At 68.5% G+C, this 54059-nt stretch carries 57 protein-coding genes (1 of these 57 only partly in view); 13 read left to right on the top strand and 44 right to left on the bottom strand.

Features of this window, described 5'->3' with window-relative positions:
* A protein-coding gene (locus MMG85_RS06755; protein WP_241045344.1) for a DNA-3-methyladenine glycosylase I crosses the window boundary here: on the bottom strand, positions 1-496 show its 5' portion. 47 nt of this gene lie to the left of the window's left edge; the window shows 496 of its 543 coding nt (coding positions 1-496); its start codon is at positions 494-496; its stop codon lies beyond the left edge, outside the window.
* Positions 497-596: 100 nt separating this feature from the next.
* Here MMG85_RS06755 and MMG85_RS06750 point away from each other — a divergent pair, with 100 nt between their 5' ends.
* The 3 genes from MMG85_RS06750 to MMG85_RS06740 all read left to right on the top strand — a co-directional run bounded on the left by MMG85_RS06750 (position 597) and on the right by MMG85_RS06740 (position 2653).
* Positions 597-1163: a YqgE/AlgH family protein gene (locus MMG85_RS06750; protein WP_241045343.1), complete on the top strand. Its 567-nt coding sequence runs from the start codon at positions 597-599 to the stop codon at positions 1161-1163.
* A 76-nt stretch (positions 1164-1239) separates the two neighbouring features.
* Positions 1240-1689 carry a Holliday junction resolvase RuvX gene (gene ruvX, locus MMG85_RS06745; RefSeq protein WP_241045342.1) on the top strand — a complete coding sequence of 150 codons (450 nt, stop codon included), beginning with the start codon at positions 1240-1242 and terminating at the stop codon, positions 1687-1689.
* Positions 1690-1708: 19 nt separating this feature from the next.
* Positions 1709-2653 carry an aspartate carbamoyltransferase catalytic subunit gene (locus MMG85_RS06740; protein ID WP_241045341.1) on the top strand — a complete coding sequence of 315 codons (945 nt, stop codon included), beginning with the start codon at positions 1709-1711 and terminating at the stop codon, positions 2651-2653.
* 739 nt (positions 2654-3392) lie between these two features.
* Here MMG85_RS06740 and MMG85_RS06735 read toward each other — a convergent pair.
* The 18 genes from MMG85_RS06735 to MMG85_RS06650 form a co-directional block, all read right to left on the bottom strand.
* Positions 3393-4952: a GGDEF domain-containing protein gene (locus tag MMG85_RS06735; RefSeq protein ID WP_241045340.1), complete on the bottom strand. Its 1560-nt coding sequence runs from the start codon at positions 4950-4952 to the stop codon at positions 3393-3395.
* Positions 4953-5100: 148 nt separating this feature from the next.
* The gene (locus MMG85_RS06730) at positions 5101-5379 is read right to left on the bottom strand and encodes a hypothetical protein (RefSeq protein ID WP_241045339.1); all 279 of its coding nucleotides are present in this window, start codon (positions 5377-5379) and stop codon (positions 5101-5103) included.
* A 2-nt stretch (positions 5380-5381) separates the two neighbouring features.
* A complete protein-coding gene (locus MMG85_RS06725; protein WP_241045381.1) occupies positions 5382-6140 on the bottom strand; it encodes a prolyl oligopeptidase family serine peptidase in 759 nt (252 codons plus the stop codon).
* A 119-nt stretch (positions 6141-6259) separates the two neighbouring features.
* Complete coding sequence (locus MMG85_RS06720; RefSeq protein ID WP_241045338.1) at positions 6260-7111, bottom strand: DNA ligase; 852 nt, start codon at positions 7109-7111, stop codon at positions 6260-6262.
* Positions 7112-7278: 167 nt separating this feature from the next.
* A complete protein-coding gene (locus MMG85_RS06715; RefSeq protein ID WP_241045337.1) occupies positions 7279-7893 on the bottom strand; it encodes a DUF1294 domain-containing protein in 615 nt (204 codons plus the stop codon).
* A gap of 13 nt (positions 7894-7906) precedes the next feature.
* Positions 7907-9268, bottom strand: coding sequence for a magnesium transporter (gene mgtE, locus MMG85_RS06710; protein WP_241045336.1), 1362 nt, complete (start codon positions 9266-9268; stop codon positions 7907-7909).
* A gap of 226 nt (positions 9269-9494) precedes the next feature.
* Positions 9495-11216 carry a phosphoenolpyruvate--protein phosphotransferase gene (gene ptsP, locus MMG85_RS06705; protein ID WP_241045335.1) on the bottom strand — a complete coding sequence of 574 codons (1722 nt, stop codon included), beginning with the start codon at positions 11214-11216 and terminating at the stop codon, positions 9495-9497.
* 1 nt (position 11217) lies between these two features.
* On the bottom strand, positions 11218-11487 hold the full coding sequence (locus MMG85_RS06700; RefSeq protein ID WP_241045334.1) for an HPr family phosphocarrier protein: 270 nt from the start codon (positions 11485-11487) through the stop codon (positions 11218-11220).
* Positions 11480-11872 (bottom strand): PTS fructose IIA subunit family protein, encoded by a 393-nt coding sequence (locus tag MMG85_RS06695; protein WP_055936404.1) that lies wholly within the window; start codon positions 11870-11872, stop codon positions 11480-11482. Before MMG85_RS06695 ends, MMG85_RS06700 begins: the two co-directional genes overlap by 8 nt.
* A gap of 163 nt (positions 11873-12035) precedes the next feature.
* Positions 12036-12956 (bottom strand): RNase adapter RapZ, encoded by a 921-nt coding sequence (gene rapZ / locus MMG85_RS06690; RefSeq protein WP_241045333.1) that lies wholly within the window; start codon positions 12954-12956, stop codon positions 12036-12038.
* Complete coding sequence (gene hprK, locus MMG85_RS06685) at positions 12953-13903, bottom strand: HPr(Ser) kinase/phosphatase (RefSeq protein ID WP_055940856.1); 951 nt, start codon at positions 13901-13903, stop codon at positions 12953-12955. The genes rapZ and hprK overlap by 4 nt, the downstream gene beginning before the upstream one ends.
* 219 nt (positions 13904-14122) lie before the next feature.
* The gene (gene raiA / locus MMG85_RS06680) at positions 14123-14443 is read right to left on the bottom strand and encodes a ribosome-associated translation inhibitor RaiA (protein WP_055936397.1); all 321 of its coding nucleotides are present in this window, start codon (positions 14441-14443) and stop codon (positions 14123-14125) included.
* Between the two features lie 259 nt (positions 14444-14702).
* The gene (locus tag MMG85_RS06675) at positions 14703-16139 is read right to left on the bottom strand and encodes an RNA polymerase factor sigma-54 (protein WP_241045332.1); all 1437 of its coding nucleotides are present in this window, start codon (positions 16137-16139) and stop codon (positions 14703-14705) included.
* 46 nt (positions 16140-16185) lie between these two features.
* Positions 16186-16905, bottom strand: coding sequence for an LPS export ABC transporter ATP-binding protein (gene lptB / locus MMG85_RS06670; RefSeq protein ID WP_241045331.1), 720 nt, complete (start codon positions 16903-16905; stop codon positions 16186-16188).
* On the bottom strand, positions 16905-17414 hold the full coding sequence (gene lptA / locus MMG85_RS06665) for a lipopolysaccharide transport periplasmic protein LptA (protein WP_241045330.1): 510 nt from the start codon (positions 17412-17414) through the stop codon (positions 16905-16907). Before lptA ends, lptB begins: the two co-directional genes overlap by 1 nt.
* A complete protein-coding gene (lptC, locus tag MMG85_RS06660; protein WP_241045329.1) occupies positions 17392-17955 on the bottom strand; it encodes an LPS export ABC transporter periplasmic protein LptC in 564 nt (187 codons plus the stop codon). The genes lptA and lptC overlap by 23 nt, the downstream gene beginning before the upstream one ends.
* Positions 17952-18497 carry an HAD hydrolase family protein gene (locus tag MMG85_RS06655; RefSeq protein ID WP_241045328.1) on the bottom strand — a complete coding sequence of 182 codons (546 nt, stop codon included), beginning with the start codon at positions 18495-18497 and terminating at the stop codon, positions 17952-17954. The genes lptC and MMG85_RS06655 overlap by 4 nt, the downstream gene beginning before the upstream one ends.
* Before the next feature lie 51 nt (positions 18498-18548).
* Positions 18549-19553 (bottom strand): KpsF/GutQ family sugar-phosphate isomerase, encoded by a 1005-nt coding sequence (locus tag MMG85_RS06650; RefSeq protein ID WP_241045327.1) that lies wholly within the window; start codon positions 19551-19553, stop codon positions 18549-18551.
* A 53-nt stretch (positions 19554-19606) separates the two neighbouring features.
* Here MMG85_RS06650 and MMG85_RS06645 point away from each other — a divergent pair, with 53 nt between their 5' ends.
* The 3 genes from MMG85_RS06645 to MMG85_RS06635 all read left to right on the top strand — a co-directional run bounded on the left by MMG85_RS06645 (position 19607) and on the right by MMG85_RS06635 (position 21572).
* Positions 19607-19846, top strand: a complete 240-nt coding sequence (locus MMG85_RS06645; RefSeq protein ID WP_241045326.1) for a BolA family protein — start codon at positions 19607-19609, stop codon at positions 19844-19846.
* 119 nt (positions 19847-19965) lie between these two features.
* Positions 19966-21237 (top strand): UDP-N-acetylglucosamine 1-carboxyvinyltransferase, encoded by a 1272-nt coding sequence (gene murA, locus MMG85_RS06640; RefSeq protein WP_241045325.1) that lies wholly within the window; start codon positions 19966-19968, stop codon positions 21235-21237.
* Entirely contained in the window at positions 21234-21572 is a 339-nt protein-coding gene (locus tag MMG85_RS06635; RefSeq protein ID WP_241045324.1) for an EF-hand domain-containing protein, read from the top strand. Before murA ends, MMG85_RS06635 begins: the two co-directional genes overlap by 4 nt.
* A gap of 48 nt (positions 21573-21620) precedes the next feature.
* Here MMG85_RS06635 and MMG85_RS06630 read toward each other — a convergent pair whose 3' ends face one another.
* Genes MMG85_RS06630 through purM form a run of 5 tightly spaced genes read right to left on the bottom strand, consistent with a single transcriptional unit; the run spans position 21621 to position 25340 of the window.
* Positions 21621-22310 carry a DUF3108 domain-containing protein gene (locus tag MMG85_RS06630; RefSeq protein ID WP_241045323.1) on the bottom strand — a complete coding sequence of 230 codons (690 nt, stop codon included), beginning with the start codon at positions 22308-22310 and terminating at the stop codon, positions 21621-21623.
* Positions 22311-22312: 2 nt separating this feature from the next.
* Positions 22313-22990 (bottom strand): DUF3108 domain-containing protein, encoded by a 678-nt coding sequence (locus MMG85_RS06625; protein WP_241045380.1) that lies wholly within the window; start codon positions 22988-22990, stop codon positions 22313-22315.
* A gap of 55 nt (positions 22991-23045) precedes the next feature.
* Positions 23046-23699, bottom strand: coding sequence for a phosphoribosylglycinamide formyltransferase (gene purN / locus MMG85_RS06620; RefSeq protein ID WP_241045322.1), 654 nt, complete (start codon positions 23697-23699; stop codon positions 23046-23048).
* Entirely contained in the window at positions 23696-24316 is a 621-nt protein-coding gene (locus tag MMG85_RS06615; protein ID WP_241045321.1) for a DUF2238 domain-containing protein, read from the bottom strand. Before MMG85_RS06615 ends, purN begins: the two co-directional genes overlap by 4 nt.
* A gap of 7 nt (positions 24317-24323) precedes the next feature.
* Positions 24324-25340 carry a phosphoribosylformylglycinamidine cyclo-ligase gene (gene purM / locus MMG85_RS06610; RefSeq protein ID WP_241045320.1) on the bottom strand — a complete coding sequence of 339 codons (1017 nt, stop codon included), beginning with the start codon at positions 25338-25340 and terminating at the stop codon, positions 24324-24326.
* Positions 25341-25510: 170 nt separating this feature from the next.
* Between purM and MMG85_RS06605 the strand changes: the two genes are divergently transcribed.
* The 3 genes from MMG85_RS06605 to hda are packed head-to-tail and all read left to right on the top strand — an operon-like array spanning position 25511 to position 28484.
* Positions 25511-26596, top strand: a complete 1086-nt coding sequence (locus MMG85_RS06605; protein ID WP_241045319.1) for a DUF2066 domain-containing protein — start codon at positions 25511-25513, stop codon at positions 26594-26596.
* Between the two features lie 14 nt (positions 26597-26610).
* A complete protein-coding gene (locus MMG85_RS06600) occupies positions 26611-27777 on the top strand; it encodes an AI-2E family transporter (RefSeq protein WP_241045318.1) in 1167 nt (388 codons plus the stop codon).
* A gap of 23 nt (positions 27778-27800) precedes the next feature.
* On the top strand, positions 27801-28484 hold the full coding sequence (hda, locus tag MMG85_RS06595; RefSeq protein ID WP_241045379.1) for a DnaA regulatory inactivator Hda: 684 nt from the start codon (positions 27801-27803) through the stop codon (positions 28482-28484).
* A gap of 140 nt (positions 28485-28624) precedes the next feature.
* On the opposite strand, the gene murU is transcribed toward hda, so the two are convergent.
* Positions 28625-29338: an N-acetylmuramate alpha-1-phosphate uridylyltransferase MurU gene (murU, locus tag MMG85_RS06590; RefSeq protein WP_241045317.1), complete on the bottom strand. Its 714-nt coding sequence runs from the start codon at positions 29336-29338 to the stop codon at positions 28625-28627.
* Positions 29335-30351, bottom strand: coding sequence for a phosphotransferase (locus MMG85_RS06585; RefSeq protein WP_241045316.1), 1017 nt, complete (start codon positions 30349-30351; stop codon positions 29335-29337). The genes murU and MMG85_RS06585 overlap by 4 nt, the downstream gene beginning before the upstream one ends.
* Positions 30352-30423: 72 nt before the next feature.
* Here MMG85_RS06585 and MMG85_RS06580 point away from each other — a divergent pair, with 72 nt between their 5' ends.
* Both MMG85_RS06580 and MMG85_RS06575 read left to right on the top strand, forming a co-directional pair.
* The gene (locus MMG85_RS06580) at positions 30424-31830 is read left to right on the top strand and encodes a mannose-1-phosphate guanylyltransferase/mannose-6-phosphate isomerase (protein WP_241045315.1); all 1407 of its coding nucleotides are present in this window, start codon (positions 30424-30426) and stop codon (positions 31828-31830) included.
* The gene (locus tag MMG85_RS06575; RefSeq protein WP_241045314.1) at positions 31808-33424 is read left to right on the top strand and encodes a winged helix-turn-helix domain-containing protein; all 1617 of its coding nucleotides are present in this window, start codon (positions 31808-31810) and stop codon (positions 33422-33424) included. The genes MMG85_RS06580 and MMG85_RS06575 overlap by 23 nt, the downstream gene beginning before the upstream one ends.
* On the opposite strand, the gene MMG85_RS06570 is transcribed toward MMG85_RS06575, so the two are convergent.
* From MMG85_RS06570 to MMG85_RS06560, 3 genes are all read right to left on the bottom strand, one after another.
* Positions 33408-34550 carry a serine hydrolase gene (locus tag MMG85_RS06570; RefSeq protein ID WP_241045313.1) on the bottom strand — a complete coding sequence of 381 codons (1143 nt, stop codon included), beginning with the start codon at positions 34548-34550 and terminating at the stop codon, positions 33408-33410. The genes MMG85_RS06575 and MMG85_RS06570 overlap by 17 nt on opposite strands.
* 155 nt (positions 34551-34705) lie before the next feature.
* Positions 34706-34972, bottom strand: coding sequence for a GlsB/YeaQ/YmgE family stress response membrane protein (locus MMG85_RS06565; RefSeq protein ID WP_345778841.1), 267 nt, complete (start codon positions 34970-34972; stop codon positions 34706-34708).
* A gap of 293 nt (positions 34973-35265) precedes the next feature.
* Positions 35266-36756: a M20 family metallopeptidase gene (locus MMG85_RS06560; protein ID WP_241045312.1), complete on the bottom strand. Its 1491-nt coding sequence runs from the start codon at positions 36754-36756 to the stop codon at positions 35266-35268.
* 241 nt (positions 36757-36997) lie between these two features.
* Between MMG85_RS06560 and MMG85_RS06555 the strand changes: the two genes are divergently transcribed.
* A complete protein-coding gene (locus MMG85_RS06555; protein WP_241045311.1) occupies positions 36998-37342 on the top strand; it encodes a helix-hairpin-helix domain-containing protein in 345 nt (114 codons plus the stop codon).
* 286 nt (positions 37343-37628) lie between these two features.
* The gene (locus MMG85_RS06550) at positions 37629-38219 is read left to right on the top strand and encodes a HutD family protein (RefSeq protein WP_241045310.1); all 591 of its coding nucleotides are present in this window, start codon (positions 37629-37631) and stop codon (positions 38217-38219) included.
* Between the two features lie 10 nt (positions 38220-38229).
* On the opposite strand, the gene MMG85_RS06545 is transcribed toward MMG85_RS06550, so the two are convergent.
* From MMG85_RS06545 to sufC, 15 genes are all read right to left on the bottom strand, one after another.
* Positions 38230-39876 carry a flavodoxin domain-containing protein gene (locus tag MMG85_RS06545; RefSeq protein WP_241045309.1) on the bottom strand — a complete coding sequence of 549 codons (1647 nt, stop codon included), beginning with the start codon at positions 39874-39876 and terminating at the stop codon, positions 38230-38232.
* Complete coding sequence (locus tag MMG85_RS06540) at positions 39873-40865, bottom strand: FAD:protein FMN transferase (RefSeq protein WP_241045308.1); 993 nt, start codon at positions 40863-40865, stop codon at positions 39873-39875. Before MMG85_RS06540 ends, MMG85_RS06545 begins: the two co-directional genes overlap by 4 nt.
* A gap of 45 nt (positions 40866-40910) precedes the next feature.
* A complete protein-coding gene (locus tag MMG85_RS06535) occupies positions 40911-41723 on the bottom strand; it encodes a DUF4198 domain-containing protein (protein WP_241045307.1) in 813 nt (270 codons plus the stop codon).
* A gap of 31 nt (positions 41724-41754) precedes the next feature.
* Positions 41755-42285 (bottom strand): DUF2271 domain-containing protein, encoded by a 531-nt coding sequence (locus MMG85_RS06530; RefSeq protein ID WP_241045306.1) that lies wholly within the window; start codon positions 42283-42285, stop codon positions 41755-41757.
* 27 nt (positions 42286-42312) lie between these two features.
* Complete coding sequence (locus MMG85_RS06525; protein WP_241045305.1) at positions 42313-42948, bottom strand: PepSY-associated TM helix domain-containing protein; 636 nt, start codon at positions 42946-42948, stop codon at positions 42313-42315.
* A 109-nt stretch (positions 42949-43057) separates the two neighbouring features.
* On the bottom strand, positions 43058-45421 hold the full coding sequence (locus MMG85_RS06520) for a TonB-dependent receptor (RefSeq protein WP_241045304.1): 2364 nt from the start codon (positions 45419-45421) through the stop codon (positions 43058-43060).
* 106 nt (positions 45422-45527) lie between these two features.
* The gene (locus MMG85_RS06515) at positions 45528-45968 is read right to left on the bottom strand and encodes a hypothetical protein (protein WP_241045303.1); all 441 of its coding nucleotides are present in this window, start codon (positions 45966-45968) and stop codon (positions 45528-45530) included.
* 126 nt (positions 45969-46094) lie between these two features.
* On the bottom strand, positions 46095-46781 hold the full coding sequence (locus MMG85_RS06510; protein WP_241045302.1) for a Fe2+-dependent dioxygenase: 687 nt from the start codon (positions 46779-46781) through the stop codon (positions 46095-46097).
* Between the two features lie 77 nt (positions 46782-46858).
* Positions 46859-49090 carry a TonB-dependent siderophore receptor gene (locus MMG85_RS06505; RefSeq protein ID WP_241045301.1) on the bottom strand — a complete coding sequence of 744 codons (2232 nt, stop codon included), beginning with the start codon at positions 49088-49090 and terminating at the stop codon, positions 46859-46861.
* 137 nt (positions 49091-49227) lie between these two features.
* The gene (locus tag MMG85_RS06500) at positions 49228-49599 is read right to left on the bottom strand and encodes a hypothetical protein (protein WP_241045300.1); all 372 of its coding nucleotides are present in this window, start codon (positions 49597-49599) and stop codon (positions 49228-49230) included.
* A 99-nt stretch (positions 49600-49698) separates the two neighbouring features.
* Positions 49699-50031: a non-heme iron oxygenase ferredoxin subunit gene (locus MMG85_RS06495; RefSeq protein ID WP_241045299.1), complete on the bottom strand. Its 333-nt coding sequence runs from the start codon at positions 50029-50031 to the stop codon at positions 49699-49701.
* A complete protein-coding gene (locus MMG85_RS06490) occupies positions 50028-50567 on the bottom strand; it encodes a GNAT family N-acetyltransferase (RefSeq protein WP_241045298.1) in 540 nt (179 codons plus the stop codon). The genes MMG85_RS06495 and MMG85_RS06490 overlap by 4 nt, the downstream gene beginning before the upstream one ends.
* A gap of 134 nt (positions 50568-50701) precedes the next feature.
* A complete protein-coding gene (locus MMG85_RS06485; RefSeq protein ID WP_241045297.1) occupies positions 50702-51952 on the bottom strand; it encodes a cysteine desulfurase in 1251 nt (416 codons plus the stop codon).
* Positions 51949-53211 (bottom strand): Fe-S cluster assembly protein SufD, encoded by a 1263-nt coding sequence (sufD, locus tag MMG85_RS06480; RefSeq protein WP_241045296.1) that lies wholly within the window; start codon positions 53209-53211, stop codon positions 51949-51951. Before sufD ends, MMG85_RS06485 begins: the two co-directional genes overlap by 4 nt.
* Entirely contained in the window at positions 53211-53975 is a 765-nt protein-coding gene (sufC, locus tag MMG85_RS06475) for a Fe-S cluster assembly ATPase SufC (RefSeq protein ID WP_241045295.1), read from the bottom strand. The genes sufD and sufC overlap by 1 nt, the downstream gene beginning before the upstream one ends.
* Positions 53976-54059: the final 84 nt, after the last annotated feature.

The raw sequence follows: 54059 nt of genomic DNA, 5'->3' as shown, positions 1-54059 counted from the left end.
TGAAGGCGGGACAGTCTTCGCGGTGGGCGCCGGGCAGGTAGCCCAGGCTCATCAGGAACTCGTTGGTGATCTCGCCGCCGGTGAAGCGGAAGGTCTTCTTGAACAGCTTGATCCACTCCGGCTTCGGCAAGGGGTGGTGGGCGTCCAGCCACGCGGCGAAGCTGCCGTGCGTGCCGCGGAGCTGCTGGATGACCTGGGCGTTGTGGATGGCGGCCTCGACCTTCAGGCGGTTGCGGATGATGCCGGGGTCGGCCAGCAGGCGGGCGCGATCCTGCTCGCCGTAGCGGGCCACCGCGTCGACGTCGAAGCCGCTGTAGGCGGCGCGGAAGCCCTCGCGCTTCCTCAGCATCGTCTCCCAGCTCAGGCCGGCCTGGTTGATCTCCAGCAGCAGGCGCTCGAACAGCACGGCTTCGTCCCGTTGCGGGAACCCGTACTCGCGGTCGTGGTAGGGGCCGTGCAGGGGGTGGCCGGGGGCGATGTCGCAGTAGCCGGACATGGGCGTGCGCCTGAAGAGGAATGGCGATTCTAGGGCCAGTTGCGGACAGGATCAGTCCGTGAAGGCGCGAGGCGCGCGGGGGCGGGCTAGAATGTCGGCCATGCAAGATGCCGCCACGCCCTTGGCCAACCAGCTGCTGATCGCCTTGCCGGCGCTGTCCGATCCCCATTTCGCGCGCGCCGTCACCCTGATCTGCCAGCACGACGACGAAGGCGCCATGGGCGTGGTCGTCAATCGTCCGTCCGAGTACACGCTGGGCGAGGTGCTGCGGCAGATGAACCTGGCCTCGCACGATCCGCGCCTGGACGAACAGATCGTACTGGCCGGTGGCCCGGTGCACCCCGAGCGCGGCTTCGTGCTGCACGACAGTGCGCGCGCGTGGGAATCCACGCTGGAAGTCGCCAGCGGCCTGTACCTGACCACCTCGCGCGACATCCTCGAAGCGATGGCCGAAGGCGAGGGCCCGGCGCACGCGGTGGTGGCGCTGGGCTGCGCGGGCTGGGGTGCCGGTCAACTCGAATACGAACTGGGCGAGAACAGCTGGCTGACCGTGCCCGCCGATGCCGACCTGCTTTTCGCCGTGCCGCTGGAACAGCGCTGGCAGACCGCAGGCCAACGGATCGGCGTGGACATGACGCGCCTGACGGACTACAGCGGCCACGCATGAACCCGCATCCGCCGACGTCGCGTTGCCGCACGCCGCTGCAGGATGGCGCAGACCGCATCGAACGGAGGCACTGGGCATGAAGCTGGACGGCACCGTACTGGGATTCGACGTGGGCGCCCGCCGCATCGGCGTGGCCGTGGGCAGCGCGTTCGGCACCGGCGCACGCGCGCTGGCGGTGATCGACGTGCACGGCCACGGCCCGGACTGGCAGGCGATCGACAAGCTGCACGCGGAGTGGAAGCCGGATGGCCTGGTGGTCGGCGACCCGATGACGCTGGACGGCGGCGACCAGCCGATCCGCAAGCGTGCCCACGCCTTCGCCCGCGAGCTGCGCACGCGCTACCAGTTGCCGGTGGTGCTGGTGGACGAACGCACCAGCTCCGTCGAGGCGTCGCAACGCTTCGCGCTGGACCGCGCCGAAGGTCGCAAGCGCCGGCGCGATGCCGCCGCGCTCGACGCCGTCGCCGCCGCCGTCATCATCGAACGCTGGCTGGCCGCGCCGCACGACGCGACCCTGCTGACCTGACCCTTCCCGACCGCACTCCATGACCCCACAACTCGATTCCGACGGACGCCTGCGCCACCTGCTCACCCTCGACGGCCTGCCGCGCGACACCCTGTGCCGGCTGATCGACCGCGCCGGCCAGATCCGCGATGCCGCGCTCGGCCGCACTCCGCGCCGGCAGGTGCTCGACGGCACCACCGTCTGCACGCTGTTCTTCGAGCCGTCCACCCGCACCCGCAGCTCGTTCCACATCGCCGCGCAGCGCCTTGGCGCGGACGTTCTGAACTTCGATGCCTCCACCTCCTCCACCCGCAAGGGCGAGACCGCGCGCGACACGCTGCGCAACCTGGAAGCGATGGGCGTGCGTGGCTTCATCGTCCGCCACGCCGACGATGGCGCGGTCGCCGCGCTGGCCGCCGAGGCCGGCGAGGGCACGGCGCTGGTCAATGCCGGCGACGGCCGCAGCGCGCACCCCACCCAGGGCCTGCTGGACGTGCTGACGATCCGCCAGGCCAAGGGCGCGGACTTCTCGCGCCTGAAGGTACTGATGGTCGGCGACGTGAAGCATTCGCGTGTGGCACGCTCGGACCTGCACGCGCTGCGCACGCTGGGCGCCGGCGAGATCCGCGTGTGCGGCCCGCAGTCGCTGCTGCCGGACGACGGCACGCTGGCCGGATGCGTGCAGGGTCAGGACTTCGACGCCATGCTCCAGGGCGTGGACGTGGTGATGATGCTGCGCCTGCAGCGCGAACGGATGGAAGAGGGGTTGGTGTCGTCGCTGGAGGACTACCACCGCGACTACGGCCTGACCACGACGCGGTTGGCGCGCGCCGCGAAGGACGCGGTGGTGCTGCACCCTGGCCCGATCAACCGCGGCGTCGAGATCACCGACGAGGTGGCCGACGGCCCGCAGTCGCTGGTGCTGCGCCAGGTCAGCAACGGCGTCGCCATCCGCATGGCGGTGCTGGAGATGCTGCTGGGGTGAGATGGCGGCGCTACGTCGCGTAGACGATGTCTGCGACATGCGACGAGTATCCCGATGCCGTCATCCCGGCGCAGATCGGGACCTGGTGCCTGTCGTTCGCCAGTCAGGTCGCGCGTCCTGGTGGTTCAGTGCCGTGGATAAAGTCGCTGGGTCCCGGCCTGCGCCGGGATGACGGATTGTGGGATCGCGAGGCCATATACGCCATCACTGGGTGCTTGAGTGATCAGCCATTCGGCTGCTGAAAGCCGCTGGTATGACGGGTGAGATATGGCAGGCAAGAGATATCAACGCCGCGTCAAACGCATGCGCTGTATTCGATTGTCAGCGACCGCGTGGTTACTGCCGAACTGCTTGGCCTGACACGTAACGCGCTCTGTCGTTGTGCGAATAGCTTCAAGACCGTCATCCCGGCGAAGGCCGGGACCCAGTGCCTTTCGTTCTCCGGTCAGGCCGCTCGTCCTGGTGCTTTGTTGCCATGGATAAAGTCGCTGGGTCCCGGCCTGCGCCGGGATGACGGGTTGTGGGATCGCGAGGCCATGGACGCTATCGCTGGGTGCTGGAGTATTCGGTCATTCGGCCGCTGAAAACCGCCGGGACGACGGGTGTGAGGTCGCGGGGTAAACGCAGTCGACATCGCGTTGAGCGTACTTGCGACGCATGCGCGGATGCTGCGGGGATGACGGGTCATGTCGTTGCGGCGCGAGTCAGATCGACGCCGCGTCACCGCCGATCCGGGGGATCATTCCGGCGCCGCGACCACGCGGTTCTTGCCGGCCTGCTTGGCCTGGTACATGGCGCGGTCGGCGCGTGCGAGCAGTTCGTCCTGTGATTCGCCGGGTTGCCAGCGCGCCACGCCGGCGCTGAAGGTCACCAGGATGCCGCGGCCTTCGTAGACCAGCGGTTTGTGCGCGAGGCGGTCGCGCAGGCGCTCCAGCGTGCCCATCGCTTCCAGGAAGCTGGTCTCCGGCAGCAGCAGCACGAATTCCTCGCCGCCGAAGCGGGCGACCGCATCGGTGGCGCGCAGGGTGTTGCGGGCCAGCGCCACGACATGGCACAGCGCGGCGTCGCCGCCGAGGTGGCCGTGGGCGGCGTTGATGTGGCGGAAATCGTCGAGGTCCAGCAGCGCCAAGGTCAGCGTCTGGCCGCTGCGCAGCGCGCGCACCGATTCGCGCTTGAACAGCTCGTCGAAGCCGCGCCGGTTGAGGGCTTCGGTCAGCTGGTCCACGCGCACCAGTTCGGAGACGGACTGCAGTTCCTGTTCCAGGTTCATCACGCGCCGCTCGGCTTCTTCCACCTCGCGTCGCGCTTCCAGCAGGCTGTCGCGCGCGCGCGCGGCCTGCGCCTGCACCGTCGCGGTGTCCGCCAGGATGTCCTCCATGCGCTTGCCCAGCTCGGCGATGCTGCGGCTCTCGCGCACGGCCTGGGCGTGGAAGCTGATGCGGTCGTGGTATTCGCCGGTGCTGCTGGCCATGCCGTCCAGCCGCTCGACGAAGGTCACCATCATCTCCTTCATCGAGGCCTTCGACTCGGCAAGGCCCTGTTTCAGCAGGCCCTGCTTGTAGATCACCTCGCGCAGACCGGCGCGGGTCTGTTCCAGCGCGGTGCGGTCGAGCGGTCCGGCGAGCAACTGGCGTACCGCGCCGATCTGGTCCTGCAGCCAGCTGCCGTCCTCGATCAGTTCGCCGACGTTTTCCAGCAGCAGGTCGAACAGGCTGCGCATCAGTTCCTGCGCATCGTTCACTTCGTGCGTGCGCAGGCCGACCTGCTGGCAGAGTTCCTTCAGGTCGTTGCCGAGTTCGGCCAGCGGCTGCGCGGGCTGCCACTGGCGCACGCGGTCGGCCAGGGCGTTCGCCTGCGGCAGCAGCGTGGTGTCGTCGCGCAGCAGGTGTTCCATGCCGCCAACCAGCAGGTGGTGCAGCAGGTCGCGCATCTGCTCCGCTTCGCCCGACAGCGGCTCGTCCTGGATCGTGCGGATGTATTTGTCGACGAGCTGGCGCAGCGCGCGGCCATAGCGCGGCCAGTCGTTGTCGGCGTGCGCGGACTGCAGGCGCTCGCCCATGCCATGCAGTTCGCCCGGCAGGCCGGCGACGCCGTCGGCGAAGGCCGACAGCAGGGCACCCGGTTCCTCCGCATGCGCGAACAGCGCCTGCAGCTGGGCAGCGCTGATCGCCGGGCCCCGGGCGGTGGTCTTCGTGGTGGCGAGTTCGCGCGAGGCCGGTGCAGCGGCTTCGCGGCGACGCGACCACAACCGGCGGAAGCCGCCAGAGATACCGGAGTTGTCGTCGGCCGCGTCAGCCATTCAAATCGCTCGCACGGCCATGGGCGGATGCCCGTCGGCCACCAGGGGATGCCGGGTTATCGGCCGTTACGGGCGGGGGTTGAGGCGGGTGTGTCCGCCGGTGGCGTCGGGACGGCCGAAGCGTGACCCAGGGCGTGCCGGCGCAGGCTCAGTCGCCGTGCCGGGGGAAGCGGGCCTGGGCTTCCTCGATGATGGCCAGTTGGCTCGCGGCCTCCGCGTTGCCGGCAGCCGCGGCCGCGCGGACCTGGTCCAGCGTCGGGTGCGAGACGATCAGCAGCAGGTTGCCGCACTGCGGGCAGGCGTAGTCGGTGACGGCGTCATGCAGTTCCATCGCCATGGCACGGCTGTCGCCCTGCCAGCCGCAGGGGCAGGCCAGCGGCTGGTCGCGCCAGCCGGCGGTGAAGTAGTCGGGGATCAGGTCGGCCACGCTCAGCGCCCGCGACGCTGCGCGAACAGCCAGTCCCACATCGGCGCGTGGGCGTAGGTGGCGTCCCAGCTGTTGTGGTTGGCGTCGGGGAATTCGGTGTAGCGGGCGTCACGCGCACCGGCGGCCTTCAGCGCGGCGTCCATGCGGCGCGACTGCGATGGCGGCACCACGTCGTCCTTGCCGCCGTGGAAGATCCACACCGGCACGTCCTTCAGGCGCTGCGCGGCGGCGGCGAACGGGTCCGCCGTACCCGCGACGCTGTGCACGTTCATGCTGGCCCGGTCGCGTCCCCAGTCCACGGTAATGCCGCCACAGACCGGCACCAGCGCGGCGAAGCGCGTGGGCTGCTGCAGCGCCAGTTCCCAGGTGCCGTAGCCGCCCATCGACATGCCGGTCAGCGAGACGCGGTCGGGATCGCCGTTGAACTCGCGTAGCGCGGCGTCCAGTGCGGCGAAGGCGATGGGGCCGGCGCCCTGGGTCCATTCCGTATCGTCCGGCGCCTGCGGGAACACCACCAGGGCGGGGAAGGTGTCCGCATGCTGCCGCAGGTATGGCCCCAGGCCGGCCATGGTCTGCTTCACGCCATCGCGGCCGCGCTCGCCGGAGCCGTTGAGGAACAGCACCACCGGCGGCTGGCCGCTGCGGAAGCGCGCGGCGGGCACGAAGACCTGGTAGCGGTAGGTCTGTCCGTCGACTGCGACCTCGCGCGTGACGAATTCGCCGGTGGGATTCATCGGTGCGGTCGTGGTGCAGGCGGTCATCAGGATCAGCAGCAGGCCCAGGCAGGCGGTGGCGAGAAAGCGCATGGCAGTCGGCATTCGGGGATAACGGATGCCAGCATAACCCGAGGGTGCCACGATGCCGGTCGGCGGCGATCCTGTCATCGCGTGCGATCGGGCGGCGTCACCTCTTCGCGAACCCGCACGAAGCGCGCGAAGCGGGGCAGTCCGGTCGAGGTGAGTCCGCTGTAGCGATACGTCACCCACGCACCCAACGGCGGTGGCGCGGCCCGCTGCGCGTCGGTGAAGCCGCTCCCCAGGCGGAAGCTGCGTCCCTCCGGTGTACGCACCTGCACGGCGCCCATCATGCCTTCGTACTTGCCCTTGCCGGGCAGGTGCGCGACCACCTGCGCTTCGGCATCCTGATGGGTCTTGTACTTGAGCAGGTGGTCGCTGCGTCCGGGCCGGTAGCGCGCGTCGCGCCGGTGCAGCATCAGGCCTTCGCCGCCGGTGGCCACTACGCGGGCCAGTTCTGCATCCAGGTCTGCCGGAGTGGCGAAGCGCTGCTGGGGGATCATCGCCAGATGCACGTTGCCGGCGGCCGAGACCAGCGCGCGCAGGCGCGCGACGCGCTGGTCGAAGGGTCCCGGATGTGCGGGCAGGTCGAAGGCCATGAAGCGCACGCTTCGCCAGGATTGAGGGTCGGTGTTGATGCGCCGGACGAGGGCACTGACTTCATCGAAGCGGCCGCGCGCGATCCAGACTTCGCCGTCCATGGGGTCGGTCGGCCAGTCGCGCGTGAACGTGGTCGGTGCCGCGATGCGCGCGCCGCCGCGCGTCCACAGCGCCCGGCCATCCCAACGCGCCCGCACGCCATCCAGCTTCTCGCTCACAAGGAAGGACGACACCGCGACGCCCTCGCGGTAAGACGTGGCCAGCATCGGCTCGGGTGGCGGCGTCGCCGGGGCGGGCCACGTCAGCAGGCAGAGCAGGGCGGTGAGAAGCAGGCGCATGGCGATGAACCGGACCGGGGAAGCGCCAGCCTCGCGCGCGGACACGATCGTAGGGATCGGGACATGCCGCGGCGACCTGTAGGAAAGCGGCGCGTGCGGGCGAACGTCGGTCCGGCAGGCTCAGTCTCGTTGCGCCGGCCACGCCGGCCATGTCCCTCGCATCGGCGTCACGCCCGTCCCCACAACCACGCAGCGACGGCGATGACGTGCAGCACCCCCATGGCCCGGAACACCACGCGGTAAGCGCGTTTGCTCGACTTGTGCCGCAGCACCCGCTGGGCGATCCACGCACCCGGCCAGCCACCGGCGAGTTCCAGCACGTGCAGCGTCGATTCGGGCGTGCGCCAGCGGCCGGTCTGCGCGGCATGCTTGTCCAGCGCGTAGGCGACGAAGGTGATCGCCGACAGCGCCAGCGGCACGAACATCGCTTCCAACGGAAGCCGTCCCGCGCCGATGGCCCATGCGACGAGCAGGGCATAGGCCACGATGGCGAGCGCGCCGGGCAGGGCGGAGCCGGGTCGCCGTGCCGCAGCCCGCGACGGCGCCGCCAGTTTGGCCTGCCGTGCCGCAGGCACTGTCCTGCGGACCGTCCGGGCACGCCACTTGCCGTCGGCCTCGCGTTGCGCGGTGAACCTGATCATTTCGCCCACCTCGGGCCGACGCCCGTCGAGCCGGTAGTCACGGACGTGGAAGAACACGCGTGCCGGCTCGCCGTCGAGCGGTGCGATGAAGCCGAAGCCGCGCTCGTCGTTCCATTCGCTGACCTTGCCTAGCCGTTCCATCGATGCGGACGCCTCAGTGCAGCAGGATGACCGTGGCCAAGCCCAGGAAGCAGAAGAAGCCCATCACGTCAGTCACCGCAGTGACCACGACGGTGCCGGCGACGGCGGGATCGATGTTCATGCGCTTGAGCAGCAGCGGCAGCAGCACGCCGGCGGTGGCGGCGGCGCAGAAATTGATGATCAGCGCCAGCGCGATGACCAGCGACAGCATCGGACTGTGGAACCACAGCAGCGCGATCAGGCCGACGATGCCGCCGATCAGAACGCCGTTGATCAGCGCCACGCGGATCTCCTTCCACAACAGGATGCGCGCATTGCTGGAGCCGACCTGGCCCAGCGCCAGGCCGCGCACCATCAGCGTGAGCACCTGCACGGCGGCGTTGCCGCCGATGCCGGCGACGATCGGCATCAGCACCGCCAGCGCGACGATCTTCTCCAGCGTGGCGTCGAACTGCTTGATCACCGTCGCGGCCATGAAGGCGGTGAACAGGTTGATGCCCAGCCACACCACGCGACCGCGCACGGCACGCTTGACCGGCGAGAACAGGTCCTCGTCTTCGTCCAGACCGGCGGCGCCCAGCGCCTGGTGTTCGGCCTGCTCGCGGATGATGTCGACCACGTCGTCGATGGTGATGCGGCCGAGCAGGATGTTGTTGTCGTCCACCACGGGCGCGGACACCCAGTCGTGGTCGGAGAACTGGCGCGCGACTTCCTGCGCGCTCTCGCCCACGTCGATGGCCGGCTGCTCGTCGTCGATCAGCCGGTTGATCGGGGTGGTGTCCTCGTGCGTCACCAGCGCGGCCAGCGGCACGCGGCCGAGATACTGGTGGCGGCGGCTGACCACGTAGAGGTGGTCGGTGTGGTCGGGCAGTTCGCCGCGCAGGCGCAGGTAGCGCAGCACCACGTCGACGTTGACGTCGGCGCGCACGGTGACCACGTCCGGGTTCATCAGGCGGCCGGCGGTGTCCTCCGCGTACGACAGCACCTGCTCCAGGCGCTCGCGGTTCTCGCGGTCCATCGACTTGAGTACTTCGTCGATGACGGTGTCGGGCAGGTCCTCGACCAGGTCGGCGAGGTCGTCGATGTCGAGGTCTTCGACGGCGGCGACGATCTCGTCGGTGTCCATGTCCGCCAGCAGGCTTTCGCGCACCTCGTCGCCGACATGCACCAGCACTTCGCCGTCGTCCTCGGGATCGACCAGGCCCCACACGACTTCGCGCTTGCCCGGCGGCAGCGACTCCAGCAGGTTGCCGATCTCCGCCGGCGACAAGGTGTTGACCAGCCGGCGCACGGGCCCCAGCCGACCGCTGTCGAGCGCGTCGGAGAGCAGGCGCAGCTGGCGTGCGGTCTTGTCGTGGCGGATGGTCTCGACCATTCGGTACTCCGGAATGGGGCCGATCCGTCAGGCGGATGCGACCGGGGCATCAGGCGTTCATTGCGCCATTATCGCCCGGGCTGCGATTTATGGACACCCTGGGGCAGGGGTGTCGGGTGTGGTGTGGGATGTGGGTGGCGGGGTGGCAGTTGTGGGAGCGACGTCAGTCGCGATGAAGCTTTCCCGATGCCCTATCGCGACTTGCGTCGCTTCCACAGGAGCCATCTCAGAGGCCACTGGCCGCCTTCAACCAGCGCTCGATGCCGGCACGGTCGCGTGCCTGCAACAGCTTCTCGGTGCGTGCCTGCAGGTCGGTGAGGTCGACATCGCGGATCGCGCGGCGCACTTCCAGCAGCGTGGCCGGATGCAGGCTGAACTCGCGCAGGCCCAGCGCCAGCAGCATCGGCGCGAGCATGGCATCGCCGGCGATCTCGCCGCACATCGCCACCGGGACATCGTGTTCGGCGCCGGTGCGGATCACGTGCCGCAGCAGCCGCAGCACGCCCGGGTGCAACGGCGAATACAGTTCGCCCAGCGCCTCGTTGTTGCGGTCCGCAGCCAGCAGGTACTGCACCAGATCGTTGGTGCCGATCGAGACGAAGTCGACCACGTCGGCGAAGGCGTGCAGCGCGATGGCCGCGGCGGGCACTTCGATCATCGCGCCCAGTGCCAGCTGGACCGCGACCTCGTGGCCCTGCTTGCGCAGCTGCAGGGCCGCGCGCTGCAAGCGGCGACGCACTTCCAGCATTTCCTCGCGGCCGCTGACCATCGGCACCAGCACGCGGATCGGGCCGTAGCTGGATGCGCGCAGGATGGCGCGCAACTGCGTGTCGAACACGCCGGCATGCGCCAGCGACAGGCGCACGCCGCGCAGGCCCAGCGCCGGGTTCTCTTCGTTGTGGACCACAAGGCCGGCACGGTCGGCCTTGTCGGCGCCCAGGTCGAGGGTGCGGATGGTCACCGGTCGTCCGCCCATGCCGAGCACCAGGTCGCGGTAGACCTGGAACTGCTCCTCCTCGCTGGGCAGCTCGCGCCGTTGCAGGAACAGGAACTCGGTGCGGTACAGGCCCACGCCGGTGGCGCCGAGCGTGTGCGCCTTCGCCACGTCTTCGAGCGATTCCGCGTTCGCCCACAGGGCGATGTCGACGCCGTCGCGCGTGCGGCTGGGCTTGGAGCGCAGGCGCCCGAGCTCGCGCGCCTCGCGCGCGGCATCGCGCAGTCGCTCACGGTAGCGGCGCAGGTCGTCCGGATCGGGATTGACCACCACTTCGCCGGTGGCGCCGTCGACCAGCAGTACGTCGCCGTCGTTGATCTTCTGCAGCGCCTGCGCATTGCCCACCACCAGCGGCAGGTGCAGGCTGCGCGCGAGGATCGCGCTGTGCGACAGCGTGCTGCCGGCGGCGGTGACCACACCCAGCACACCCTGCTGCTGCAGTTCCGCCAGTTCCGATGGCGCCACGTTGTCGCTGACCAGGATCTCGCCGGCCACGCCCGGCGCATCGGGTGCGCGCTGTTGCAGGTGCGCGTGGATGCGGCCGATCACATGGTCCAGGTCGTCCATGCGGCTCTTGAGGTAGGCGTCGTCCATGCCGTCGAAGACGGCCGCCAGGCGGTCGCGCTGCAGGCGCAGCGCGTAGTCGGCCGCATAGCGGCCGGTGCGGATCAGTTCGTCCAGGCCGTGCAGCAGCTCGGGGTCGTCGAGCAGCAGCGCGTGCAGGTCGAGGAACTCGCCGACTTCCTTCGCCAGCGCGCCGTGCAGGCGCGTGCGCAGGCTGTGCATCTCGCGGCGGGTGGCGTCGACCGCCTCGTGCAGGCGGGCGACCTCGTCGTCGATCTGGTCGGCGCGGATGAGCTGCTCGGCGACATCCAGCACATGCGGCAGCCGGACCCGGGCGCGTCCGAGCGCGCTGCCGCGCGAAGCCCCATGGCCCGGCAGCAGCGCCCGCATGTCAGGATTCCTCGTCGAATCGTCGCTCGAACAGCGACACGACGTCCTGCATGGCGGCGGCTTCGTCCTCGCCGTCGATGCGGACCGTCACCGGGGTGCCCTGGCCGGCGGCCAGCAGCATGACGCCCATGATGCTCTTGGCGTTCACCTCGCGGCCCTTGGCCGCCAGCGTGGCGTTGCAGCGGAAGCCGGACAGCGTCTGCACCAGCTTGGCGGTGGCCCGCGCATGCAGTCCGAGGCGGTTGGAAATGATGAGTTCGCGTTCAAGCATCGTCGTGGATGACTCCATTGCGTGCGCCCGCCGCCGCCGTGGCAGGCAGGTCGTCCAGTCCCTGTTCCGGATAATTCATCACCCTCAGCAGCATGGGCAGGCTGAGCGCCGAGACGCGCCGCACCGGCGTGCCCAGGCGCGCCAGCTTGCCGGCCAGGTTGCTGGGGCTGGCGCCATACAGATCCGTCAGCACCAGCACCCCGTCGCCGCCATCGACGCGCCGCAACGCCGCAGATGCCTGCGGCAGCAGGGCATCGAGGTCGGCGTCGAACGGCACCTCGAAGGCTTCCGCCTTCAGGGGCAGTTGTCGCAGCAGCGCCGTGGCAACCGCCAGGATCGCCGCGCCCACGCCAGGATGAGTCACAAGAAGAATGCCACAGGCCATGCAGGAACGTTAACAGACGGGCATGACGGGCAGGAAGCGGCGCGGATGGAACGGTAAGGGTTTCCGGGTGACGGCGCGCCCGTAGAGCGGAGCGTGCTCCGCTGCTTGTGCCCGAGGCGTTGGAAAGTGTGAGTCGGGCAAGCCCGGCGCTGCGAACCCGGGGTCAGTCCAGTTCGCGGTGGAAGGTGGCGACTTCTTCCCAGCCCTGCTCGCGGGCATGCCGCGCCAGGGTCTCGGCCAGGTAGACCGAGCGGTGCTTGCCGCCGGTGCAGCCGAACGCGATGGTCACGTAGCTGCGGGTCTCGCCGCGCAGGCGCGGCAGCCAGGTGTCGAGGAAGCCGCTGACCTGGCCGACGTACTCGGCCACTTCCGGTTGGGTGTCGAGGAAGGCCCGCACCTTGGGGTCGCGGCCGGCGTAGGGGCGCAGTTCCGGATTCCAGTGCGGGTTGGGCAGCACGCGGGCGTCGAACACGAAGTCCGCGTCCGCCGGCACGCCGCGCTTGTAGGCGAAGGACTCGAACAGCAGCGACAGCTGGGTGCCCTTGTTGAGGGCGAACTCGGCGATGATCCGGCGGCGCAGCTGGTGGACGTTGAGCTGGCTGGTGTCGATGACGACATCGGCTTCGTCGCGCAGCGGCTGGATGATCGTGCGCTCCTGGCGGATCGCTTCCTGCAGCGACAGGCCGCCATGCCCCAGCGGGTGGCGGCGGCGGGTGTCGGAGTAGCGCCGCAGCAGCACCTCGTCGTCGGCATCGAAGAACACCACCCGGCCGGACAGGCCCAGTTGCGCCAGCGCCGCGCGCCATTGCGCCAGCTTGGACAGGTCGCTGCGGCGGCTGCGCACGTCGATGCCCACCGCGATCTTCGGCGGCAGTTCGTCCTCGCGCACCAGGCTGCGCACGAACGAGGGCAGCAGGTCCACCGGCAGGTTGTCGACGCAGTAGTAATCCAGGTCCTCGAAGGTCTTCAGCGCCACCGACTTGCCGGAGCCGGACAGGCCGCTGACGATCACCACCGTGGGAGGCGGCGGAGTGGCGACGGACTCGTCGCGCGGGTCCGCGGGGGTCGGGTCGCCCTGGGTCATGGCGTGCTGCGCTCGAGCAGGTTGCTGTGCCGGGCGATGAACATCGCCGCCGGATCGATACCCTTGGTGCGCAGGATGTGCAGCCGCGTGGCGGCCTCGGTCAGCACGGCCAGGTTGCGGCCGGGCATGACGGGCAGGGTGATCAGCGGCACGTCCAGGTCCAGCACGTGGCGGGTGCCGGAATCGCCGGTCAGCCGCTCGTAACCGTGCGGGTTGGGTTCGGTCATCGGCCGGGTCAGGTGCACGATCAGGCGCAGGTACTTGTTCTTCTTCACCGCCGTGTCGCCGAACATCTCGCGCACGTTGAGCACGCCCAGGCCGCGCACCTCCAGCAGGTCCTGCAACAGTTCCGGGCAGGTGCCGTCCAGGACATCGGGCGCGATCTGGGTGAACTCGGGCGCGTCGTCGGCCACCAGCCGGTGGCCGCGGCTCAGCAGTTCCAGCGCCAGCTCGCTCTTGCCGGAGCCGGCCTCACCGGTGATCAGCACGCCGATCGAATAGATCTCCATGAACACGCCATGCAGCGTCACCCGCGGCGCCAGCGTGCGCGCCAGGTGATAGGAGAGGTGGTTGAGCAGTTCGTGGCCGCGCTTGGGCGAGGCCCACAGGGGCGTGTCGTTCTCGTTCGCCGCCTCGCGCAGGTCCTCGGGGCAGGACTGGCTCTTGCTGATCACCAGCGCCAGCGGCTTGGCCTGCACGATCTTCTCGATGGTTTCCCAGCGCTGGCGCGAGTCGAGCGAATCCAGCCAGGTCAGTTCCTCGGTGCCGAGGATCTGCACCTTGTTGGGATAGACGGCGTTGAGGTAACCGGCCAGCGATGGCCGCCGCGACACGGTGTCGCCGGATTCCAGCACGCGCTTCTCGCCCTTCTGCCCCGCCAGCCAGCGCAGGGCCAGCTTGTCCTTCTGCTGATCGAACAGTTCACGGGCGGTGATGCTGGTATTCATCATGCGGAGACAGCCGGCGGGGAGGGAATGCCGCGTCGGGCGGTGCGCGATGGCCACGAGCCGGCATCGGCATCGTCCGCCAGGGGCGCGACGAGTCCAGTGTAATCGGCATGTCGGGAGCGCGCGACCGCAGGGTGCGGTCGTCGCGGGATGGCAGGCGTTGGTGAAGATGCGACGGGTCGCTCCGCAACGCGGAGCGACTCCGTGCAGGGTGGTGCGTCAGCCGATCAGTTCGCCACGCATGCTGTGGCGCTGCACGTCGGTGCGCTTTTCCTTGTGCTTGACCAGCAGGCGGTCGAGCTTGTCGGCCAGGATGTCGATGGCGGCATACATGTCCTGCGCACCGGCATCGGCGTGCAGCCTGCGGCCGGCGACATTGACCGTGGCTTCGGCCAGGTAATCGGGTTTACGGGTTCCCAGTTGCGTACGGACTTCGCAGGGTTGCTCGAAGTGGCGTTCCAACCGCCTCAGTTTGGTTTCGACGTATTCGCGCAAGGCGGGAGTGACTTCGATTTCATGGCCGTAAGTCTCGATACGCATTAGTGCCTCCTTCGGGTCGGTAGAGCCGCGCGCGGGGCGCGGTGGGCGTGTCATGGAATGACCACGCGGTAGCGTCTGGGTTCCGTCGATCTCCTGTGCCGGTGGCGATGGCAGGGGGTGCCTGCAAGACAAAGATGGACCCCTCCGCGGCAACTATCAACTGTCGCGGCGGTCTTTTTTTCGTGACCCGGGGAGGTGTTAGGAAAACGTTTCGTGCGGGCGGAACACGATCACGATTCCGGGGCGGAACGGGCGCGGTTCAGGCGATGCGCACGCGTTCGTGCGAGGACAGGATGTTCAGGGCTTCGCGGTACTTGGCCACGGTGCGGCGCGCGACCGGAATGCCCGAGGCCTTCAGCAGGTCCGCCAGCTTGGCGTCGGACAGCGGCTTGCGCGGATTCTCGGCATCGACCAGCCGTCGGATCATCGCCTGGATGGCCGTGCTGGACGCTTCGCCGCCGCCGTCGGTGTCGATGCCGGAGGCGAAGAACGCCCGCATCGGCAGGGTGCCGCGCGGCGTGCGCACGTACTTGCGGGCGATCGCACGCGACACGGTGGATTCGTGCAGGCCGACCTCTTCGGCGACATCGCGCAAGGTCAGCGGGCGCAGTGCCTGCTCACCGAATTCGAGGAAGCCGGCCTGCTGGTGCAGCAGGCAGCGCATCACCTTCAGCAGGGTGTCGCCGCGGGCTTCGACGCTCTTGAGCAGCCAGCGCGCTTCCTGCAGTTGCGCCTTGAGGTAGCCGGCATCGCTGTCGCCGCACTGCCGGATCATCTGTTCGTAACCGCGGTGGATGCTGATGCGCGGCAGGGTGTTGCCGGACAGCGCCGCGCGCCAGACGCCGCGCTGGCGCCAGACCACGCAATCCGGCACCACGTAGGTGTCGTGGGAAAGATCGCCCACCTGGGCGCCGGGCTTGGGATCGAGGGTGCGCAGCAGCTGCACGGCTTCCTCGACCTCGGCGACCGGGCGTTTCAGTTCCTGCGCGATGCCGGCTACGCCGCTGCGCGGCAGGCGTTCCAGCGCGGTATCGGCGATCTGCAGCGCCAGCGCCTTGCCGGGCGTGTCGTCGCTCAGCACCGCCAGCTGCAGGTGCAGGCATTCGCCGAGCGTGCGTGCGGCCACGCCAACCGGGTCGAAGCGCTGCAGCTGGTGCAGCACGACCAGCACCTCGTCTTCGTGTGCCTCGATGTCCGGCCGCAGCGCCTGCACGATGCCGGCCAGCGGCTCGCGCAGGTAGCCGTCGTCTTCCAGCGCGTCGATCAACGTGGCGCCGATGCGGCGGTCGCGTTCGGAAAGGTGCGAGAGATGCAGCTGCCACAGCAGGTGGCCATGCAGGGTGTCGGCTTCCGCCACGCGCTCGGCCGGGCTGCCGCCGTCATCGTCTTCGAAGGAGCCGCCGCTGCCGGACGAGGTCCACGGCCCTTCGTCGGGCGACCAGTCGTCGCGGTCGTCGGCGGCCTCGCGCGCGACTTCCTGCGCCGGTTCGGCGGGGGGCTGGTCGTCGTCGTTGCCGCGGACCTGGGCCGGTTCTTCCTCCGGCTCGCTCCAGTCCAGCAGCGGATTGGTCTCCACCGCTTCGGTCAGCTCGATCTCGAGTTCGGCGGTGGACATCTGCAGCAGCCGGATGGCCTGACGCAACTGCGGCGTCATGACCAGATGCTGTCCCAGCGATGTCTGCAGGCGTGGCTTCATTCCCGACCTTGGAAACCCGAAAGGCGGCCAAGGGCCGCCGACGGGATCACAGGCGGAAGGTTTCGCCCAGATAGACCCGGCGTACGTCCGGATTGGCCAGCAACGCGTCCGGGGCCCCCTGCGCCAGAACGCTACCGGCATTGAGGATATACGCCCGGTCGCAGATTCCCAAGGTTTCGCGCACGTTGTGGTCGGTGATCAGCACGCCGATGCCGCGATCCTTGAGGTGCTTCACGATCCGCTGGATCTCGCCGACCGAGATGGGGTCGACGCCGGCGAAGGGTTCGTCCAGCAGCATCAGGCGCGGGCGGGCGGCCAGGGCGCGGGCGATTTCCACGCGCCGGCGCTCGCCGCCGGACAGGCTGGCGCCCAGCTGGTCGGCCACATGGGTGACCTGCAGTTCGTCCAGCAGCGAGGCCAGTTCGCGCTCGATGCCGGCGCTGTCCAGGTCCTCGCGCAGTTCCAGCACCAGGCGGATGTTGTCGGCCACGCTGAGCTTGCGGAACACCGACGGCTCCTGCGGCAGGTAGCCCACGCCGAGCTTGGCGCGCTGGTACATGGGCTGGGCGGTGATGTCCTGGCCGTCCAGTTCGATGCTGCCGGCGTCGGCGGCCACCAGGCCGACGATCATGTAGAAGCAGGTGGTCTTGCCGGCGCCGTTCGGGCCCAGCAGGCCGACCACTTCACCCGGCTGCAGGGTCAGGCCGAAGTCGGCGACGACCTCGCGCTGCTTGTAGCGCTTGCGCAGTCCCTTGGCGGTGAGCATCAGTTCTTGCCCTGTGCCGGCGCCGCGGACTTGGGCTGGATGACGGTACGCACGCGGGTGCCGTCGCCGCCGCTCTGCATGTTGCCACTGGTGGTGTTGTAGACCATGCGCTGGCCGCTGTTGGAGCCGCGTTCGGACTTCACCGTGTAGTTGCCGATGAAGGTGATGGTCTCGGTCTTCATGTCGTATTCGACGCGGTCGGCCTGCGCGTCCATCCACGTCCCGTCGTCCATCTGCTGCTTCATCTTCACCTGCTTGCCGGTGAAGACCGAGCGCGAGATCTCGCCGTTGGCCATGTAGATTTCGGCCGCTGCCGACTGGATCTCCAGCGTGCCCTGGCTCACCACCACGCCGCCGCCGAGCACGGTCTTGCCGTTGCCTTCCATGTTGCCGGACTGGCTGCCCGAATCGATGGTCATGGCCTGGTTGCGGTCGGTGGACTTGGCCACGGCGCCGGCGGCGGGCAGCAGGAGCAGCAGCGCGGCGCTAGCGAGCAGAACGCGGTTCATAGATGGATCTCACCTGGGATTTGAATGTGTATTCCTTGGTCTTGAGGTTGGTCTCAAAACCGCGCCCGCTCAGTCTAGAGCCGGGTTGCGTGACCGTCACCACGTCGTTGGTCTGGGCCAGATCGCGATCGGGGAACACGTTGAGCGTTTCGGTGCGGAACTCGGCCTTGCGGGTGCCGCCGGCCGGCGAGGTGCCATGCACGTCGCCCTTGAGGCGCAGTTCCTCGCCCTTGGCGCTGAGCCAGCCGGTCTTCGAGCGCAGCTCCCACGAGCGGCCATCCTCTTCGGGCAGCAGGAACAGCGGCGTGGTGATGGTGTAGGTCTGGTCCTGCGGGTTGCGCGCCATTTCCGGTGCGCGCACGGCGACGGCTTCCTGGCCCTCGCCGTTCAGCGCGATCATCTCGAAGTCGCGCATCACGTAGTCGGACCGGTCGGCGACGACGCGGTTGGGCGGGGGAACGTCGCGGTTCTTCCAGGCCGACCAGCCGCTGACGATGGCGGCCAGCAACAGCACCAGGCCCAGCGTGGTGCGCCAGCTCATGCCGTGCCTCCGTCGAACGCGGGCGCGTGGCCCTGCGTGCCGAGCAGCAGGTCGCAGGCTTCGCGGGCGGCGCCCTGGCCGCCGGCGCGGCGGGTGCGCCAGTGCGCGTGCTGTGCGGTCCATGGGTGCGCATCGGCCGGCGCGATGGCCAGGCCCACGGCACGGAACGGCGGCACGTCCGGCAGATCGTCGCCCATGAAGGCGACCTGCTCCAACCCGATGCCCAGCCCGGCGCCGAGTTCGCGCACGGTGGACAGCTTGTCCTTGATCCCGGTGAAGACCTGCACGCCCAGTTCGCGGCCACGGGCCACGGCGACCGTGCCGCCGCGGGCGGTGATGAAGGCGACCTCGATGCCGGCGCGCTTGAGCAGCACCAGCCCCTGGCCGTCCTGCACATGGAACGCCTTCTGTTCCCGGCCCTCGCTGTCCAGGAACAGGCGGCCATCGGTCAGCGTGCCGTCCACGTCGAAGCACGCCAGCCGGATGCGCGCGGCACGGGCCAGCACGTCGTCGGTCAGGTCGTGGAGATGGCGAAGCGGCATGGTCGGCGGAGGCTCGTCGGGAAGGGAGGGGAACGGAGGCAACCCTGCGGGTTACACCACGCGGGCACGCAACAGGTCGTGAATGTTGAGCGCGCCGACCGGCCGCAGTTCATCATCCACCACGATCAGGCCGCTGATCTTGTGGGTTTCCATCAGGCGCGCGGCCTCGACGGCCAACTGGTCGGCACCGATGGTCTTGGGCGCGCGCGTCATCACGTCGGCGATGCGCGCGCTGCGCACGTCCAGGGCGGGATTGTCGAGCGTGCGGCGCAGGTCACCGTCGGTGAACAGCCCGGCCAGGCGGCCATCGCCATCGACTACGGCGGTCATGCCCAGGCGCTTGCGGCTCATTTCCACCAGCGCTTCACTCAGCGTCGCTCCCACGTCCACGCGCGGCACGTCGTCGCCGGCATGCATCACGTCGGTGATGTGCAGCAGCAGGCGGCGGCCGAGGCTGCCGGCCGGGTGCGAACGGGCGAAGTCGTCGGCGGTGAAGCCGCGCGCATCCAGCAGCGCCACCGCCAAGGCATCACCCATCGCCAGCGAGGCGGTGGTGCTGCTGGTCGGCGCCAGGTCCAGCGGGCAGGCTTCGGCCGGCACGCTGACATCCAGGTGCAGGTCGCTTTCGCGCGCCAGCGTGGACTGCGGCCGGCCGGTCATGCCGATGACCAGGTTGCCCTGGCGCTTGAGCACCGGCAACAGCATCAGTACCTCGTCCGATTCGCCCGAGTACGACAGCGCCAGCACCACGTCGGCATCGGTGATCATGCCCAGGTCGCCATGCCCGGCTTCGCCCGGATGCACGTAGAACGCCGGCGTGCCGGTGGAGGCCAGCGTCGCGGCGATCTTGCGGGCGATGTGCCCCGACTTGCCCATGCCGGTGCACACCACCCGGCCGCGGCCGGCCAGGATGGCCTGGCAGGCGGCAGCGAAGGCGCCGTCGATGCGGGCGGCCAGTGCATCCAGTGCGCGCGCCTCGATCTCGATGACCCGACGGCCGCTGGCCGCCAGGCTGGCAGGCGAGACGGACGGGGTCAGGGGGTGCGGCTGGGACATGCGGACGGGGCGCCGGCGGGTAGAATGGCCGGGTATTTTATTAGGAAAGCCCGTTGGACGCCGAAACCATCCGTAAACTGATCGAATCCGGCCTGCCGGGCGCCCGTGCCGACGTGCAGGGCGACGATGGCGTCCACTTCGAGGCGACCGTGGTGGCCGAGGCGTTCTGCGGCAAGCTGCCGCTGGCCCGGCACCGCATGGTCTACGCCACGCTGGGCGACCTGATGGGCGGCGCGATCCATGCGCTGCAGTTGAAGACCGTCACCCCCGATGAAGCTGGGGGTCGGGAATAGGGAATCGGGATTCGGGATTCGGGAAGCAGCCGCAACAGCGCTTTCCCCAGGCCCTTCCTCTCCCCGCCCGGCTTCCGCTCCTACGAATCCCCATTCCCGACTCCCCAATCCCGGCTCTCATGCAGAAAATCATCGTCACCGGTGGCAACACGCTCAACGGCGAAGTCACCATTTCCGGCGCCAAGAACGCCGTGCTCCCCATCCTGTGCGCGACGCTGCTGGCGGATGCGCCGGTGGAGATCACCAACGTGCCGCACCTGCACGATGTGGTCACCACGGTGAAGCTGCTGGGCGAGCTGGGCGCCGGCATCACCATCGACGAAGGCACGCTGGCAAAGGGGCGCGGCATCACCGTCGATCCCACCACGGTCAGCCGCTTCGTCGCGCCGTACGAGCTGGTCAAGACCATGCGCGCGTCGATCCTGGTGCTCGGCCCGCTGGTCGCGCGCCATGGTGCGGCGGTGGTGTCGCTGCCGGGCGGCTGCGCGATCGGCTCGCGTCCGGTCGACCAGCACATCAAGGGCCTGCAGGCGCTGGGTGCCGAGATCACCGTCGAGAACGGCTACATCAAGGCGCGCGCGGCACGCCTGAAGGGCGCGCGCTTCGTGTTCGACATGGTCACGGTGACCGGTACCGAGAACGTCATGGCCGCCGCCACGCTGGCCGAAGGCACCACGGTGCTGGAGAACGCGGCGATGGAGCCGGAGGTCACCGACCTGGCCGAATGCCTCAATGCGCTGGGCGCCAGGATCGAAGGCGCCGGCACCTCGCGCATCGTCATCCACGGCGTCGAGCGCCTCGGCGGCGGTCGCCACTCGGTGGTGCCGGACCGCATCGAGACCGGTACGTTCCTCGTGGCCGCGGCGATGACCGGTGGCAAGGTCACGGCGCGCAACGCACGTCCCGACACGCTGGAAGCCGTACTCGACAAGCTCACCGAAGCCGGTGCGAAGATCGAGACCACGAGCGACAGCATCACCCTGGACATGCAGGGCAAGCGACCGAAGGCCGTCAGCCTGACCACCGCGCCGTACCCGGCCTTCCCCACCGACATGCAGGCGCAGTTCATGGCCTTGAACTGCGTGGCGGACGGCGTGGGCGTGATCAACGAGACGATCTTCGAGAACCGTTTCATGCACGTCAACGAACTGCTGCGGCTGGGTGCGGACATCCGCGTCGAGGGCCACACGGCCATCGTGCGCGGCGTGGAGAAACTCGGTGGTGCGCCGGTGATGGCGACCGACCTGCGCGCCTCGGCGTCGCTGATCCTCGCCGGCCTGGTGGCCGACGGCGAAACCACCATCGACCGCATCTACCACCTCGACCGCGGCTACGAGAACATCGAAGAGAAGCTGGGCGGCCTGGGCGCGAAGATCAGGCGCGTCTCGTGAGCCGCCACGATCCCACGCTTTCCGGGATCCGTTCGCGTTTCCCGCTGCGCCGCAAGATCCTGCTGGGCATCGTCGTCGGGCTGCTGGCGCTGGTCGCGTGGCTGCACTACACCGGTTCGGCGGCGACGCACGGCATCACCACGCAGGACATGGACTGGAACGGTGACGGCGCGGTGACGCAGGGCGAGATCGCGCAGGCCATCTTCACCGTGGTGGTGGAACAGAAGCAGGACGGCAACCGGCAGTGCAACACCTTCGCCTGGCGCAACGGCAGCGGCACCCTGCGGATGGACTGCAAGACGGTGTTCCAGGCCGACCCGCCCGCCGCGGAGTAAGGAAAAAGCCCGGTGTTGCCGGGCTTTTTCTTGCGGTGATCCGAGGGCTCAGCGCCAGGATTTCAGCGTGAGGTCGATGGTGTCCTGGCCCTTCTCGCGCTGCAGGATGCGGGCCGGGACGGGGGCGTCGGCTACCACCCAGACGATGGTCTGCTTGTCGCCATCGGTGCGGACGACCTTGGTGGCGTCCTGCGGCTTGCCGGCCACGGTGATGCGTTCCTTGCCGGCGACCTGGTAGGTCATCGCCTTGGCGCGGCCGTTCTCCACCATGCGGTAGGTCAGCGGCTTGCCGGCGGCGACGTCGCGCACGATGGCCAGGTTGACCAGCAATGCGTCCATGTCGCCTGCGGCGAGCTTCACCGGGCCGGCGCGGTCGGGCTTCACGTCGCCATTCCAGGTGGCCTGCGCCTTGCCCCAGTCGTAGACGGTGTTGACGTTCTTCTTCTTGATCAGCAGGCGCGAGCTGTCGCTGCTGCTCAACGGACGCATGCGGCCGTCCTGCACGTCGAACACGGTCTTCTGGCTCAGGTCGACGGCCTGGTTGCGCACGGTCAGCGAGTACTGCCAGCGGTTGCCCGGCTGGGCCGCGACGGACATCTGGCCCTCGCCGACCATGCCCAGCGCGCTGGCGCTGTACTGCGCGGTGAAGGCCTCGACGGCGAGGGCGGGCGTGCTGGCGGCGGCCAGCAGCGTGGCGGCCAGCAGCAGGCGCGGGGCGGGGAACGCGGTCTTGGTCATGTTCACGGTGCTCCTTGGTATTCGACCAGGCGGAGGTCTATGCCGTCCTGGCCGTCTTCCCGCTGCAGGATGCGCACGGGGGTGGGTACGCCATCGGCGACCCAGAAGATGGTTTCGTCGTTGCCGCCGTTGGCCCGGCTCACACGCAGGGCGCTGTAGCTCAGGTCTTCGACGGTCACGTTTTCCGGCTCGGCCGCCACCGTGTACTGGTATTCGCGGATGCGGCCATTGTCCACCACGCGGTAGTCGAGCTGCTTGCCGGGCGCGGCATCGCGGATCACCGCCAGGTTCATCAGCAGCGCGCTCATGTCGCCGGGCTGCAGGGGCAGCGGGGCGCGTCGCTCTTTCTTGATGTCGCCCTGCCACTGCGCCGTGCGGGCGTTCCAGTCGTAGGTGCCCACCATCTTCCTGCCCATGAACACCGCCCGGCGGACGGTGGCCTGGCTGATCGGGCGGAACTGTCCATCGGCCGTGTCGAAGACGGTGCTCTGCTCGATGTTCAACCCGGCCAGCCGCGCGAACCCGCGCGTGCCCTTCACGTTCAGGTCGATCTGCCACTGGCTGCCGGCCTTGGGCACGACTTTCATGCTCGCCGTGCCCGCCAGCTTGCCCTCGTTGTAGGCCTGGTAGCTGGCCACGAACGGCTCCAGCGCCAGCGCGGGCGCAGTGGCGCCGGCCATGGCGAGGCCGAGCAGCAGGGAACGGAAAGGCACAGGCATCGGGGAGGGGGGGAGGTCAGGGAACCAAACGGTCGGTTGAATCTAGGGACAGGGGATTTAATAGCGGCTGACCGTTGTAGAGCGCGATGTCGCCCTGTTCAGCTAGCGCCCCGTCGCAGGCGAGGCGCAGCACCGCCAGCATGAGCGCGTGTTCGCGCGGGAGCAGGCGTTCGGCCAGCTTGTCGGGGGACTCCCGGGGCAGGATCGGGATCCGCACCTGGGCGATCACCGCGCCGGCATCCAGTTCCGGGGTGACGAAGTGGATGCTGGCGCCGTGTTCAGCGTCGTGCGCCGCCACCGCGCGCGCATGCGTGTACAGGCCGGGGTACTTGGGCAGCAGCGACGGGTGGATGTTCAGCATCCTGCCGCGGAATCGTTCGATGAACGCATCGCCGAGGATGCGCATGTAGCCGGCGCAGACGACCCAGTCCGGGCGGGTCGCGTCGATGGCATCCGCCAGCGCGGCCTCGTAGCGGGTCTTGTCCCCGAAATGAGAGGGCCGATAGCCCCAGCGCCTGTCTTCCGGCGCATAGCGCAAGGCCGGCGCCCCGGGCTTGTCGGAGAAGACACCGACGACCTCGGCATCGAGCGTGCCGTCGGCGGTGGCTTGCAGGATCGCCCGCAGGTTGGTGCCGCGGCCGGAAGCCAGCACGGCGATACGGAGGGTCATGCGGGCGACTCCTTGAATTCCTTGCGCGCCAGCGGCCACGCCAGCAGCGCGCCGAGCGTCGCCAGCAGCATGTCGGCGTGGGCATCCCAGCCGTCGCCCTGCTGGCCGTTGTAGGACTCGGCGGCCTCGGGCGACATCGTCAGCGCGATGCCCCACTCCAGCCATTCGTACGCCAGGCTGGTGCACATGATGAGCATCACCGCCAGCGTGAAGGCGTATCCCGGCGACAGGTGCGGCCAGCGCTGGCGCAGCCAATGCCAGACAGCAGGCGTGAAGCACACGCCATACATCAGGTGGATGAAACGGTCGAAGTGGTTGCGCTGCCAGCCGAAGGCCTCCGCCGGCGACCAGCCGACCGCCGCCTGCAGCCACGCGTCGTACGGCACGTAGGAATACAGCCAGCGCGCGCCGATGCAGTGCGCCACGACGAAGCCGCAGATCAGCGCGAAGTGCGCCGGCCGCAGCGGCCAGCGCCGGTCATGCCACCACAGCCAGGCCAGGCCCACGACCGTCAGGCTGCTGTGCATGGCCTGCTCCAGCGGCCAGCGCGGCGCGATCCAGCTGCCGGCGAACACCGCCAGCGTCAGCCCGAAGGCGATCGCCTTGCTGCGCGGCATGCCGCGCTCAGCCGATGCGGACGCGTTCGCCGCCGGAGGCGGTGACGACTTCACCGATCTGCCAGTGGGTCAGATGCAGGCGGGCCAGGTCGGCCTGCACGGCGGCCAACTGGTCCGGCGCGACCACCAGCACGAAGCCGATGCCGCAGTTGAAGGTGCGCCACATTTCGGCGTTCTCGACCGCGCCCTCGCGCTGCAGCCAGTCGAACACCGGCGGCAGGGTCCACGCACTGGCGTCGATCTGCAGGCCCAGGCCCTCGGGGATCACGCGGATGATGTTCTCGGTCAGGCCGCCGCCGGTGATGTGCGCCATGCCGTGCAGGTCGTGCGCCTGCAGCAGTTCCAGGATCGGCTTCACGTACAGCGTGGTCGGCGCCATCAGTGCGTCGGCCAGCTTCACGCCGCCCACGTCGAGGTCGGCCGGCCGGCCGGCGCGGTCGTAGATGCGGCGGACCAGCGAATAGCCGTTGGAATGCGGGCCGCTGGAGGCGATGCCGACCAGCACGTCGCCGGCGCGCACCTTGGCGCCATCCAGCAGGCGCGACTTCTCCACCGCCGCCACGCAGAAACCCGCCAGGTCGTATTCGCCCGGGCCGTACATGTCGGGCATTTCGGCGGTCTCGCCGCCGATCAGCGCGCAGCCGGACAGTTCGCAGCCGCGGGCGATGCCGCCGACCACGGCGACGGTGGTGTCGACGTCGAGCTTGCCGGTGGCGAAGTAGTCGAGGAAGAACAGCGGCTCGGCGCCCTGCACCAGCACGTCGTTCACGCACATGGCCACCAGGTCGATGCCGATGGTGTCGTGGCGGCCCAGCTGCTGGGCCAGCTTCAGCTTGGTGCCGACGCCGTCGGTGCCGGACACCAGTACCGGCTCGCGGTACTTGCCGGACAGGTCGAACAGCGCGCCGAAGCCGCCCAGTCCGCCCATCACTTCCGGCCGGAAACTGCGCTTGACCAGCGGCTTGATGCGTTCGACCAGTTCGTTGCCGGCGTCGATGTCGACACCCGCGTCGCGATAGGTCATCGGGGTGGGGGTGGAAGGCGTCGGCTGGGTCACGGGCGGTCGTCGGCGGGGCAAGAGGCGTGATTTTAAAGGAATCGGCACGCCGAGCGACCGTCCTGAACGGGTGCCGTTGGCGGTATCGGGTCATTCGGGCAACAATTCCCCGGGTCTGTAGAGCTCAAGGACGCTCGATGCGCCGGATCCCAGGTATCGCACTCGCCACCGTATTGCTGATGGCGGCATTGACCGCAACGCCCGCCGTGCAGGCGCAGTCCGGCCTGCGCACGGAAGGCGATGCGGTCTCCGCACGCGGTCTGTACCAGGCGGAGGTGCCGGTCAACGGGCAGGGCGAGGAAGAGCGCCAGGGCGGCTTCGCGCGCGCGCTGGGCAGCGTGCTGGCCAAGCTGTCGGGCGACCGCACGGCGATGTCGCGCCCGGGCGTGGGCGCGGAACTGCGCAACGCCAAGGACTACGTGGAGGGTTACGACTACCGCCAGGACCAGGGCACGTCGGCCACCGGCGCGACGACGTTCCGCACCACGCTGGTGGTGCGCTTCGACGAAGACCAGGTCAACGGGCTCGCCGGCGCGCTCGGCCTGCCGGTGTGGCCGCAGCCGCGGCCCAAGCCGGTGGTCTGGCTGGCGATCAACGATGGCAGCGGTCCGCGCCTGCTGGGCCTGCAGCACGCCAACGCTTCGCGCCCCCTGCTCAATCGCGCCATCGAGCGCGGCTACGGTCTCGGCCTGCCTGCGGGCGGTGCGGCGGAGCAGGCGCTGGTGGGGGCGATCTGGCGCCAGGACACCGCCGCCGTGGCCCGCGCCTCGGCCCGCTACAGCCCGCCGATGCAGCTGATCGGCAAGCTCTACCGCAACGCCAAGGGCGGCTGGACGGCGGACTGGGTGTTCGTCGATGCCGGCAAGGTGCTGGCGAAATGGTCGGTGACCGATGCCGACGCGCGCCGCGCGATGGCGTCCGGCGCCGACGGCACCGCCGACGCGCTGGTGAAGCGCTACGGCAAGCGCGGCAGCGCCGGTCCGGCCGGCACCTACCGCGTGCTGTTCACCGGCATCCGCAACACCGACGACTACCTGCGCCTGACCGGCCATCTGCAGAAGATGGCCGTGGTCCGCCGCATCACGCCGGTGCGCGCCAGCGGCGACGTGCTGGAACTCGACCTGGAACTGGTGTCGGGCCTGGCCGGCTTCCGCCGCACCATGGGCGACGAGGCTCCCTTCACCGGTGGCGAAGGCGAGCCGCCGGCCTACCAGATGCGCTGACACAAGGACGCTGCATGGATCTTTCCACTACGCCGGCCGGCACGCTGGCCCGTCGCTGGCAATGGCTGCTGATCGCGCTGATCGTCGGCTGGCTGATCTGGCTGCTCGCGCCGGTGCTGACGCCCTTCGTCTGCGCCGCGCTGCTGGGCTGGCTGGGCGATCCGTGGGTCGACCGGCTGGAGCGCAGTGGTCGCTCGCGTACCACGGCGGTGGTCCTGGTGTTCACGCTGATGCTGCTGTTGCTGGTGCTGGCGCTGGTGATCCTGGTGCCGATGATCGAGCGGCAGGTGGTGACGGTGATCGAATCGATGCCGGCCTACCGCGACTGGTTCGTGGACAAGGCGCTGCCGTGGGTGGAACAGCGCACCGGGCTTGAACTGGTCGCATGGCTCGATCCTGATCGCCTGACCGAATGGATCCGGGGCCACTGGCAGCAGGCCGGCGGCGTGGCCGCCACGCTGTTCGGCTATTTCTCGCGCTCCGGTTTCGCGGTGATGGCCTGGGTGGCCAACCTGGTGCTGCTGCCGATCCTGACGTTCTACTTCCTGCGCGACTGGGACACGCTGGTCGAGCGCATCGCCGCGCTGGTGCCGCGCGACCACATCGCGACGGTCACGCGGCTGGCGCTGGAATCCAACGAGGTGCTGGGTGCGTTCCTGCGCGGCCAGTTCCTGGTGATGCTGGCGCTGGGTGCCATCTACGCCATCGGCCTGTCGGTCGTCGGCCTGAAGGTGGGCCTGCTGGTCGGCATCATTGCCGGCCTGATCAGCTTCGTGCCTTACCTGGGCACGGCTACGGGCATCGTGCTGGGCGTGATCGCCGCGCTGGTGCAGTCCGGTGGCGACTGGTCGCTGGTGGCGCTGGTGATGGGCGTGTTCGTCGCGGGGCAGATGCTCGAAGGCTACGTGCTGACGCCGCGCATCGTCGGCGACCGCATCGGCCTGCATCCGGTGGCGGTGATCTTCGCCATCATGGCCGGCGGGCAGTTGTTCGGCTTCCTCGGCATGCTGTTGGCGCTGCCGGTCGCCGCCATCGCCAACGTGCTGCTGCGGTTCGCGCACGAACGCTATACGCAGAGCCGGCTGTACGCCGGCGACCGGCCGTCCATCGTGCTCGATTCGTACATCGACAAGGGCAGCGTGGAGCAGGCGGCGCCGCGCGTCGATGCCGATACGCCGTGAGTCGCGACCTGCAGGGTGCGCCGCTGGGGCCGCAGCTGCCGCTGGCGCTGCGGTATCCGCCGGACCAGCGCTTCGAGAGTTTCATCGCGCCGCCCGAAGGCGCGCTGCCGGCGCTGTCGGCGCTGGCCACCACGGCGGGCATGGACTGGGTGTACCTGTCCGGTGCGTCGAGGACCGGCAAGACCCATCTGGCGCTGGCGGTCTGCGCGGCGGCCGAGCAGCAGGGAAGGCGTGCCGCCTACCTGCCGCTGATGGCGGCGGCGGGACGGCTGCGCGAGGCGCTCGACGCACTGGAAGGCCATGACGTGGTGGCGCTCGACGGGCTGGAGGCGATCGCCGGCAGCCGCGATGACGAAGTCGCCCTGTTCGATTTCCACAACCGCGCCCGTTCGTCCGGCTTGAACGTGCTGTACACCGCGCGTGGCATCCCCGACGACATCGGGCTGGTGTTGCCGGACCTGCGCTCGCGCCTGCAGCAGTGCCTGCGGCTGATGCTGGATCCGCTTGACGACGAGGGCCGTCGCGATGTGCTGCGCGATCGCGCGCAGCGGCGCGGGCTGGTGCTGGAAGATGCGGCGCTGGACTGGCTGCTCACGCGCACCGACCGCGACCTGGGCGCACTCGTCGCGCTACTGGATCGGCTGGACCGCGCGTCGCTCGCGGCGCAGCGCAGGATCACGGTGCCGTTCCTGCGGCAGGTGCTGTAGGCGCGGGTCGTGCCCGCGATGCGGCTTCCAGCGCGAACCGGACCGCATCACGCCCATGGCGTGCGCCTGCGATCCGGGCGCGTTGCAGGAGCGCCCCATGGGCGCGATGCTGTTCCCGGAATGCCGCCGTCAGCCCGCCGCTAAGCCGAGGTGCCGCGCAAGCTCGCTTCCAGTTCGGCCAGCCGTTGCGGTGTGCCGACATCGGTCCAGCGCCCGGCATGACGTTCGCCGCAGATGCGGTCTCCGTCCATGTGCGCTCTCAGGATCGGAGCAAGACGGAAGCGCGGCTTTCCATTGGTGGCGATACCGGCATGATCGTCCACCTGGTGTTGCCAATCGTCCAGCAGCGCGGCCCTGTACACACCGATGCCGGCGTAGGTCAGACGATTCTCGCCCTCCTTGCGGACGTTACCGGCATCATCCAGGGCGAAGTCTCCGTTCGTGGCATAGCCGGGCGGATCGATCATCACCAGATGCGCAAGACCCGCCGGCTCGCGCGGCAGGCGGGCGAAATCGAAATCGGTCCAGATATCGCCATTCACCAGCAGGAACGGGGCTTCGCCGAGCAAGGGACGGGCGTTGAGCATGCCGCCGCCGGTTTCCAGCGGTGTGTCGCCCTCGTGCAGGTAGTGCAGCCGCAGTCCCCACTGCGCGCCATCACCGAGCGTGGCCGGGAAGCGGTCGGCCAGCCAGCTGGTGTTGACCACCACCTCTTCCACGCCCATGGCCGCCAGCTTTTCCAGATGCCAGACGATCAGCGGCTTGCCGCCGGCTTCGATCAGCGGCTTGGGCGTGTGGTCGGTCAGCGGACGCATGCGTTCGCCCAGGCCGGCGGCGAAGACCAGCGCCTTCATGCGAGCTCACCGCGCGCGTGCAGCACCGGTTTGATGCGTGCGTCCAGCAGGGTGCGCAGCCCGGCCAGTTCCGGATAGCGCGGCAGCACCTCGTCCAGGTAGCGGATGAAACGCGGGACATCGGGCAGATAGCGGGTCTTGCCGTCGCGGTAGTGCAGGCGCGAGAAGATGCCGAGGATCTTCAGGTGCCGCTGGATGCCCATCCAGTCCGCATCGCGCAGGAAGATCTTCAGTTCCGGCACCGGCACGCCCGCGCGCGTGGCGCGTGCGTGGTAACGGGCCAGCCAGCCGTCCACGCGTTCGATCGGCCAGCTCAGGAAGGCATCCTTGAACAGGCTCATCGCGTCGTAGGCGACCGGTCCGCGCACGCAGTCCTGGAAATCCAGCACGGCCGGCCCCGGCGTCACCGGCATCAGGTTGCGTGGCATGAAATCGCGATGGGTCAGCACGCGCGCCTGCGCCAGTGCGTTGTCCATCAGGCGACGCTGGGCCAGCTCCAGTCCTTCCGTTTCGCCACAGTCCAGCGTCAGCCCCAGGTGGCGACGCAGGAACCATTCGTCGAACAATCCCGCATCCCGCTGCAGCAATGCCTCGCCGAACTCGCCCATGTCCGCTGGCGGGGTGATGGCCTGCACACGCAGCAGCTGTTCGAGGGCGGCGTCGAACCAGGTGTCGGCGTTGTCCTCGCTGATCACGTGCGCCAGCGTCGGGCCGCCCAGATCCTCCAGCAACAGGAAGCCGAGCTCGGTGTCGATGGCCAGCACGTCCGGCACGCGGACGTCGCCGCTGGCCAGCAGTTCGCGCATGGCCAGCCATGGCCGTACGTCCTCGAGGCCGGGCGGGGAATCCATCACGATCCGTCCGGGGCCATCGCCCAGGCTGCGCCAGTAGCTGCGGAAGCCGGCATCCATCGAAGCGCGTTCGAGCTGCGCGTACGGATCGCCCAGCGCGCCACGCGCCCACTCCAGGCGCTGGGCGCCACGCCCCGAAGGGTCCTGAATCGTTGGGTTCATGCAGCGGCGACCACGCACAGGCGATAAAGGCCTACAGGGTAAACTGGCGCCCTACCGACTTGCGAGGCTTGCATGGCCAAACTCCAACCCGTGCTGCTGTCCGGCGGCTCCGGCACGCGCCTGTGGCCGCTGTCGCGCGAGGCCTATCCCAAGCAGTTCCTGCCGCTGGCCGGCGACGACACGATGGTGCAGGCGACCTGGCGCCGGGTGGAGGCAATTGCGGAAGCTGCGCCCATCGTGGTCGCGAACGAAGAGCACCGGTTCCTGGTCGCCGAGCAACTTCGTCAGATCGGCGCGCCGGTCCCGGCGATCCTGCTGGAACCGGTAGGCCGCAACACCGCGCCCGCGATCGCCGCCGCGGCATTGCAGGCGATGGCCGACGGCTCGGATCCGCTGCTGCTGGTGCTGCCGTCGGATCACGTGGTGCGCGATGTGACCGGCTTCCAGCGTGCCGTGCGCGACGCGTCGGCGGCCGCCGAGGCGGGCGCCCTGGTGACCTTCGGCATCGTGCCCGATGCGCCGGAAACGGGCTTCGGCTACATCCAGGCAGAAGCCGGCGATGGCCTGCGCAAGGTGTCGCGCTTCGTCGAGAAGCCGGACGCCGCCACGGCGCAGTCGTATCTGGAGGCCGGCGGCTATTACTGGAACAGCGGCATGTTCCTGTTCCGGGCCAGCCGCTATTTGGAGGAACTCGCGCGCTTCCGTCCCGACATCGTCGACGCCGTGCGCGCATCGCACGCGGCGGCACGCCACGACGGCGATTTCGTCCGCCTCGACAAGGCGGCGTTCGCCGCCTGTCCGTCGGACTCGATCGACTACGCGGTGTTCGAGAAGACCGACCACGCGATGGTGCTGCCGGTCGACATCGGCTGGAACGACGTCGGCAGCTGGTCCGCGCTGTGGGATGTGGCCGAGCGCGACACCGATGGCAACGCGCACCACGGCGACGTGATCGCCGTGGACAGCCGCAACAGCTACGCCTACGCGCAACGCCTGGTCGCGCTGGTCGGCGTGGACGACATCGTGGTGGTCGAAACCGACGATGCGGTGCTGGTGGCGCGCAAGGATCGCGTGCAGGACGTCAAGCTGGTCGTCGCACAACTCAAGAAGGAACAGCGCAGTCAGGCCGTGCTGCACCGCGAAGTGCACCGCCCGTGGGGCAGCTACGACTCGGTCGACAACGGCATCCGCCACCAGGTGAAGCGCATCAAGGTCAAGCCCGGTGCCGCGCTCAGCCTGCAGATGCACCACCACCGCGCCGAGCACTGGATCGTGGTCAGCGGCACCGCCAAGGTGACGCGCGGCGAAGACACGCTGCTGCTGTCGGAGAACGAGAGCACCTATATTCCGCTCGGCGTGAAGCATCGCCTGGAGAATCCCGGCAAGGTGCCGCTGGAACTGATCGAGGTGCAGTCCGGCAGCTATCTGGGCGAAGACGACATCGTGCGCTTCGAGGATGTGTACGGCCGCAGCCAGTGAGGGCCTGAGCGCCGTGCGCTACCGCCTGGATGATCTGCTGATCGATCTGGAGCGCCAACGCGTCGAACGCGATGGCGCGCCTCTTGGCGTGGCGGGCCTCAGCTTCCAGTTGCTGCGGCACCTGGTGGAGCAAGGCGACCGCGTGGTCGGTTTCGACGAGCTCATCCAGCGCGTGTGGGCACCGGCGGTGGTCAGCGAGGAGACCGTCACCCAACGGGTCAAGCTGCTGCGCCAGGCCCTGGGAGACGACGGACGCAGTCCGCGCTACCTGCGCTCGGTGCGCGGGCAGGGGTACCAGTTGTGCACCCGACCGCAGCCCTTGCCGGCCACGGAGCCTGCAACGTCGCCGACACCTATTTCGCAGCGATCACGCCTGATGAGGATGGCCGTGGCAGGCGTCGTGCTGCTCGTCGCGTGCGCAGGCCTGTGGGCGTGGAAGCAGCATGCCGGCCGCTCGCACATCCCGGTCGCGACGCCTGCGCCGGCGCAACCTTCGTTGCTGCAGCGTGCCGCGTACTACGCCAGCATCGGCCAGCGCGACAACAACGAACGCGCCATCGGGCTCTTCGATCAGGCCCTGCAGGCGCAGCCCGGCAACGTGGAGGCGCTGGTCGGATTGAGTCGCGCCTACAGTGCCCGCGTCTGCCTGTTCAACTTCCCCCCGGAATGGGCTGCACGCGCACAGGCACTGGCCGAACAGGCCATCCGCGCGCAGCCCGCGCATGCGAGCGCCCACGCCGCGCTGGGGTATTCGCATGACTGTCGCGGCCGCATCGACGATGCGCTTGCCGGCTATGAACGTGCGCTCGCGCTGGATCCCGCCGCCGACGGCACCCGCGCGTCCGCAGCCTACCTCTACGACCGCAAGGGACTGCTCGCCCAGGCGCTGCTCGCCAACACCTCGCTGCGTGGCGATCCGGCGCGCGTCCGCTATCTGCAGCTGCAGATCGCCGGCATCCTGGATCTGCTGGGCTACCCGCAGGCCGCGGAAGCGCGTTATCGCCAAAGTTTCGCGCTGTATCCCGACAACGTGTTCTCCAACATCGCGTGGCCGCGTTTCCTGTTCCGGCATGGGCGCACGACCGAAGCGCAGGCGGCACTGGACCAGGCCATGCGGCGGGGCACCGAGCACGCCGACCTGTTCCTGCTCGCGGCCGAACTGGCGCAGCTGCGGGGCGATCCCGCGGCGGCCCTGGCCGCCTACCGGCGGGCCGAAGCCTTGCGCCCGCAGGCGAGCCTGCCGGCGACACTGGCCCGGCTCCAGGCCGGTCCCGTCGATCCGGCGTGGGCCAAGGCGCGTGCCGACCGCATCGCCCGCGATCTGGAAGGCGGGGCGGGCTATCCCTCCGACTGGCTGGAAGTCGTGGTGCTGCGCGAGGCCGCCGGCGATCGCGCGGCGGCGCTCGCATCGCTGCAACACGCGGTGGACGCGGGTTACCGCGATGCGGCCTATCTCCGCGTGTCGCCGTTGTTCAGGACGCTGGCAGCCGAGCCGGGATTCGCCCGCAGCGTCGACGCGCTCAACCAGCGCGTCGCCCTGGAGCACGGCAAGGTGCCCGGCGCCTTGCTGGAACGCCTTACGGCATCGCCTTGAGCACGTAGTCGCCGAACATCTGCTGCGACTGCGGGTGCACGTTGCGCTGGTTGAACGAGGTCCGCGTGATCACCGCCACCAGCTGCCGTTCGGGCACGATGAAGACGTAGTTGCCGCCGTTGCCCGACATCGCCCACGCCGCCAGCTCGCCGTCGCGGTCCGGAAAGCGGAACCGCCAGAACTGGTAACCATAGTCGGCATCCTCGCGCGCCTGTGCATGCACCGTCAGCGCCGCGTCGATCCAGGCAGTCGAGATGATCTGCCGGCCCTGCCAGCGGCCGCCATCGGTCACCAGTTGCCCGAGTTTGGCGAGGTCGCGACTGCGATAGCGTGTGCCACCGCCGCCCATGCCCACGCCCTCCGAGGACCGGTTCCACTGCGCCCGCTGGATGCCCAGCGGATGCTCCAGCGCCTCGGCAGCGAAGGTCGCCAGCGGCTTGCCTGTGGCCCGTTCGATCACCGCCCCCAGCAGGAAGCTGCCTGCCGTGCAGTAGGAGAAAGCCCGGCCATGCGGACTGTCCTCGGGGCGCGTCATCCACGGCGCGAAACCGCGCATCGGCAGGTCCAGCGCAAACCGGGTCCAGTCCTCGCTGAGGTACATGCGTTCCTCGTTGCCGGCGGAGAACTGGTTTTCGTCGTCGCATTCCCAGGCCGAGCTCATCGTGAGCAGGTCTTCCAGCGTCATCCGCTGCTTGCGCGGGCTGGGGTTCTGCCAGGGCTGCATGTCGGCGAAGTACGCATACACGGGCGCCTGCGCACCCGGGATGTGCCCTCGATCGATTGCCGCCCCCAGCAGCAGGGCGGTGACGCTCTTGGTGGCCGAACGCGTGTCGTTGAGCACGTCCGCACCGCCGCCGTTGAAGTAGCGCTCGTAGACCAGCTTGCCCTGGTGGGCGATGACGATGCTGGTGACCCCGGGGAACTCCCCCTTGGCGATGGCGCTTTCCAGCGCTTGCAGGCGATCGACCTGCCAGCCGCCGCGACGGGCGTCGGCGATCTGCCAGCCATCCTGCATCGCCTGCGGCGGGCGATAGGCGTCGGTCAGTGCAGGTGGGCTCGCGGCCGGTTCAGCAGCCTGCGCGAGAGGCGAGACCACGAGGAAGAGCAAGAACAGGAAACGACGCATGGCATGACTCCTTGGAGGGGAGCGCCATTCCATCGCGGGCCTGAATGAAGCGCCTGACAGCCGGGTGAAGATTTATGAAAGCGGTCGTCCGTGTCGCGCATGCGCAAGAAAAAGCCCCGCAGGGCGGGGCTTTTCCGGTCTGCCGTTCCGGCGGCTCAGCCTTTCTTCTTCACCATGGCATAGATGAAGAGCAGCACGATGGCGCCCACCACCGAGGCGATGAACCCCGCCGGTTCGCCGGGGGAGTACCAGCCCAGCGCACCGCCGATGAAGCGCGCCAGCAGGGCGCCCAGGATGCCCAGCACGATGGTCATGAAGAAGCCGAGCTTGTCGTTGCCGGGCTTGATGGCCCGTGCGAGCAGGCCGGCCAGGAAGCCGATCAGCAAGGTCCACAGGATGCCGCCGCCAAAGATCTGTTCCATCGAAACACTCCGGTTGGGAAGGGGTGGGGCGATGCGCAGCGTAACCCAGAGGCGCCGGCGCAGGCCATCGGCAGGCTGCATGCCCCGGACGTGTGATGCGTGATGTGGGATGTGGGAGTGGGATGTGGGAGCGACGCAAGTCGCGATGGGGCCTTCACTGGAAAGCCCATCGCGACTTACGTCGCTCCCACACACGTCCCATGAGCCCCTGCAAACCCTGATGCGCCTGAGCTGTGAAACGACGAAGGCCGGGTCGCCCCGGCCTCCGTCGCAATACCATCGGCACACCGCGATCAGCAGCAGCCGTGGTCGCCGTGCTGTTCGCCACCCGCCACCGCAGCCACGCCCGTGGTCTCGCCGCGCACGCTGGCGGCATGGTGTTCGGCGATCACGCGTGCGACGCAGGCGGTGACCTTCTTGCCCATCGGGATATGCAGGAACTCGTTCGGCCCATGCGCATTGGAGTGCGGACCCAGCACGCCGGTGATCATGAACTGCGCGCCGGGGAACTTCTCGCCCAGCATGCCCATGAAGGGAATGGTGCCGCCTTCGCCCATGTACATGGCGGGCTTGCCGAAGAACTCGCGGCTGGACGCGTCGATCGCCTGTTCCAGCCACGGCGACATCGCCGGCGCGTTCCAGCCGGTGCTGGCCTTTTCCAGCTCCAGGCTGACCTGCGCGCCGTTCGGCGGGTCCCGCTCCAGCAGGTCCTTCAACAGCTGCCCGGCCTGCTTGCCTTCCAGCGTGGGCGGCAGGCGCAGCGAGAGCTTCACCGACGTATGCGGACGCAGCACGTTGCCGGCCGACGACAGCGGCGGCATGCCGTCCACGCCGGTCACCGACAGCGCCGGGCGCCAGGTGCGGTTGAGCACCAGTTCGGCCAGGTCCTCGGCCATCGGCGTCATGCCGGGCAGGAACGGGAACTTGTCGAACACCGCCGTATCCAGCACACGCGCGGCTTCCTTCGCCTGCGCCATGCGGGCGGCCGGAATCTCGGCCTGCAGGCCCTCGGGCAGGATGCGACCGGTCTGCTCGTCCTCCAGTCGCGACAGCAACTGGCGCAGCAGGCGGAAGCTGGACGGCACCACGCCCGACGCATCGCCCGAGTGCACGCCTTCCTCCAGCACCTTGACGGTGAAGTTGCCGCCGGCCAGGCCGCGCAGCGAAGTGGTGCACCAGAGCTGCTCGTAATTGCCGCAGCCGGAGTCCAGGCACACCACCAGCGACGGCTTGCCGATGCGTTCGGCCAGATGGTCCACGTAGGCGGGCAGATCGTAGCTGCCGGATTCTTCGCAGGCCTCGATCAGCACCACGCAGCGCGCATGCGGCACGCCCTGCTGCTGCAGCGCCTGGAGGGCGGCCAGCGAACCGAAGAGGGCGTAGCCGTCGTCGGCGCCGCCGCGGCCATACAGCTTGTCGCCCTTGATGACCGGCACCCACGGGCCCAGGTCGTCGTCCCAGCCTGTCATTTCCGGCTGCTTGTCCAGGTGGCCGTACAGCAGCACGGTGTCGGCCCCGGTCTCCGGACCACTGGCGGGAATCTCGATGAAGATCAGCGGCGTGCGGCCCTCCAGCCGGACGACCTCCACCTGCATGCCGGGGATGGCCTGCGCCTTCGCCCAGCGCTCCATCAGCTGCACGGCCTGCTCCATGTACCCGTTGGCCACCCAGTCCTTGTCGAACATCGGCGACTTGTTGGGGATGCGGATGTATTCGACCAGTTGCGGGACGATGTCGTCGTCCCATTTCTCGGCAACGTAGCGGTCGACTTTGGCGGTATCCATGGCAACTCCGGGTGCAGAAAGGCAGGCCGCCATTCTACGCCCTGGCCACGGGTAGGACTTTTCCTACACGCGTTTGCGGTGTTTACGGGCAGATTCGCCGGCGCATGGGCGATACCTTGAGGCCTGTCGGGGTTGGAGACTCTCCCTACCGCCGCAGGCCAGCGGCCACCGGCGGAAACATGATGGCGGCTTCGACGCCGCCGTCATGCAGGGAGAATCCAATGCCACAAGGAGAGTCGTCATGAAGTCGTTCATCCACATCGTGTTCGCCGCTGCGCTGTCGCTGCTGTTCGCCGTCCAGGCGATGGCGGCCGAGAAGGTCAACATCAACACCGCCGACGCCGCCGCGCTGGATCGCGTGCTGGTCGGCGTGGGGCCGGCCAAGGCCGCCGCGATCATCGAATACCGCAAGGCCAACGGACCGTTCAAGAGCGCCGAGGAGCTGGCCATGGTGAAGGGCATCGGCCTGAGCACCATCGAACAGAACCGCGACCGCATCGAGCTGCGTACCGGCGCTACGCCGGCAGGCAAGCCGGCCGCCGCGGCGGCCGCCAAGCCCGCCAGCAAACCGGTGGTGCGCCGCTGATCGAATCCCGCGCCGGGCGCCTCCACAGGACGTGGAGCGCCGGGCGCAGGGGCAGGACGCCAGGGGGAGACAGGCTGGATGCCGACAAGGATGTATCCATTACGCGCAGGACGCGCACGGATCAGGAGCGGGCAGGAGCCTGATACCGGCAGGACGCCGACACGGAGGTGGACATCGCCCGGATGCGCAGGATGCGCATCCGGGCGATGTCGTTTCCGGGCCTGATGCTTCGCGGCGCCGGCGGGGGACGGGCTAGAATCGCGCCGCGTCCTGACTGGGAGACACCATGCCGGCATCCTCGCGCCTGATTCCCGCCAACGAGTACCGGCGGGAACGCTGGAAGAACGGTCTGGGCTGGACGCGCGAAATCCTGCGGGTGCCCGACAGCGATGCCTGGGACTGGCGGCTGTCGATCGCCGAGATCGAACGCGACGCCGCGTTTTCCTCGTTCCCCGGCATCGATCGCGAACTGGTATTGCTACACGGCAACGGCCTGCGCCTGACGTTCGACGATGGACGCGCGGTGGACCTGATGCCGCCGCATGATCGCCTGCGCTTCGCCGGTGAGGATGTCGTCACCGGCGAACTGGTCGACGGCACGACGCACGACTTCAACCTGATGTGGCGGCGCGGCCGGGTCCGCACCGAGTTGCTGCATCGCCCGCTGGTCGGCCCGATGCTGTTCTTCACCGAGCCCGGCGTGCACTGGGTCATCCATCTGATCGCCGGGCAGGCGATGTTCGATGCCGCCAGTGGACTCGGACACCTCTGGAGCGGCGACACCGCCATCCTCGTTCCGGGTGAGGTACGTGCACGCCATGCGCTGGAGGGCGGTGGAGAACTGCTGGCCATCCGGATCGAGGACGAAGCCCGCTGATGGCGTTGCGTCAGTAGACGTCCCGGCGATAGCGGCCACTGCCGCGCAAGGCCTCGACGCGATCATCGCCCAGGATGTCGCGCAGTGCGGCATCCACGTCGGGCGCCATGCCCGCCAGGCTGCCGCAGACGTACAGCACGGCGCCTTCGTCCATCCATTGCCGCACGCGATCCGCCTGCGCCCGCAAGGCGTGCTGGACATAACGGTGTTCGCCGCCGTCCCGCGAAAACGTCAGGTCGAGTCGCTCCAGGAATCCCTGTGCCTGCCAGGCGAGCACCTCGTCGGCATGGAAGAAGTCATGGGCGCGCTGACGCTCGCCGAACAGCAGCCAGTTGCGCCTCGCACCGGACTGCATGCGTGCTTTCAGATGCGCACGCAGTCCTGCCAGGCCGGTACCGTTGCCGATCAGGATCATCGGGATGTCGGCGGCAGGCGGATGGAAATTCGGATTGCGCCGCACGCGCAGCGCGATGGTGTCATCGGGTTGTGCGTGCGTGCACAGCCAGCCGCTGCCCAGGCCCGGCGAGCCATCCGGTCGCCGCATCAGGCGCACCAGCAGGTGCAGCGCGCCATCGGCAGGAACCGAGGCGATGGAGTACTCGCGGTGCGGTAGCGGTGTGCACGCGTCCGCCAGCGCCTGTGCATGCATGCGTACCGGCATCGACGCCGTGTCGGGCCAATGGCTGCGTGCCAGCACGGTGGCCAGTGGCTGCGTCTCGTCCTGCCACAGGACCTGTGTGTCGCCGGCGAGGTCGATGCGGCGCAGGAAATCCTCGACATCCCGTGCCGCATGCTGCGGTCCGATTTCGGCGATGTCGCCGGCCATCCAGGCGGGAAGCGCATCGGCTTCGGGTGCCAGCGAGAGATGGAAAGCGGGGCCGCCAAGGCTGCCGGGATTCAGTTCGACACGCTCGCGCAACCGCCAGGCCTGATAGCGCGGTGCCGACCAGTCAGGCACCTCGCCACCGTCGCCGAGTTGGCCGATATGGTGCTGCCAATGGCGCAGTGCGCTGTCGTCGGCGTTGTCGACTTCGACCAGGTCGAACAGGGATGCCGCCCCCTGACGTCGCAACCAGTCGTCCAGTTGGTGGCCGAAGGCGCAGAACTGGGTGTACTCGCGGTCGCCCAGCGCCAGCACCGCGTACTGCAGGCTTCCCAGCGCGAGCGTTTGCGACATCACCTGGCGCACGAAGCCCAGGGCAGGATCGGGCGGGTCCCCTTCGCCGGTGGTGCTGACGACGAAGACCGCGCGTTCGATGTCCTGCAGGCGTGGTGCGTCCAGATGCTCCAACCCGGCACGTTGCACCGTCACGCCGCCACGGCGGAGCGCGGCCGCCGTCATGTCGGCCAGTTCCATGGCGAAACCGGTCTGGCTGGCATGCACGACCCAGACCGCCCCACGTGCGGCGACCGCGGCCGGCTTTGCCGAGCGGTCGCGCGCGCGACCGCGGCGCAGGAAAGCGGCCACCAGTCCCGCATAGGCCAGCAACGCGGCAATTGCGGTACCACTGCGCGTCATCGAGGGCGTGGCCTGCCACCAGTCGCCTTCATGCAGGCCTGCGAGCAGCCAGGCGCAGATGGCCAGCAACAGCATCACCAGCGCATTGCCTACCCAGGGCGCGATCCCGCGCGTCGCGGTGGGGGATGACGTGCTCATGCGGCCAGATGCTGCTCGAAGGCGGGCGTCATCGTTTCGATCAGGCCATCCGCGGTACGTTGCAGGAAGCGTGCCGCCAGCCCGTGACGCTGGGCGAATGCGTGGCCGCTGCTCGCGCCCATCACGGTCAGCGCCGTGGCCCAGGCGTCAGCATGCATGGCGTCCGCCGCGATCACGGTCACCGCGGCGGCCGCATCGGTCACCGGCTCGCCGCTGCGCGGATCGATGGTGTGCGAATAACGCCGGCCATCCTGCGCGTAGGCGTGCCAGCGATCGCCGGAGGTGGCGACGGCCAGTCCCTCCAGGGCCAGCACGCGCGGCTCCATGTCTGCGCTGTCGGCTTCCTCGTCCGGTGAGGACTCCACCAGCACGCGCCAGGGCTGTCCGTCGGCCTTGCGGCCGTAGCCATAGAGTTCGCCACCGACTTCCACCAGTGCGGCGTCGATGCCACGCCGCTTCAGCAGGGCGGCAACGACATCCACGCCATAGCCCTTGGCGATGGCGGAGAGATCGAGCATCACGCCGCCGGGCTGCCTGATGCGACCCTGGGCAGGATCGAACCGCAGGTGTTGCCACCCCACGCAGGCGCGCGCCGCCACCAGGTCCGCGTTGGTGGGGCGACCGCGGGTACCGGCGTGCGCGCCGAAGCCCCATGCCGCCACCAGCGGCGACACGGTCGGATCGAACGCGCCTTCACTGGTCGCCGCGATGGCGAGCGCGGCGGTCAGCACGTGCAGGAAATCCTCCTGCAGCGCAAACCATTCGCCGGCGGCGGCATGATTGAAACGCGTGATGTCCGCCTTCGCTTCCCACGTGCTCATCTGCGCCACCACCTCATCCAGGCGCGCCTGCACGGCGTCGTGCAGGGTATGCAGATCGAAGCGCGTCGCGCTGACGCATTGCACGGACCAGGTGGTCCCCATGGTCTGCCCGTGCAGTGCGTGCACGGGAGCGGCAGGGGCCGTGGGCGAGGTGATAAAGGTGTTCATTGCGATGCATGCCGCCGGATCCGCATCCGGCGGCACGATGCGGTCTTACTGCGGCAGCACTTCCAGCGTGGCCACATAGCTCAGACGGCGCTGCTTGGCTTGCGGCACGCTGGTCTTGTCGTCCTGCGTGCCGGTTTCCAGCCAGTACATGCCCGCTTCCGGCCAGGTCACGCTGAACTCGCCCTGGGCATCGGTGGTGACCTTGATCTCTTCCTGCGCGTTGCGATAGCGCGTGCCGCCGCGGGTGATCTCGAATTCCAGTCCGGCGGCGGGCTTGCCGTCGATCAGCATGCGGAACGTCGCCGCCTCACCGGCGAACAGATCGTTGGGGTGCGTCACCGGCATCAGTTCGATGCCCTCGCCGGTGGCCTTCAGCGCGGTGTCGTTCGGTGCGCCGTTGGTGACGAAGGTCTCGATGCGGCCGACCGACTGCGACACCTGCAGGTTCTTCGCATCCTTCGGCACGTTGGTCGCCAGGTCTTCCGGCTTGGCGCCGCGCAGTCCGCCGGGTTTGCCGTCGGCGCCTTCCCAGCGAACCATCAGGCCCTTGTTGACCGTGGCGATGCGGTAGGTGCCCTGCTGCTTCAGTTCGATATCGAACACGGTGCGGTACTTGCCCGTCGCCACGTTCTGCGCGTCCGCGGCGCTGCCGTCCGGTGCCGTGATCGCCAGGCCTTCGGTGCGCAGCGGCACGTGGTTGAAGTAGAACAGGTCGTTGGACACGGCGGCGTCCACCGTGATCCACGGGTTGGTGCCGGCGATGACGGTCTGCGACGGCTGCAGCCACGCCTTGTGCGCCAGCGCGGTGGCGGGGATGGCGGAGGCCAGGGCGATGGCTACGGCGAGGGAACGCTTCATCGGAATCTCCAGCGGGACAGGGGGAAGAGGATCAGGGCTTGACGGTCAGCGTGACGGCACCGAGTTCGGTGCTGCCCTGTGCCTTGGCCGACTGCGGCGCGCCCTTGGCGGGCCAGGTGAAGGGAATCTTCAGCAGTTCACGGCCACCGACTTCGCGCGCGGCTTCCACGACCAGCGTGTACTGACCCGGTGCCAGCTTGGCCAGGTGCTGCCTGTCGCTGAAGCTCAGCGCATGCTTGCCGACCGGCTTGGTGGGGCCGGTGACGCCGTCCACCGGCACCTGCAGCGAGCGGCCGGACTTGCGCCACCACTGGCGCATGTCGGGCAGCCACTTGGTGCCGTGGCCTTCGGCATTGCTGGTCTGCTGGTACCAGACGGAGAGGTTGGCCGCGACCTTCTGGTCAGCGCCTTCGATCCACACCGCGACATAGGGGCGGTGGTATTCGGCCACGTTGAGCTTGGGCACCTCGACGTTGATGTCCAGCGTGGCGGCATAGGCCGGCGTGGCCAGCAGGCCGCTGAGCGCGATGGTCAGCGTGGTGTGGACGGCGATCTTCGACATGCGGTCACTCGCGGTTCGTGAAAGGGATCAGTGGATGAAAAGGAGGGCGATCAGCAGCGGCACCAGCAGGCCCAGGCCGACCATCGGCCAGGTCATGCTGCGCTGGCGGCCGTGCAGGTAGAGCAGGAACAGGCCGGTGATGCAGAACACCAGGCAGGCCACGGCGAAGATGTCGAGGAACCAGCCCCACGCCGGGCCGGCGTTGCGGCCCTTGTGCAGGTCGTTGAAGTACGAGATCCAGCCGCGGCGGGTCTTTTCGTATTCGACCGCGCCGGTTTCGCGATCGATGCTCAGCCAGGCGTCGCTGCCGGGCCCAGGCATCGAGACGTACAGCTCAAGGTCGGACCACTCCGCCGGTCGCGAGCCCACGGAAACCGACAACGCCTGTTCCAGCCAGTCCGCCACCGGGGCCGGCAGCGGCGCATTGCCCTCCTGGCGGTCGCCCAGGGTGGCCAGCACGGCGGCGGGTACCGTGGCCGTCCGGTTGGTCACTTCAGGCGTGGCCTCGATCTTTGCGGCGTGGTTCAGCGTGATCCCGGTGATCGCGAACAGCAGCATGCCGATCAGGCAGACCGCCGAACTGATCCAGTGCCACTGGTGCAACGTGCGCAGCCAGAAGCCGCGGCGTTGTTGCTGGAGGGCAGGGGAGGCGGAAGGGGACAACGGCGGTCTCTAAGCGGGATGATGCGGGTCGCCATTACATCACAGATGAGAATGGCTCTCAATTAAGCGGGCGTTCCCCTCCGGTGCAGGAGGGGAACGGTTGCCGACGTCAGAAGTTGACGTTGAGGCTCAGCCACAGGTTCCGCGACTTGTCCTTGTTGTTGTAGTCGTCCAGGTACGACACCTCGTTGGTGGTGTAGATGCCGTCGTTGTTGAGGTCGGTGAAGACCGTCTGGAACGTGGTGAAGTCCTCATCCAGCAGGTTGTTGATGCGGCCCGAGACCGAGATGTGCTCGTTGAAGCGGTACTGCGCGCCGAGATGCAGCACGGTGTAGTCCTGGTAGTCGCGGCGCACGCCGTTGATCGTGTCGCGGTAGCGCTTGGAACGGGCTTCCGCCAGCAGCTGCAGGCTGAAGGTATCCGTCGCCTGCCAGTTGAGGCTGGCATTGGCCATGTGGCGGGCGGTGTTGGTCAGGGGCAGGCCCTTCTGCGCGCCGCTCAGCTGCTCGCTGTCGGTGAAGGTGTAGTTGGCGCGCAGCGACAGGGTCTGCGTGATGCCCCAGCGACCCGCGACTTCCGCACCCTGGATGCGGACTTCGTCGATGTTGATGTTCTGCGCGTAGGTGGTGTAACCCAGCAGCGCGTAGTCGCCCAGGTTGGCGCAGGGGCGCACGCCGCCGGTCTGCTCGCAACTCAGGCTGGTCTCGCCGCGCGCGATCTTGTCGTCGAAGTCGTTGCGGAACACCGTGACGTTGATGTTGTGCGCGTCGTCCGGCGAGGTCCAGTACAGCGCGATCTCGCTGTTGACGCTGGTCTCCGGCTGCAAATCCGGGTTGCCGACGAAGGGCGTGGTGCCCTGGCCGCCGAAACCGGTGATGCCGTCGTACAGGTCGGTGGTCTTGGGCGTCTTGAAGCCGGTGCTGATGCCGCCCTTCAGTGTCCACGCCTCGCTGACGTCCCAGACCGCGTAGGCACGCGGACTGAGTTGGCCGCCGAACACGTTGTGGTCGTCATGGCGCAGGCCCAGCGTGATGGTCAGCGCCTCCAGCGGATTCCAGTTGTCCTCGGCGAACAGCGACCACATTTTGTGGTGCTGTACGGTGCCGCCGCCATCGCCGCCGCCTTCCAAGCCGAACACGCCGTCTTCCAGCTCGCCGTCGATCACCTGACCGCCGACGATGAAGCGGTGCGCCTCGCCGATGGCGAAGTCCACTTTCGCATCCAGCGTGTACTGGCTGCTTTCCATCGTGCGTTTCGGCCGCGGCAGGAACGTGGACACCGCAATGGCCTGTCGCTCGGCGACGCTCAGGCCCGTGTACGCGCCCGTGCCGCGGAAGATCTGCTGGTGCAGCAGTCGCTCGGCGACGGTGAACGGCAGCGTGCGGCCATGGTTGCCGGTATCGATGTGCGCCAGCGAGACGAAGCTGTCGCCGAAGGCCCATTGGCCGTTGTGGGTGACCGACCACTGGTCGCGGGTGAACTCCTGGTCGGCGGCGTAACCGACCTGCGGGGCCGCGCGCCAGATGCCCGCCAGGCCATCCACGGTGCCCAGCGGATAGGTCTCGCTGCCCAGGTTGTTGATGTACGGCGTGTTGTCGTACACCTGTTCGGAGGTGTCGTAATCGAAGAGCACGCTCTGGTTGTCCGTCGGCGTCCAGCTCAGGGTGACGCCCGCACTCTTGTTGGTGTTGTCCACCGTCTTGCCGCCGCCGCCGAAGCCCAGTGCGCGCTCGAATACGGTGCCGTCCGGCGCGGTGATCGCCTCGTACTCGGGCGTCGACGCATTGCGTTCGTACCAGGAGCCACGCACGCCCAGGCCCAGGCGATCCTTCACCAGCGGGCCCATCAGCGCGAAATCGAACGTGCTGTCGCTGCCGAAGTCGCTGTTCTCCTGGATGCCATGGCCCAGCGTGGCCGAACCGCGCCAGCGGTCGGAGACCTTGCGGGTGATGATGTTGATCACGCCACCCAGCGCGTCGGCGCCGTACAGCGTGGACGCAGGGCCGCGGATGACTTCGATGCGCTGGATCATGTCCAGCGGCGGGATGTGGTTGAACTGGTTGCCGCCGAACGAGTTGGGATAGATGTCGCCGTGGTTGTTCTGGCGCTTGCCGTCGATGAGGATCAGCGTGTAGTCCGGGCCCATGCCGCGGATGCTGATGGTCTTCTGCCCGGTCTTGTCCGAGGTCTCGCCGACATCCACGCCTTCCAGGTCGCGCACGGCATCGATCAGCGTGATGTAGGGGCGCTGACGCAACTCTTCCGCGGTGACCACGCTGATGCTCGCCGGTGCGTCGGTGATCTTCTGTTCGAAGCCCGAGGCGGTGACGACGACGGTGTCGAGATCGGTGGCATCCGCCGCGCCGTCCGGCGCAGGCTGGGCCAGCGCGGGCGCGGAGACCAGGACGACAAGGGCGAGGGCAAGGCGGTTGCGGCGCAGCGGCGCCTGCAGGGAGCTGCAAGAGGTCTTCATGGCAATCATCGGAGGGGGATGGGGAGAGGGCGCACCGCAGGCAGCGATGGGTCCGGGAACAGCGGGAACGATTGAGCGGACGGTGCCGAACGCAGGTCCGTGGTCTTCAGCCGGCGTGCGGCGGCGCCTGGCCGGGATGCAGGCGGAGCGCAGGATCGGTGCGATGGACGTGCGCGGCGTCCAGGATGGCGAACGGGCGAGAACCGGCACCGTTCGCCGCGACGACGTGGAAGTCGTCGGCCGGGAAGGCGGGCGGCGCGCACATCGGCGAGGTCAAGCGGGTGCGGACCTGCAGCGTGCTGAGACGGGGCTTCTTCAGGTGCAGTTCGCGATGACGCGCCTGATGCGGCGGGTCGCCGTCCCGTGCGTCGGTCATCAGCGAAGCAGAGGTTTCGACTGCAGCGGCGGTCAGGCCGTTTGTCCTTGGACCGGCGCTGGCGAATCCAAGCGCACCGCAGAAGACCATCAACGCCAGGATGAGCGGCATCCGGTACCAGCGCACGGCCTTGCCGCGCGGCGCGCAGGTCTGACGGACGTTGGCTGGCATGGCGTGGATCACGTGTTTCCCCGGCGATGCGCCTTGGATGGCGCACCGAACGGGGAACATCTTAAATGAGAATACTTATCAAATGCAAACAAGGTTGAATCTTGTTTGTCGCCATCGCAGGCCGGCTCAGGTCTCGGCCCATTGCCTCAGCAGGTTGTGATAGACCCCGGTCAGCTGCACCAGCGCGGGGTGATCGGGGAGATCCGCGGTCAAGCGCCGGATCGACACGTCCAGCTCGAACATCAGGCGTCGCTGTCCGTCGTCGCGGACCATGCTCTGCATCCAGAAAAACGACGCCACCCGCGCCCCGCGCGTCACCGGCGTGACCCGGTGCAGGCTGGTGCCCGGGTACAGCACCATGTGGCCGGCAGGCAGCTTCACGCTCTGGGTGCCGAAGGTGTCCTCGATGATCAGCTCGCCGCCGTCGTACTCGTCGGGAGCGCTGAGGAACATCGTCGCTGATAGGTCGGTCCGCACGGGATCCACCCCGCCGCGGCTGCGGTCGTAACGGATGGCGTTGTCCACGTGGTAGCCGAAGGACTGGCCGCCGCTGTAGCGATTGAAGAGCGGTGGATAAATCCGCTTCGGCAGCGCTGCGGAGAAGAAGGTGCTGTTGCGCGAAAGCGCGTCGAGGATCAGTGCGCCGACATCGCGCGCGGCGGGCGAATCCTCCGACAGCTGCGCGTTGTCCTTGGCCTTGGCCGACTGGTATCCGGCGGTGATGCGGCCATCGGCCCAGTCGGCCGCGTCCAGCAGCGCGCGGGCCTGCGCGACCTGGGCAGGCGTGAGGACATCGGGAATCGCCAGCAGCATGGAGGTTGACCTCGCAACGAAAATGCCCCGCCCATTGTGCACGGGCGGGGCGGAGGGGAACTACGGCATCGCGCGGCTCAGAACTTGAACGTGGCCGTCAGCACGGCCGAGCGCGCCGCGCCGGGCGTCGCCCAGCCGTTGTTGCGCACCCGGGTGAAGTACTGCTTGTCGAACAGGTTGTCGATGTTCAACTGCAATCCGAAGCGCGCATTGAACTGGTAGCCCGCCATCGCCCGGTGCATGGTGTAGCTCTTCACGCGTGGCGCATTCGCCGCGCTCGCGGTGTAGAAGTCGCCCTGGTAGGTGACGCCGTAGCCGAACGTCCAGCCCTGCAGCGCATACGTCGTCCAGGCGCTGGCCGAATGCTCGGGCGTGTTGGGCAGCGGATGGCCGGCCTGGGCGTCGATGCCCGTGTCCTCCAGTACGCGATCCGACACGCTCTGCAGGACTTCGCTGTCCAGATAGGTGTAGTTGGCGAAGATCGACCACGCGCGTGTGAGGTTGCCCGCGACGCCCAGCGCGACGCCGTCCACGCGTGCCTTACCGTCCAACTGCTGCGTGCCCGACGGGTTGTCCGGGTTGTTGGGGTCGGCCACCTTGTAGTTCTGGCGTTCGTTGCGGAACAGCGCCGCCGTCACCGCCAGCCGGTCTTCCAGCAGGTTCCACTTGGTGCCCAGTTCGATGTTGACCGCGGTTTCGGGGTCCACCTCGCAGGTCTGCGCGGTGCAGGCGCCGTTGACCGAAGCCTTGGAGGGCGTCTTCGAGTTGGCGTAGGACAGGTAAATGCTGCCGTTTTCCGCCGGCTTGAACAGCAGCCCGGCACGGTAGGAGAACAGGTCCTCCTCGTTCTCGAAGTTGCCGATGGCGCCGGTGCTGAAGTTGATGGTGCGGGTATCGCCTTCGTTGTGTTCGTAACGCGCGCCCAGCGCGAGCTCCCATTGCGGGTTGAACTTCAGCGTGTCGAATACGTACAGCGCCTGGTTGTCCAGCGTGCCGTCCGTGTGGCCCGTCCGCACGTAGTTGACCGGTCCGCGATAGACATTGTCCGGATCGTGGATGTCCATCGCCGGATAGACCGGGGCCGTAGCGTGGGCGTTGCGCTGGCTGTTGCCGTTGTCCAGTTCATAGGTCTCGTGCATGAACGAGACGCCGGCGACCAATGCATGCTCCACGCTGCCGGTGTTGAAGCGCGTGGTCAGGTCGGTCTGGCTGAGTGCCAGGCCGTTGGTGGTGTCGCGGGTCGTGCCGCGCGGGCCACTGGGCTGGTAGGTTCCCGGCGCACCACAGGCCAGACCGTTGGCGGGGTTGATACCACTGTCGAGGCACCAGGTGCCCTGGGTCGGATTGACCAGCACGTACTGGTCCACCTTCTGGTAGCGGGCCAGGCTGCGCAGCGAGGTGGTATCGCTGAGGTCGTGCTCGAACACGCCCGTCAGCACGTCGACATCGATCTCCTGCGTATCCATGTTGCGGTAGCCGAAGTAGGTGTCGCGGCTGATCCCCGGCAGCAGGCCGCCGTAGGCGGCGAAGTAGGGCAGGCCGTACTCCGGGATGTTTTCGTCGTGCTGGTGCAGGTAGCTGAGCGTGAAGCGGGTATCCGAGCCAAGGCCGATCGCGAACGAGGGCGCGATGCCCCAGCGCTTGTATTCCTCGACATCGCGGTCCGGCACGTCGTTGCGGTGGACCATGGCGTTCACACGCAGGGCCTGGCCGTTGCCGAAGTCGTGGTTGCTGTCCACCGTGGCCCGTCCGAAGCTGTCCGTGCCGGCGCCCAGCGTCATGGTGCTGAAGTCGCCTTCGCGCGCGGACTTGCTGACCAGGTTGATGTTGCCGCCGACCGAGCCGGCGCCCGACATGGCCGAGTTCGCGCCGTTGATCAGCTCGATCGATTCGAGATTGAAATTGTCCGTGCGGGTGTACTGCGCACTGTCGCGCACCCCGTCCACGGTGATGTCGGTGGTGGCGTTGAAGCCGCGCAGGTTGATGCTGTCGCCGTAGCCGCCGCCGCCTTCGCCGGCACCGAAGGTGATGCCGGGCAGCGTGCTGAGCACGTCGCGCAGGCCCAGCAGGTTCTGCTGCGCCATCACCTCGCTGGTGACCACGGTGATGGTCTGCGGCGTGTCGACCAGGGCTTCGGTGTACTTGGGCGAGCTCGCCTTCTGCACGCGTTCGCCATGCACTTCGACGGTATCGAGTTCCTTGGCCTGCATGGCGGCGTCGGCGGGGGCGTCGCCGGCCGGAGCGGCGAGGGCGGGGGCGGTGATGGCCAGCAGAAGGGCGGCGGCAAGCGGGGAGTGGCGCAGGTTCATGAGCATCCTCAGGTGCGGAGAAGAAACACCCGGTGGCGAAGGCTGGCGGGAGCGGTGACAGGAACGGATCGGCGCCGTTCGGCGCATGGATCGGGGGGCAGCGGCGGGCACCGGCGGACGCGGTGCGCGCAGCGCGATCAGGCGGCGGGTGGCCCGCGGCCCGGATGTCGGATATCGCGCGATGGCGCGACGTCGGTATGCCGATCGACAACAGCATGTGCCTGCGATGATCCCGGCGCCGAGGCCGCGGCGATGGCGGCCTCATCGCCCTCGGACTCCGCCGGCATGGGCAAGCTTTCCGTCGACTGTTCCGCAAGGGCGGCGGCAGTTTCGAGCACGTCGCCTAGCCGGTCGGCCAGGTCGTTGTTGTGCGACGGCAGCGAGGAGGGGGTCCCCGTCCGCTCGCCCGTGCCGGTGAAATCCTGCGGTGCGCTACCCACGATCACGAGCAGGCACGCCAGCAGCACGCTGGCGAACACGGACGTGAAAGTGACGGTATCGCGCAGCACCAGGGCCTCGGGCGGGTCGGGCTGCGACAGCCTGTCGCAGCGGTGCGACAGGATAATGAGAATGATTTGCGATTACAACAAAGGCGTTACAGGTCGGACTCAGTCGCGGTCGTCGCGGGTCCAGACACCCCCGTGTTCGATCTTGGTCGGAAACTTCACCACCGGCGAATAGGCCGGCGCACACAGGGCGCGTCCGTCCCGGACATCGAAGCGGGCACCATGCAGCACGCATTCGATGCTGGCGTCCGCCGGGTCGAAGCTGCCGGACGACAGCTCGAAATCCTCATGGCTGCACTTGTCTTCGAGGGCGTACAGCGCGCCGTCGTGGTTGACCACCACGATGGGCGTGCCGGTGACCTCGTCGAAGGCGGTCTTCATTTCCCCGGGCAGCAGCTCGCCGGTGGCGCAGACGAAGGTCCAGGTCTCGCTCATGCGGCGGCTCCTGCCAGCGGTTTTTCCAGGATCTCGAAGCGCAGGTCGTCGCGCCTGGGAATGCCGTAGCGCTCGTCGCCATAGGGGAACGGCTTCTTGATGCCGGTACGCACGTAGCCGCGGCGTTCGTAGAACGCGATCAGTTCGTCGCGGATGTCGATCACCGTCATGCGCATGGCCGGCAGGCCCCAGTCCTCGCGCGCGACGCGTTCGGCTTCGGCCAGCAGCGCCTTGCCGACGCCGCCGCCCTGCAGGTCGGGACGGACCGAGAACATGCCGAAATAGCCGGCGCCATCCTCTTCGGCGACATGCGCGCAGGCCAGCAGTCCGTCCTGGCGCTCCGCCAGCACGATGCGGCTGCGCGGGCGCTCGATGTCGCGCAACAGCGCATCGGCATCGATACGCTGGCCGTCCAGCAGGTCGGCTTCGGTGGTCCAGCCTTGCCTGCTGGCGTCGCCCCGGTAGGCGGAGGTCACCAGCGTTACCAGGGCGGGAATATCGGCGTCGGTCGCCGCGCGGAAGGTGAGGTTGTCCATGCCGGCATTTTACGGAAGCCCGCGCTGTTGTAGGAGCGACGTCAGTCGCGACCGTGCCGTCCCCGGCGCTGGAACCCCTCACGGCATGTGGGAAACGCCGTCCCAACGCATTCCGCTCCCGCAGACCCCACCCCTCACGCCAGCAGCCGGCGAGCCTTCTTCAGCGCGGCGACGAAGTGCTCCACTTCCTCGTGCGTGTTGTAGAACGCGAAGGACGCACGCAGCGTCGCGGCCACGCCATAGAACTGCAGCAGGGGATGCGCGCAATGCTGGCCGGAACGGACGGCGACACCGTCCAGGTCGAGCAGGGTGGCCAGGTCGTGCGCGTGCGCGCCTTCGATCAGGAACGAGATCACCGCCGCCTTGTCCGCTGCGCGGCCGAAAATGCGCAGCCCGTCGATCCGGTCCAGCTCCTCGGTGGCATGCGCCAGCAGGTCGGCCTCGCGCGCTTCCACGTTCGCCATGCCCAGAGCGTCCAGGTACTCCACCGCCGCGCCCAGGCCGATGAAGCCGGCGATGTTGGGCGTGCCGGCCTCGAACTTGTGCGGCGCGTCGTTGAACAAGGTACCGTCGAAACTGACTTCCTTGATCATCTCGCCGCCACCGATGAAGGGCGGCATGGCCTGCAGGTGTTCCCGCCGCGCCCACAGCGCACCGGTGCCGGTCGGTCCGCACATCTTGTGGCCGGTCAGCGCATAGAAGTCGCAGCCGATCGCGGCGATGTCGACCGTGCGGTGCGGGACGGCCTGCGAGCCGTCCACGACCGTGACGATGCCGCGCCTGCGGGCCTCGCGGCAGATTTCGCGCACCGGGTTGACCGTACCCAGCACGTTCGAGGTGTGGGTGATGGCGAGCAGCTTCACGTTGCCGGTCATCGCCGCGTGCAGCGCATCCAGGTCGAGCGTGCCGTCGGCGTGGATCTCCGCAACCTTGATGGTCGCGCCGGTGCGCTGCGCGACCAGCTGCCATGGCACGATGTTGGCGTGGTGCTCCATGCGCGACACCAGGATCGTGTCGCCGGCCGTCAGTCGCGGCAGCGCCCACGAATACGCGACCAGGTTGATCGCGAACGTCGTGCCGCTGCACAGCACCAGTTCGTCCGGCCGCACGTTGAGGAAGCGCGCCAGGGTCTTGCGCGCGCCCTCGTAGGCCTCGGTCGCTTCCGTCCCCAGCGTGTGCACGGCGCGGCTGACGTTGGCGTTGTGCTGGCGATAGAAGTCGTCGACGGCCTGGATGACCGACGCGGGCTTCTGCCCCGTGTTCGCGCTGTCCAGATAGACCAGCGGCTTGCCGTTGACCTGTCGCGTCAGCAGCGGGAAGTCCGCACGCACGCGCGCCCAGTCGATGGCGCTTGCGGTCGGTGCGTGGACGGCTTCGTGGTTCATGCCGCGCCCAGCGCCGCCAGGGCCGCATCCACGCGGGATACCAGCAACTCGCGCAGCACCGGCTCGTCGATCGCGGACAGGGGCTCGCGGCAGAAGGCCGCGGTCAGCAACTGCTGCGCGTCCGCCTGCGGCAGGCCGCGCGAGCGCAGGTAGAACATCGCGGTCGCATCGAGCTGGCCGACGGTGGCGCCGTGCGCCGCCTTGACCTCGTCGGCATGGATCTCCAGCACAGGCTGGGTGTCGATCTCGGCGTTGGCCGACAGCAGCAGGTTCTTGTTCGACAGCGCGGCGTCGGTGCCGTCGGCACCCTCGCGGATGAGGATGCCGCCATGGAACACCGCGCGGCCACGATCCGCGCCCAGTCCGCGCCAGGTCAGTTCGCAGGCGGTGTCGCGACCGATGTGGTCGATGCCCAGCCGCGTGTCGACATGGCGCCGGCCGTGCGCGAACAGCACGCCGTTGGCGACCAGGCGCGCATGGTCGCCTTCCAGCCGGACGTTCAGTTCATGCCGCGAGAGCGCGCCGCCGAGTTCCAGATCCACCCGCCGGTATTCGCTTTCGCGGGCGAGCACGGCATCGGTGCGCAGGAATGTGGTGGCACGGTCGCTGCCGGCCTCGATGCGGGCGTGGGTCAGGCGCGCATCCTTGGCCAGGTGCACATGGCTCATGGCATTGATGAAGTGGGCGTGGGTGTCGACGGCGAGATGGTGCTCGACCACCGTCAATGCCGCACCGGCGCGCAGCTCGATCAGGTTGCGCAGGTGCCAGGCACGGTCCGTGCCGCCATCGGCGCCGATGAAGACCAGGTGCAGCGGCTGCCCGCTGATAGCGCCCGGTTCTGCGCGCAGCAGCACGCCTTCGGTAGCGAGCGCGGCGTTGAGGCGGGCGAACACCTCGTCGCTGCGCTCGAAGCGGCGTTGCAGGAAACGCGCGGCGTCGCCGCCTTCGGCCAGCGCTTCGGACAGCAGTTGCAGGCTGACGCCGTCGGGCAGGTCCGTCGTCAGCGACAGCGCCACCGAGTAGCGACCGTTGACGAACACCGCACGCGGCGCGGGAATGTCGGCCAGCAGCATCGGGTCCAGCGACGGCAGCGCATCGACCGGCTGGAAGCTGCGGCGCTCGAGCTGGCGCAGGGAGGTGTACTTCCAGGCTTCGGTGCGCGGGCCGGGCAGGCCGTCGCGCAGTGCCTCGTCCAGCATGGCGCGGCGCGCGGCGTCGCCGGTGAAGCCCGTCGACAGGGAATCCAGCAGCGCGCTCATCAGGCGACCTTCTCCGGCGCCACGCGGTCCTTGATCCACGCATAGCCGTGCTGTTCCAGTTCCAGCGCCAGTTCGGGGCCACCGGTCTCGACGATGCGGCCGCCGGCCAGCACGTGCACCACGTCCGGCTTGATGTAGTCGAGCAGGCGCTGGTAATGGGTGATGACCAGGAAGGCGCGGTCGGGCGAGCGCAGCGCATTGACGCCATCGGCGACGTTCTTCAGCGCATCGATGTCCAGGCCGCTGTCGGTTTCGTCCAGGATCGCCAGCTTCGGCTCCAGCACGGCCAGCTGGAAGATCTCGTTGCGCTTCTTCTCGCCGCCGCTGAAGCCTTCGTTGACGCCGCGATGCAGAAGTTCGTCCTTCAGGTGCAGCACGGCCAGCTTGTCGCGCACCAGCTTGAGGAACTGCATGGAATCCAGCTCGGCCTCGCCACGCGCCTTGCGCTGGGCGTTGAGCGCCGCGCGCAGGAAGTAGGTGTTGTTGACGCCGGGAATCTCCACCGGGTACTGGAAGGCGAGGAACATGCCGGCGGCGGCGCGTTCTTCCGGTTCCAGATCCAGCAAGGGCTTGCCTTCGAACTCCACCGTGCCGGCGGTGACCTCGTAGCCCTCGCGGCCGGCCAGGATGTTGCCCAGCGTGGACTTGCCGGCGCCGTTGGGGCCCATGATGGCGTGCACTTCACCGGGCTTCACCTCCAGCGAAAGGCCTTTGAGGATGTCCTTGCCGGCGACGCTGGCGTGGAGGTTGTCGATCTTTAGCATGTTCGTTTCCGTTTGATTCTTTTTGGCCCCTCTCCCGGCGGGAGAGGGGTGGGGGTGAGGGTCCTGCGGCATCGTTGGCGGTGA

This window comes from Pseudoxanthomonas sp. LH2527 (genome assembly GCF_022539275.1).
Classification (GTDB): domain Bacteria; phylum Pseudomonadota; class Gammaproteobacteria; order Xanthomonadales; family Xanthomonadaceae; genus Pseudoxanthomonas_A.
The sequence above is the reverse complement of the archived record's forward strand: the minus strand, read 5'-3'. Positions and strand labels throughout refer to the sequence as shown.

What these genes read in the sequence shown, in the direction of transcription:
- MMG85_RS06750 (WP_241045343.1), top strand. Translation starts at nt 597, where the DNA reads ATGCAAGATGCCGCCACGCCCTTGGCCAACCAGCTGCTGATCGCCTTG.
- ruvX (WP_241045342.1), top strand. Translation starts at nt 1,240, where the DNA reads ATGAAGCTGGACGGCACCGTACTGGGATTCGACGTGGGCGCCCGCCGC.
- MMG85_RS06740 (WP_241045341.1), top strand. Translation starts at nt 1,709, where the DNA reads ATGACCCCACAACTCGATTCCGACGGACGCCTGCGCCACCTGCTCACC.
- MMG85_RS06735 (WP_241045340.1), bottom strand. Translation starts at nt 4,952, where the DNA reads ATGGCTGACGCGGCCGACGACAACTCCGGTATCTCTGGCGGCTTCCGC.
- MMG85_RS06725 (WP_241045381.1), bottom strand. Translation starts at nt 6,140, where the DNA reads ATGACCGCCTGCACCACGACCGCACCGATGAATCCCACCGGCGAATTC.
- MMG85_RS06720 (WP_241045338.1), bottom strand. Translation starts at nt 7,111, where the DNA reads ATGCGCCTGCTTCTCACCGCCCTGCTCTGCCTGCTGACGTGGCCCGCC.
- MMG85_RS06715 (WP_241045337.1), bottom strand. Translation starts at nt 7,893, where the DNA reads ATGGAACGGCTAGGCAAGGTCAGCGAATGGAACGACGAGCGCGGCTTC.
- mgtE (WP_241045336.1), bottom strand. Translation starts at nt 9,268, where the DNA reads ATGGTCGAGACCATCCGCCACGACAAGACCGCACGCCAGCTGCGCCTG.
- ptsP (WP_241045335.1), bottom strand. Translation starts at nt 11,216, where the DNA reads ATGCGGGCGCTGCTGCCGGGCCATGGGGCTTCGCGCGGCAGCGCGCTC.
- MMG85_RS06700 (WP_241045334.1), bottom strand. Translation starts at nt 11,487, where the DNA reads ATGCTTGAACGCGAACTCATCATTTCCAACCGCCTCGGACTGCATGCG.
- MMG85_RS06695 (WP_055936404.1), bottom strand. Translation starts at nt 11,872, where the DNA reads ATGGCCTGTGGCATTCTTCTTGTGACTCATCCTGGCGTGGGCGCGGCG.
- rapZ (WP_241045333.1), bottom strand. Translation starts at nt 12,956, where the DNA reads ATGACCCAGGGCGACCCGACCCCCGCGGACCCGCGCGACGAGTCCGTC.
- hprK (WP_055940856.1), bottom strand. Translation starts at nt 13,903, where the DNA reads ATGAATACCAGCATCACCGCCCGTGAACTGTTCGATCAGCAGAAGGAC.
- raiA (WP_055936397.1), bottom strand. Translation starts at nt 14,443, where the DNA reads ATGCGTATCGAGACTTACGGCCATGAAATCGAAGTCACTCCCGCCTTG.
- MMG85_RS06675 (WP_241045332.1), bottom strand. Translation starts at nt 16,139, where the DNA reads ATGAAGCCACGCCTGCAGACATCGCTGGGACAGCATCTGGTCATGACG.
- lptB (WP_241045331.1), bottom strand. Translation starts at nt 16,905, where the DNA reads ATGCTCACCGCCAAGGGACTGCGCAAGCGCTACAAGCAGCGCGAGGTC.
- lptA (WP_241045330.1), bottom strand. Translation starts at nt 17,414, where the DNA reads ATGAACCGCGTTCTGCTCGCTAGCGCCGCGCTGCTGCTCCTGCTGCCC.
- lptC (WP_241045329.1), bottom strand. Translation starts at nt 17,955, where the DNA reads ATGAGCTGGCGCACCACGCTGGGCCTGGTGCTGTTGCTGGCCGCCATC.
- MMG85_RS06655 (WP_241045328.1), bottom strand. Translation starts at nt 18,497, where the DNA reads ATGCCGCTTCGCCATCTCCACGACCTGACCGACGACGTGCTGGCCCGT.
- MMG85_RS06650 (WP_241045327.1), bottom strand. Translation starts at nt 19,553, where the DNA reads ATGTCCCAGCCGCACCCCCTGACCCCGTCCGTCTCGCCTGCCAGCCTG.
- murA (WP_241045325.1), top strand. Translation starts at nt 19,966, where the DNA reads ATGCAGAAAATCATCGTCACCGGTGGCAACACGCTCAACGGCGAAGTC.
- MMG85_RS06630 (WP_241045323.1), bottom strand. Translation starts at nt 22,310, where the DNA reads ATGACCAAGACCGCGTTCCCCGCCCCGCGCCTGCTGCTGGCCGCCACG.
- MMG85_RS06625 (WP_241045380.1), bottom strand. Translation starts at nt 22,990, where the DNA reads ATGGCCGGCGCCACTGCGCCCGCGCTGGCGCTGGAGCCGTTCGTGGCC.
- purN (WP_241045322.1), bottom strand. Translation starts at nt 23,699, where the DNA reads ATGACCCTCCGTATCGCCGTGCTGGCTTCCGGCCGCGGCACCAACCTG.
- MMG85_RS06615 (WP_241045321.1), bottom strand. Translation starts at nt 24,316, where the DNA reads ATGCCGCGCAGCAAGGCGATCGCCTTCGGGCTGACGCTGGCGGTGTTC.
- purM (WP_241045320.1), bottom strand. Translation starts at nt 25,340, where the DNA reads ATGACCTATCGCGACGCGGGTGTCGACATCGACGCCGGCAACGAACTG.
- MMG85_RS06605 (WP_241045319.1), top strand. Translation starts at nt 25,511, where the DNA reads ATGCGCCGGATCCCAGGTATCGCACTCGCCACCGTATTGCTGATGGCG.
- MMG85_RS06600 (WP_241045318.1), top strand. Translation starts at nt 26,611, where the DNA reads ATGGATCTTTCCACTACGCCGGCCGGCACGCTGGCCCGTCGCTGGCAA.
- murU (WP_241045317.1), bottom strand. Translation starts at nt 29,338, where the DNA reads ATGAAGGCGCTGGTCTTCGCCGCCGGCCTGGGCGAACGCATGCGTCCG.
- MMG85_RS06585 (WP_241045316.1), bottom strand. Translation starts at nt 30,351, where the DNA reads ATGAACCCAACGATTCAGGACCCTTCGGGGCGTGGCGCCCAGCGCCTG.
- MMG85_RS06580 (WP_241045315.1), top strand. Translation starts at nt 30,424, where the DNA reads ATGGCCAAACTCCAACCCGTGCTGCTGTCCGGCGGCTCCGGCACGCGC.
- MMG85_RS06575 (WP_241045314.1), top strand. Translation starts at nt 31,808, where the DNA reads ATGTGTACGGCCGCAGCCAGTGAGGGCCTGAGCGCCGTGCGCTACCGC.
- MMG85_RS06570 (WP_241045313.1), bottom strand. Translation starts at nt 34,550, where the DNA reads ATGCGTCGTTTCCTGTTCTTGCTCTTCCTCGTGGTCTCGCCTCTCGCG.
- MMG85_RS06565 (WP_345778841.1), bottom strand. Translation starts at nt 34,972, where the DNA reads ATGGAACAGATCTTTGGCGGCGGCATCCTGTGGACCTTGCTGATCGGC.
- MMG85_RS06560 (WP_241045312.1), bottom strand. Translation starts at nt 36,756, where the DNA reads ATGGATACCGCCAAAGTCGACCGCTACGTTGCCGAGAAATGGGACGAC.
- MMG85_RS06555 (WP_241045311.1), top strand. Translation starts at nt 36,998, where the DNA reads ATGAAGTCGTTCATCCACATCGTGTTCGCCGCTGCGCTGTCGCTGCTG.
- MMG85_RS06550 (WP_241045310.1), top strand. Translation starts at nt 37,629, where the DNA reads ATGCCGGCATCCTCGCGCCTGATTCCCGCCAACGAGTACCGGCGGGAA.
- MMG85_RS06545 (WP_241045309.1), bottom strand. Translation starts at nt 39,876, where the DNA reads ATGAGCACGTCATCCCCCACCGCGACGCGCGGGATCGCGCCCTGGGTA.
- MMG85_RS06540 (WP_241045308.1), bottom strand. Translation starts at nt 40,865, where the DNA reads ATGAACACCTTTATCACCTCGCCCACGGCCCCTGCCGCTCCCGTGCAC.
- MMG85_RS06535 (WP_241045307.1), bottom strand. Translation starts at nt 41,723, where the DNA reads ATGAAGCGTTCCCTCGCCGTAGCCATCGCCCTGGCCTCCGCCATCCCC.
- MMG85_RS06530 (WP_241045306.1), bottom strand. Translation starts at nt 42,285, where the DNA reads ATGTCGAAGATCGCCGTCCACACCACGCTGACCATCGCGCTCAGCGGC.
- MMG85_RS06520 (WP_241045304.1), bottom strand. Translation starts at nt 45,421, where the DNA reads ATGAAGACCTCTTGCAGCTCCCTGCAGGCGCCGCTGCGCCGCAACCGC.
- MMG85_RS06515 (WP_241045303.1), bottom strand. Translation starts at nt 45,968, where the DNA reads ATGCCAGCCAACGTCCGTCAGACCTGCGCGCCGCGCGGCAAGGCCGTG.
- MMG85_RS06510 (WP_241045302.1), bottom strand. Translation starts at nt 46,781, where the DNA reads ATGCTGCTGGCGATTCCCGATGTCCTCACGCCTGCCCAGGTCGCGCAG.
- MMG85_RS06505 (WP_241045301.1), bottom strand. Translation starts at nt 49,090, where the DNA reads ATGAACCTGCGCCACTCCCCGCTTGCCGCCGCCCTTCTGCTGGCCATC.
- MMG85_RS06495 (WP_241045299.1), bottom strand. Translation starts at nt 50,031, where the DNA reads ATGAGCGAGACCTGGACCTTCGTCTGCGCCACCGGCGAGCTGCTGCCC.
- MMG85_RS06490 (WP_241045298.1), bottom strand. Translation starts at nt 50,567, where the DNA reads ATGGACAACCTCACCTTCCGCGCGGCGACCGACGCCGATATTCCCGCC.
- MMG85_RS06485 (WP_241045297.1), bottom strand. Translation starts at nt 51,952, where the DNA reads ATGAACCACGAAGCCGTCCACGCACCGACCGCAAGCGCCATCGACTGG.
- sufD (WP_241045296.1), bottom strand. Translation starts at nt 53,211, where the DNA reads ATGAGCGCGCTGCTGGATTCCCTGTCGACGGGCTTCACCGGCGACGCC.
- sufC (WP_241045295.1), bottom strand. Translation starts at nt 53,975, where the DNA reads ATGCTAAAGATCGACAACCTCCACGCCAGCGTCGCCGGCAAGGACATC.